51 protein-coding genes, 1 tRNA gene, 1 other RNA gene, 1 pseudogene and 2 riboswitches (1 of these 56 cut by a window edge) are annotated in these 57,671 nt (G+C 34.2%); of the genes and pseudogenes, 37 read left to right on the top strand and 17 right to left on the bottom strand.

Annotated features, from left to right (window positions below; genetic code table 11):
• Positions 1-590: nitroreductase family protein (locus tag HMPREF2580_RS04545; RefSeq protein ID WP_070830676.1), on the top strand; the 590-nt coding region annotated here is incomplete at its 5' end.
• Positions 591-688: 98 nt separating this feature from the next.
• Here the strand turns inward: HMPREF2580_RS04545 and HMPREF2580_RS04550 are convergent.
• The 5 genes from HMPREF2580_RS04550 to HMPREF2580_RS04570 all read right to left on the bottom strand — a co-directional run bounded on the left by HMPREF2580_RS04550 (position 689) and on the right by HMPREF2580_RS04570 (position 5,886).
• A complete protein-coding gene (locus tag HMPREF2580_RS04550; protein WP_070830678.1) occupies positions 689-1,603 on the bottom strand; it encodes an ABC transporter substrate-binding protein in 915 nt (304 codons plus the stop codon).
• A 54-nt stretch (positions 1,604-1,657) separates the two neighbouring features.
• Positions 1,658-1,759: riboswitch (TPP riboswitch) on the bottom strand.
• Between the two features lie 278 nt (positions 1,760-2,037).
• The gene (locus tag HMPREF2580_RS04555; protein WP_002445184.1) at positions 2,038-3,426 is read right to left on the bottom strand and encodes an L-cystine transporter; all 1,389 of its coding nucleotides are present in this window, start codon (positions 3,424-3,426) and stop codon (positions 2,038-2,040) included.
• Between the two features lie 264 nt (positions 3,427-3,690).
• Positions 3,691-4,545 (bottom strand): hypothetical protein, encoded by an 855-nt coding sequence (locus tag HMPREF2580_RS04560; RefSeq protein WP_070830680.1) that lies wholly within the window; start codon positions 4,543-4,545, stop codon positions 3,691-3,693.
• Between the two features lie 117 nt (positions 4,546-4,662).
• A complete protein-coding gene (locus HMPREF2580_RS04565; RefSeq protein WP_070830682.1) occupies positions 4,663-5,331 on the bottom strand; it encodes a hypothetical protein in 669 nt (222 codons plus the stop codon).
• A gap of 147 nt (positions 5,332-5,478) precedes the next feature.
• The gene (locus HMPREF2580_RS04570; protein ID WP_002445190.1) at positions 5,479-5,886 is read right to left on the bottom strand and encodes a YflT domain-containing protein; all 408 of its coding nucleotides are present in this window, start codon (positions 5,884-5,886) and stop codon (positions 5,479-5,481) included.
• A gap of 214 nt (positions 5,887-6,100) precedes the next feature.
• Positions 6,101-6,203: riboswitch (purine riboswitch) on the top strand.
• A gap of 287 nt (positions 6,204-6,490) precedes the next feature.
• Here HMPREF2580_RS04570 and xpt point away from each other — a divergent pair.
• From xpt to HMPREF2580_RS04625, 11 genes are all read left to right on the top strand, one after another.
• The gene (xpt, locus tag HMPREF2580_RS04575) at positions 6,491-7,069 is read left to right on the top strand and encodes a xanthine phosphoribosyltransferase (protein ID WP_070830684.1); all 579 of its coding nucleotides are present in this window, start codon (positions 6,491-6,493) and stop codon (positions 7,067-7,069) included.
• Positions 7,069-8,337: a xanthine permease PbuX gene (gene pbuX / locus HMPREF2580_RS04580; protein WP_070830686.1), complete on the top strand. Its 1,269-nt coding sequence runs from the start codon at positions 7,069-7,071 to the stop codon at positions 8,335-8,337. The genes xpt and pbuX overlap by 1 nt, the downstream gene beginning before the upstream one ends.
• Positions 8,338-8,373: 36 nt before the next feature.
• Complete coding sequence (guaB, locus tag HMPREF2580_RS04585) at positions 8,374-9,840, top strand: IMP dehydrogenase (RefSeq protein ID WP_070830688.1); 1,467 nt, start codon at positions 8,374-8,376, stop codon at positions 9,838-9,840.
• A gap of 171 nt (positions 9,841-10,011) precedes the next feature.
• The gene (gene guaA / locus HMPREF2580_RS04590; RefSeq protein ID WP_070830690.1) at positions 10,012-11,553 is read left to right on the top strand and encodes a glutamine-hydrolyzing GMP synthase; all 1,542 of its coding nucleotides are present in this window, start codon (positions 10,012-10,014) and stop codon (positions 11,551-11,553) included.
• A gap of 595 nt (positions 11,554-12,148) precedes the next feature.
• The gene (locus HMPREF2580_RS04595; RefSeq protein WP_070830692.1) at positions 12,149-12,388 is read left to right on the top strand and encodes a ferredoxin; all 240 of its coding nucleotides are present in this window, start codon (positions 12,149-12,151) and stop codon (positions 12,386-12,388) included.
• 2 nt (positions 12,389-12,390) lie between these two features.
• Entirely contained in the window at positions 12,391-14,106 is a 1,716-nt protein-coding gene (locus tag HMPREF2580_RS04600; protein WP_256326419.1) for a hypothetical protein, read from the top strand.
• Positions 14,107-14,109: 3 nt separating this feature from the next.
• Entirely contained in the window at positions 14,110-15,357 is a 1,248-nt protein-coding gene (locus HMPREF2580_RS04605; protein WP_070830694.1) for an ATP-grasp domain-containing protein, read from the top strand.
• Complete coding sequence (locus HMPREF2580_RS04610; protein ID WP_070830696.1) at positions 15,354-16,565, top strand: ATP-grasp domain-containing protein; 1,212 nt, start codon at positions 15,354-15,356, stop codon at positions 16,563-16,565. Before HMPREF2580_RS04605 ends, HMPREF2580_RS04610 begins: the two co-directional genes overlap by 4 nt.
• Before the next feature lie 17 nt (positions 16,566-16,582).
• Positions 16,583-17,758: an MFS transporter gene (locus tag HMPREF2580_RS04615; RefSeq protein ID WP_070830698.1), complete on the top strand. Its 1,176-nt coding sequence runs from the start codon at positions 16,583-16,585 to the stop codon at positions 17,756-17,758.
• A gap of 430 nt (positions 17,759-18,188) precedes the next feature.
• The gene (locus tag HMPREF2580_RS04620; RefSeq protein ID WP_002445209.1) at positions 18,189-18,572 is read left to right on the top strand and encodes a VOC family protein; all 384 of its coding nucleotides are present in this window, start codon (positions 18,189-18,191) and stop codon (positions 18,570-18,572) included.
• A gap of 173 nt (positions 18,573-18,745) precedes the next feature.
• Positions 18,746-19,948, top strand: coding sequence for a GTP-binding protein (locus HMPREF2580_RS04625; RefSeq protein ID WP_070830700.1), 1,203 nt, complete (start codon positions 18,746-18,748; stop codon positions 19,946-19,948).
• Positions 19,949-20,303: 355 nt separating this feature from the next.
• Here the strand turns inward: HMPREF2580_RS04625 and HMPREF2580_RS04630 are convergent, their stop codons facing one another.
• From HMPREF2580_RS04630 to HMPREF2580_RS12530, 4 genes are all read right to left on the bottom strand, one after another.
• Entirely contained in the window at positions 20,304-21,683 is a 1,380-nt protein-coding gene (locus HMPREF2580_RS04630; protein WP_070830702.1) for an MFS transporter, read from the bottom strand.
• Between the two features lie 129 nt (positions 21,684-21,812).
• Positions 21,813-22,076: a hypothetical protein gene (locus HMPREF2580_RS11985; protein ID WP_083321664.1), complete on the bottom strand. Its 264-nt coding sequence runs from the start codon at positions 22,074-22,076 to the stop codon at positions 21,813-21,815.
• 250 nt (positions 22,077-22,326) lie between these two features.
• Positions 22,327-22,398 carry a PSM-delta family phenol-soluble modulin gene (locus HMPREF2580_RS12525; protein ID WP_095323428.1) on the bottom strand — a complete coding sequence of 24 codons (72 nt, stop codon included), beginning with the start codon at positions 22,396-22,398 and terminating at the stop codon, positions 22,327-22,329.
• Between the two features lie 93 nt (positions 22,399-22,491).
• Positions 22,492-22,560: an alpha-1/alpha-2 family phenol-soluble modulin gene (locus HMPREF2580_RS12530; protein ID WP_103213502.1), complete on the bottom strand. Its 69-nt coding sequence runs from the start codon at positions 22,558-22,560 to the stop codon at positions 22,492-22,494.
• A 600-nt stretch (positions 22,561-23,160) separates the two neighbouring features.
• Between HMPREF2580_RS12530 and HMPREF2580_RS04635 the strand changes: the two genes are divergently transcribed.
• From HMPREF2580_RS04635 to HMPREF2580_RS04645, 3 genes are all read left to right on the top strand, one after another.
• Positions 23,161-24,660 carry an NADH dehydrogenase subunit 5 gene (locus HMPREF2580_RS04635; protein WP_070830704.1) on the top strand — a complete coding sequence of 500 codons (1,500 nt, stop codon included), beginning with the start codon at positions 23,161-23,163 and terminating at the stop codon, positions 24,658-24,660.
• A gap of 15 nt (positions 24,661-24,675) precedes the next feature.
• A complete protein-coding gene (locus HMPREF2580_RS04640) occupies positions 24,676-27,246 on the top strand; it encodes a DUF2309 domain-containing protein (RefSeq protein WP_070830706.1) in 2,571 nt (856 codons plus the stop codon).
• Positions 27,247-27,361: 115 nt separating this feature from the next.
• Entirely contained in the window at positions 27,362-27,730 is a 369-nt protein-coding gene (locus HMPREF2580_RS04645) for a Na-translocating system protein MpsC family protein (protein WP_002445221.1), read from the top strand.
• A 42-nt stretch (positions 27,731-27,772) separates the two neighbouring features.
• On the opposite strand, the gene HMPREF2580_RS11990 is transcribed toward HMPREF2580_RS04645, so the two are convergent.
• Positions 27,773-28,018, bottom strand: a complete 246-nt coding sequence (locus tag HMPREF2580_RS11990; protein WP_080981431.1) for a hypothetical protein — start codon at positions 28,016-28,018, stop codon at positions 27,773-27,775.
• A gap of 335 nt (positions 28,019-28,353) precedes the next feature.
• Between HMPREF2580_RS11990 and HMPREF2580_RS04650 the strand changes: the two genes are divergently transcribed.
• The 5 genes from HMPREF2580_RS04650 (at position 28,354) to HMPREF2580_RS04670 (ending at position 32,534) form a co-directional block, all read left to right on the top strand.
• Positions 28,354-29,031, top strand: a complete 678-nt coding sequence (locus tag HMPREF2580_RS04650; protein WP_070830708.1) for a phosphatase PAP2 family protein — start codon at positions 28,354-28,356, stop codon at positions 29,029-29,031.
• Between the two features lie 24 nt (positions 29,032-29,055).
• A complete protein-coding gene (locus HMPREF2580_RS04655) occupies positions 29,056-29,907 on the top strand; it encodes a patatin-like phospholipase family protein (RefSeq protein WP_070830710.1) in 852 nt (283 codons plus the stop codon).
• 129 nt (positions 29,908-30,036) lie between these two features.
• A complete protein-coding gene (locus HMPREF2580_RS04660; protein ID WP_070830712.1) occupies positions 30,037-30,765 on the top strand; it encodes an alpha/beta hydrolase in 729 nt (242 codons plus the stop codon).
• 37 nt (positions 30,766-30,802) lie between these two features.
• Positions 30,803-31,051, top strand: coding sequence for a hypothetical protein (locus HMPREF2580_RS04665; RefSeq protein WP_070830714.1), 249 nt, complete (start codon positions 30,803-30,805; stop codon positions 31,049-31,051).
• 154 nt (positions 31,052-31,205) lie between these two features.
• Positions 31,206-32,534: a sodium-dependent transporter gene (locus HMPREF2580_RS04670; protein ID WP_070830716.1), complete on the top strand. Its 1,329-nt coding sequence runs from the start codon at positions 31,206-31,208 to the stop codon at positions 32,532-32,534.
• 85 nt (positions 32,535-32,619) lie between these two features.
• On the opposite strand, the gene HMPREF2580_RS04675 is transcribed toward HMPREF2580_RS04670, so the two are convergent.
• Together HMPREF2580_RS04675 and HMPREF2580_RS04680 are read right to left on the bottom strand one after the other, a co-directional pair.
• Complete coding sequence (locus tag HMPREF2580_RS04675; RefSeq protein WP_070830718.1) at positions 32,620-33,168, bottom strand: hypothetical protein; 549 nt, start codon at positions 33,166-33,168, stop codon at positions 32,620-32,622.
• A 121-nt stretch (positions 33,169-33,289) separates the two neighbouring features.
• The gene (locus HMPREF2580_RS04680; RefSeq protein ID WP_070830720.1) at positions 33,290-33,829 is read right to left on the bottom strand and encodes a pentapeptide repeat-containing protein; all 540 of its coding nucleotides are present in this window, start codon (positions 33,827-33,829) and stop codon (positions 33,290-33,292) included.
• A gap of 326 nt (positions 33,830-34,155) precedes the next feature.
• On the opposite strand from HMPREF2580_RS04680, the gene HMPREF2580_RS04685 reads away from it, so the two are divergent.
• The 4 genes and pseudogenes from HMPREF2580_RS04685 (at position 34,156) to HMPREF2580_RS04695 (ending at position 37,662) form a co-directional block, all read left to right on the top strand.
• Positions 34,156-35,064, top strand: a complete 909-nt coding sequence (locus HMPREF2580_RS04685; protein WP_070830722.1) for a PLP-dependent cysteine synthase family protein — start codon at positions 34,156-34,158, stop codon at positions 35,062-35,064.
• Complete coding sequence (locus HMPREF2580_RS04690; RefSeq protein WP_070830724.1) at positions 35,057-36,202, top strand: bifunctional cystathionine gamma-lyase/homocysteine desulfhydrase; 1,146 nt, start codon at positions 35,057-35,059, stop codon at positions 36,200-36,202. Before HMPREF2580_RS04685 ends, HMPREF2580_RS04690 begins: the two co-directional genes overlap by 8 nt.
• Before the next feature lie 70 nt (positions 36,203-36,272).
• Positions 36,273-36,347 (top strand): annotated as a pseudogene (locus HMPREF2580_RS12440) (hypothetical protein); the annotation flags it as partial.
• A 310-nt stretch (positions 36,348-36,657) separates the two neighbouring features.
• A complete protein-coding gene (locus HMPREF2580_RS04695; RefSeq protein ID WP_070830726.1) occupies positions 36,658-37,662 on the top strand; it encodes a LysM peptidoglycan-binding domain-containing protein in 1,005 nt (334 codons plus the stop codon).
• Between the two features lie 69 nt (positions 37,663-37,731).
• Here HMPREF2580_RS04695 and HMPREF2580_RS04700 read toward each other — a convergent pair whose 3' ends face one another.
• Together HMPREF2580_RS04700 and HMPREF2580_RS04705 are read right to left on the bottom strand one after the other, a co-directional pair.
• Positions 37,732-39,234 (bottom strand): glycosyltransferase, encoded by a 1,503-nt coding sequence (locus HMPREF2580_RS04700; protein WP_070830728.1) that lies wholly within the window; start codon positions 39,232-39,234, stop codon positions 37,732-37,734.
• A gap of 216 nt (positions 39,235-39,450) precedes the next feature.
• Positions 39,451-39,723, bottom strand: coding sequence for a hypothetical protein (locus HMPREF2580_RS04705; RefSeq protein WP_002445247.1), 273 nt, complete (start codon positions 39,721-39,723; stop codon positions 39,451-39,453).
• Between the two features lie 179 nt (positions 39,724-39,902).
• Here HMPREF2580_RS04705 and HMPREF2580_RS04710 point away from each other — a divergent pair, with 179 nt between their 5' ends.
• Positions 39,903-40,292 carry an NUDIX hydrolase gene (locus tag HMPREF2580_RS04710; protein WP_002445248.1) on the top strand — a complete coding sequence of 130 codons (390 nt, stop codon included), beginning with the start codon at positions 39,903-39,905 and terminating at the stop codon, positions 40,290-40,292.
• A 15-nt stretch (positions 40,293-40,307) separates the two neighbouring features.
• On the top strand, positions 40,308-40,775 hold the full coding sequence (locus HMPREF2580_RS04715; protein WP_002445250.1) for a GNAT family N-acetyltransferase: 468 nt from the start codon (positions 40,308-40,310) through the stop codon (positions 40,773-40,775).
• A gap of 110 nt (positions 40,776-40,885) precedes the next feature.
• Here the strand turns inward: HMPREF2580_RS04715 and HMPREF2580_RS04720 are convergent, their stop codons facing one another.
• The 3 genes from HMPREF2580_RS04720 to gltC form a co-directional block, all read right to left on the bottom strand.
• Positions 40,886-41,677 (bottom strand): YibE/F family protein, encoded by a 792-nt coding sequence (locus HMPREF2580_RS04720; RefSeq protein ID WP_070830730.1) that lies wholly within the window; start codon positions 41,675-41,677, stop codon positions 40,886-40,888.
• The gene (locus tag HMPREF2580_RS04725; RefSeq protein WP_070830732.1) at positions 41,674-42,786 is read right to left on the bottom strand and encodes a YibE/F family protein; all 1,113 of its coding nucleotides are present in this window, start codon (positions 42,784-42,786) and stop codon (positions 41,674-41,676) included. Before HMPREF2580_RS04725 ends, HMPREF2580_RS04720 begins: the two co-directional genes overlap by 4 nt.
• A 154-nt stretch (positions 42,787-42,940) precedes the next feature.
• Positions 42,941-43,822, bottom strand: coding sequence for a glutamate biosynthesis transcriptional regulator GltC (gene gltC / locus HMPREF2580_RS04730; protein ID WP_070830734.1), 882 nt, complete (start codon positions 43,820-43,822; stop codon positions 42,941-42,943).
• 202 nt (positions 43,823-44,024) lie between these two features.
• On the opposite strand from gltC, the gene gltB reads away from it, so the two are divergent.
• The 11 genes from gltB to recR all read left to right on the top strand — a co-directional run.
• Complete coding sequence (gene gltB / locus HMPREF2580_RS04735; RefSeq protein WP_070830736.1) at positions 44,025-48,521, top strand: glutamate synthase large subunit; 4,497 nt, start codon at positions 44,025-44,027, stop codon at positions 48,519-48,521.
• Between the two features lie 21 nt (positions 48,522-48,542).
• A complete protein-coding gene (locus HMPREF2580_RS04740; RefSeq protein ID WP_070830738.1) occupies positions 48,543-50,006 on the top strand; it encodes a glutamate synthase subunit beta in 1,464 nt (487 codons plus the stop codon).
• A 61-nt stretch (positions 50,007-50,067) separates the two neighbouring features.
• A tRNA-Ser gene (locus tag HMPREF2580_RS04745) sits at positions 50,068-50,160 on the top strand.
• A 179-nt stretch (positions 50,161-50,339) separates the two neighbouring features.
• Entirely contained in the window at positions 50,340-51,791 is a 1,452-nt protein-coding gene (gene treP / locus HMPREF2580_RS04750; protein WP_070830740.1) for a PTS system trehalose-specific EIIBC component, read from the top strand.
• A 32-nt stretch (positions 51,792-51,823) separates the two neighbouring features.
• Positions 51,824-53,458, top strand: coding sequence for an alpha,alpha-phosphotrehalase (gene treC, locus HMPREF2580_RS04755; RefSeq protein WP_070830742.1), 1,635 nt, complete (start codon positions 51,824-51,826; stop codon positions 53,456-53,458).
• 22 nt (positions 53,459-53,480) lie between these two features.
• Positions 53,481-54,200: a trehalose operon repressor gene (treR, locus tag HMPREF2580_RS04760; protein ID WP_070830744.1), complete on the top strand. Its 720-nt coding sequence runs from the start codon at positions 53,481-53,483 to the stop codon at positions 54,198-54,200.
• Between the two features lie 121 nt (positions 54,201-54,321).
• An RNA gene (gene ffs, locus HMPREF2580_RS04765) (signal recognition particle sRNA large type) lies at positions 54,322-54,591 on the top strand.
• A gap of 201 nt (positions 54,592-54,792) precedes the next feature.
• Complete coding sequence (locus HMPREF2580_RS04770) at positions 54,793-55,323, top strand: GNAT family N-acetyltransferase (protein ID WP_070830746.1); 531 nt, start codon at positions 54,793-54,795, stop codon at positions 55,321-55,323.
• Positions 55,324-55,393: 70 nt separating this feature from the next.
• A complete protein-coding gene (gene dnaX, locus HMPREF2580_RS04775) occupies positions 55,394-57,100 on the top strand; it encodes a DNA polymerase III subunit gamma/tau (RefSeq protein WP_037541800.1) in 1,707 nt (568 codons plus the stop codon).
• An 87-nt stretch (positions 57,101-57,187) separates the two neighbouring features.
• Complete coding sequence (locus tag HMPREF2580_RS04780) at positions 57,188-57,505, top strand: YbaB/EbfC family nucleoid-associated protein (RefSeq protein ID WP_002434018.1); 318 nt, start codon at positions 57,188-57,190, stop codon at positions 57,503-57,505.
• Positions 57,506-57,511: 6 nt separating this feature from the next.
• On the top strand, positions 57,512-57,671 hold the 5' portion of the coding sequence (gene recR, locus HMPREF2580_RS04785) for a recombination mediator RecR (RefSeq protein WP_070830748.1). The gene runs 437 nt beyond the window's last position; the window shows 160 of its 597 coding nt (coding positions 1-160); the start codon lies at positions 57,512-57,514; its stop codon lies off the right edge, out of view.

The following is a 57,671-nucleotide window of genomic DNA, read 5'->3' on the forward strand; positions in this document are numbered from 1 at the left end:
AAATCAAAGAAGATTTAAAAGAAGTTTCTGGTCAACCGTATGTTGTAGATAATGGTTACTTATTTGTATTTGTTTTAGATTATTATCGTCATAGTCTAGTAAATGAAAACGCTGAATCAGATATGAGTATTTCTTTTTCATCAGCAGAAGGCTTGCTAGTCGGCTCTATAGATGTCGCACTTGTTTCTGAAAACATGGCTGTAGCTGCTGAAGATATGGGATATGGCATCGTTTATTTAGGTTCTCTACGTAATGATGTGGCGCGTGTACGTGAAATTTTAGACTTACCTGACTATACCTTCCCTCTATTTGGCATGGCAGTAGGTGAACCTGCTGAGGATGAGAATGGTGCGCCGAAACCAAGATTACCGTTTGAACATATTTTCCATAAAAATAGCTACGACGCAAGTAATGATAAACAACGTCGTGAATTAGAAGCGTATGATCAAATTGTAAGTGACTACTATAAGGAACGTACAAATGGGGAGCGTACTGAAACATGGTCCGAACAAATTGAGCAATTCTTAAGTAGTAAAACACGACCAGATATGTTAGACCAATTGCATAAAGCTGGATTCATCAAAAAATAATTCTTAAATGGAAAAAAGCCTATAAATGAAATTTCAAACCCGAATTCATTTATAGGCTATAATTATAGGATTTTTAACTTATTTTCTGTAGCTTATGCTTATGATTTGGTATATCTACTGAATAACAATTGGTTTGTAAAATATTTTTCTGCATCTATCGTATGCTTGATTTTACCTGTACTTTGTAACCATAATTGTAAGTCATTATAGAAGTCTGAACTCATAGACAAATCATTAGTAAAACATTTAGCTGTTGCTTCAATGGTGTCTTTATTTAATTTATTATTAATATCTGTTTGGGTGTAATCTGCATATATATTGATGGCATCTTCTAAATTATTGTTGATATATTGTATAGCTTTTTGAATGACCTTAATAAACTTTTTGAGTTTCTGGTTGTCTGTTTCTAACTTATCAGGTGTAGTAATAAAAATTAATTGACAAAAGTCTGGGACATTGTAATCTTTTAAAGCAAAATAATCTACATTCAATCCTGCATTTCTCGCTTCAAGTATTTCGAAATTCTCAAAAATGAGTGTAGCTGCATCTGCCTTGTCATTTAACAATGCATCAGTATGATAAAAGCTATGATTAACAGGGACGATATCTCCTTCATTATACATGCCGCCATCAGCTTCAATCATAGTTTTAGCAATTGCTATACCTCCTGATCCAGGAGCACCCGGATATTGAAGACGTTTGCCAATTAAGTCTTTAGGTGATTGAATACCTTTGTCTTTGTTGTACATCACACCGCCATTTGTATGTAGATATCGAGCGAAGCCAACTACATTTTCATTCATCGCTTTATCTTCAACAAGATGGATAGGCTCAGTAATCGCGATATCCATTGAACCATTTTCAATTTCTTCTAAAGCATCAAAATGTTGTTCAGGTTCAATCATTTCAATTTCTAAGTTTTGCTCGCTAAACCAACCTTTTTTCATTCCTAAAATTAAAGGCAAATGATCAGGATTTAAGAACCATTCTAAACCGACTACTAATTTTTCCATAAAAAAATTCCTCCAACAAACAAATTTTCGTAAAAAAGTGAATTTGAAAGAAATAAAAAATATATTTCACTTTCCTACGCTGGTACTAACCAACAGGTTCAAGGGTTGAAAGGGTACCTTTCTCTCAGCATGCAACATGCACCCCTAGTGATTTGTTATACCTAACTTCTAACATAGCATAGTTATAAAAATGCGTATATAAATGATGAATTAATCGAAGAAGAGCGTAACAGTTTAAATGGAGTATTAATTTAAAATGAAGTATTTGAATCGTTGATTTTCTGGACAAAGATAGTTGTATAGTAGTTGATGACCCAATCTTATTTCTAAAGTTAAATAAAAACGCCACAAACTCCTTAAATAAGAAGCTTGTGACGTCTGTGATAGATGATTAAAGCATATACTTATTCGTTTAAAATTCATTTTAATAAAAATTAACTAGATGATAATTCTCCATAATGGTTAGATTCAAATGTGTCTTTATCCCAATTTTTAGTTAAGCGTGCAGTACCTGTTCCGGCTAAAATTGAATCATTCACATTTAATGCGGTACGTCCCATATCAATTAAAGGTTCGATAGAAATAAGTACACCAGCAAGTGCGACAGGTAAGTTTAATGTGGATAATACTAAAATTGATGCAAATGTTGCACCGCCACCTACACCTGCAACACCAAATGAACTAATAATCACTACAGCAATCAGTGTAATGATGAATTGGAAATCGATATGGACATGTGCGACAGGCGCGACCATGATTGCTAGCATAGCTGGGTAGATTCCAGCGCAACCGTTTTGTCCAATTGATAATCCAAATGTTGCAGAGAAGTTAGCAATACCTTCTGGAACACCTAAACGTTGCGTTTGAGTTTGAATATTTAAAGGTAGAGCTCCTGCGCTTGAACGAGAAGTGAATGCAAAGATCAATACTTCTAACGTTTTCTTAACATATCTAACTGGATTAATACCCAACACACTTAAAATGATTAAGTGAATCACATACATCGTAATTAATGCTGCATAAGAAGCGAGTAGGAATTTTCCTAAAGTCCAAATCGCTCCAAAATCACTTGTGGCAAGTGTAGAAGCCATAATTGCTAAGATGCCATAAGGCGTTAAACGTAAAACGAAAGTGACGATAGCCATTACAATGTCATATACAGCTTCAATACCACGTTTTAATAAATTACCATGTTCAGGCTGTTTGCGCGCTACACGTAAGTATGCGAAACCAACGAAAGTTGCGAAGATCACAACAGCGATAGTTGAAGTGGTACGTTGACCTGTAAAGTCTAAGAATGGATTGCTTGGTAATAATTCAAGAATTTGTTGTGGCAATGTATTAGCAGTTAAATCTTTAGCTTGCTTACTAATTTCTGAGCCACGTGAATGCTCAGCACTTCCTAAATCGATTGATGAAGCGTCTAGACCGAAAATCAATGCATAGATAATGCCGACAATGGCTGCAATCGCTACGGTTCCAATTAAAAACATAAAAATAAAGGTACCGATTTTCGCAAATTTATCCCCAATTTGGATTTTACTAAATGCTGCTACAATAGATACAAAAATAAGTGGCATGACAATCATTTGTAATAAAGCAACATAACCGTCCCCAATAATGCTAAACCAATCTGAAGTTTGTTTTAATACTTTTGATTCTGCTCCGAAGATAAGATGTAAAGCTATTCCCAAAACGATTCCAATACCTAAAGCGCTAAATACACGTTTAGGGAATGAAATATGCTTCCTAGCCATTATGTTTAACATAATAATGAAAATAATTAACACTACTACGTTAATCATAGTGAAAAGTGCCTCCATATCGTAAACGCTCCTTTGTTGTATAAAATATAGTATTCCGACATATGTAATAAGGATATTACTAGAAAATAACAAATTCAAGGTAGTTATAGTGATTTTATGAAATGAAATAACAAAATATTATCTCGGTAAAATTAATGGAAGGCATGCTTGTATACGTGGGTATATGAAATATAGGGAGGGAAAATAGAAATAAAAAAACACTTAAATGAGTAGTTGCATTTTACACATACTCAATTAAGTGTTGAGAAGTTTGTTTCTTGATTATAAGTTAAATAAACGAGCGAAGAACCCTTTTTTCTCTTCTTTAGGTTGATTGTTTGATGATTGAGAATGATCTTCTATTGTTGTCATGTCTGAGTTAGAAGTTGAATCATTAGAAGTTGAGTTTGATATTTCCGATGTACGAGTTGAAAGGCTACTTGATTGTGAAGTTGAAGTAGTTTCGCTAGTTGATGCTACTGCACTTTCGGAATGAGAATCTGAATCAGAAGTGCTAGGTGCTTCTGAAGTACTTTCTTGTTCACTCTGAGAGTTTGAGTTACTTTCGCTTGATTTGTTATTATTTAGCGATTGTGTTGATTCATTTGATTTATGATTTGTCTTCGCAATTTCATTCGCTTGTTTCTCTTGTGATGACTGAATAGCTTCTTGAGAAGTTTGGATTGATTTTAAAGATTCTGTATTGGCATCAATTTTACTAGTAATTTCTGTTTGTAATTCTTTAAGCTGCTGCTGTTGTTGATGAACTTGATTAATCATTTGACCGAGCATTTGACGTTCTTCACGCATTTTTTGGATTTCGCTACGTAAATCTTCAACTAATTGAGCGACGTTTTGGTCAGTTGGTAATTGACTGTCCTCATCTTTAACGATCACTTGTAAGAAATCTTTCTCTTTTTCTAATTCATCAAATGCTAAGTCGTAACTATTTGTTTGTTTTACTTTATCAGCAATGTCTCTAAATAGTTCGATATCTTCTTCTTTAAAATCAGTAGCCTCGCGTCCGCGATATTCAGTTTTACTAAGTTGATATCCACGTTCTTCTAAATGTTGTACAATTTTACGGACTTGTTTTTCACTTAGTTCGACACGTTGTGCAAATTCTTTGGTTAACATTGAAAAAGCCCCTTCATCATTTGGTTTATGTATACCGACGTTTGTCTACGGTCAGTGAAACGTCAGTCTTACTTCATATGATAGTTTACCCCTAATTAATAGTGATTTCAAGTGTTGTTATAAAGGCTTTCTTAAATTCATTTCTTCTAAAAGTGGGTAGATAATATCTCGAGAAATGCCATTTGCGAAGACATACTTAAGAATATAATTAGATTTTACACTTGTCCCGTAAATATCTTTGGTTAATTCAATATTTGCTTTAATAAATAGGTCTACTTTAAAAGGAGATTCATCAAATGTGTAATTCGGATGAATATAATCAATTTCTTCTTGTTTCTCAAAGTTATTTTCGTAAAGAAATTGGCGACGGTGTTCAAGTATTTTGTTAGTTTGTTCATCAACATGATGTGGTTCTTTAGGAACTTCTAACATAATAAAATTGATATTTCTATCATGTATTTCATGAGATAAATGATTTAATTGATGTTCCACTTCGTTTAAAGTTAAAGTCATTAATTCATCGTGATTAGGACCGTCTTTGGCTATTAAATAGATAAGGAATGCTGCATTCGTGGTTGCTTCATAATGTGCAGTCGCTAAGCTGACAACTTGATTATTTTCGACGCCTACTACGAATGCGTAATCTTTCTCCGTTTTGTTGTTTTCTAAAGAACGTTTAAAGATTTTGCGATCTTCATCTAAACCAATATCTAATTTCGCGTCGTATAGTTCAAGTGCTTTTTCAAATAAAGGATCATTGGCTGATTGAATTGCTTTAAACTCCATAGCATTACCCCCGTTAATATTTACTATATTATAGGATAATCCTACTATATAATCACTTCTAATGTGTCACATAATAAAAAAACACCACAATGCATACGCTTCATTACGTAAACATGATGGTGTCTATCATTGAAACTCTAAAATCAATTAAGATTTAGGACCCTTTGATTCAGCAGCATAATGTGTAATGTCGATTTCTTTGTAAGCTGCATTGTGATCTTCAACTTCGTCATGGGAAGAATTGTCACGATTTGCTACTAATAATAATTTATTATCTAAAATATCTTGTTTGTGTTCTTCAAGTTGTTCTTCAGTTAAGTTGTAACGTGAAAGAACAGCTTCTTCACCATCTTCTCCAGTTAATAGACGAGACATACGATCACTAAATGAACCGCTTGTAGCTATCATTGAAATTTGAGAATTGTGTAGGTCGTCTAAATGTAATTTACTTTTACTGATAACAGCTAATTCAGTTTCTAAATAGCCTTCTGTTTTCTTTTGGTTGATTACATTGTATAGTTCACTTTTGTCGTTAACTACAATAATATCTGCCATAATTATCGCCCCTTCATGATTAAACTTGCTTTATAAAGTTATACCCTAGTCCGTTTTTATAAAACTTTTACATATATAATTATATAATTTTGATGTTGATTTTTCCAATAAGAATCTATATTTGAAATTAAAACGATTACATAATAAATTGTTGATTTCTCAACTTTGAACTATTTTAAATGATATTGAAAATACATGAAAAGTTTGCTATCATCATTAAATAATTTATAAAACTCATATAATCTAGAGAATATGGCTTTAGAAGTTTCTACCATGTCGCCATTAACGACATGACTATGGGTAACAACACAATACTTAGGAGTAGTTTAAAGCGTTGAAACATAACTGGGAAAGTGAAAGGCGTTTTGATTCGTAATAAAACTCATTAAATTGGCATCTAACATTTTTAGCATTGTCACAATTTTAGTTTATTTATATCGAAATTGAATCATACGTTTTTAGGACTAAGTTGGCGTATCTTCTTCTTAATTTGCAACCTCGCAATGTATTGCTCGTTCACTCATAGATCCTGAAACTATACTTTAGTTTGAGGGTTTTTTTGTATCTAGAAATCAATACCAAAGAATTTGAGGAGGTTTTTTGAGTGGAGTCGTTAGGACGTAAGGTCAAAGAGGACGGCGTTGTGATTGATGAGAAAATTTTAAAAGTGGACGGTTTTTTAAATCATCAAATCGATGCTTCGCTTATGAATGAAGTAGGAAAAACGTTTTATGAACAGTTCAAAGACGAGGGTATTACCAAAATTTTAACCATAGAAGCATCAGGTATCGCCCCAGCTATCATGGCTTCTTTCCATTTCGATGCTCCTTGTTTATTTGCTAAAAAGGCTAAACCTAGCACATTAAAGGATGGTTTTTACAGTACAGATATTCATTCATTTACTAAAAATAAGACGAGTACAGTTATCGTTTCTGAAGAATTTTTAGGTGAAAATGATAAAGTACTTATTATTGATGATTTCTTAGCAAATGGAGATGCCTCATTAGGACTTAATGAAATTGTGCAACAAGCTAAGGCGACTACAGTGGGTATCGGTATCGTTGTTGAAAAAAGTTTCCAAGATGGGCGTCAACGTTTAGAAAATGAAGGACTGAAAGTATCTTCATTATGTAAAGTGGCATCATTAAAAGGTAATAAAGTTACGCTTCTAGGTGAACAATAATGAAGAATTTCATTCTAAGTGTTCAGCATCTTTTAGCAATGTACGCCGGAGCGATTTTAGTCCCTATAATCGTAGGAACTAGCTTAAAATTCTCTTCCGAAGAAATTGCTTATTTAGTAACAGTTGATATTTTTATGTGTGGTATTGCTACTTTTTTACAGGCTAATAAGATTACTGGAACAGGTTTACCCATTGTATTAGGTTGTACGTTTACTGCAGTAGCACCAATGATACTTATCGGACAAACGAAAGGTCTTGGCGTACTTTACGGCTCATTATTTGTTTCAGGAATTTTAGTCGTAATTATTGCGCCTTTCTTCTCTTATTTAGTTAAATTCTTTCCACCTGTTGTTACAGGAAGTGTCGTAACGATTATTGGTATTAATCTTATGCCTGTAGCAATGAACTATCTTGCTGGTGGGGAAGGTGCTAAAAATTATGGAGACCCTAAAAATTTGATTTTAGGTGGCGTGACATTGATCATCATTCTAATTTTACAAAGGTTTACGAAAGGCTTCTTGAAATCAATTGCTATCCTCATAGGTCTTGTATTAGGGACAGCCTTAGCAGCTGTGTTCGGTCTGGTAGATATTGAACAAGTAGGAAGTGCCCATTGGGTTGGCTTACCTTTACCATTTAGATTCTCCGGTTTTGGCTTTGATTTAAGCTCAACACTCGTCTTCTTTATTGTTGCAGTCGTAAGCTTAATAGAGTCCACAGGTGTCTATCATGCACTTAGTGAGATTACTGGCAAAAAGCTTGAGCGAAAGGATTTCCGTAAAGGTTACACTGCGGAAGGTCTAGCAATCATTTTAGGATCTATATTTAATTCTTTCCCTTACACCGCTTACTCACAAAATGTAGGTCTTGTGTCACTCTCAGGGGCTAAAAAGAATAACGTTATCTATGGCATGGTGGTTTTATTACTCGTTTGTGGTTGCATACCTAAGTTAGGTGCACTCGCTAACATCATCCCTTTACCTGTTTTAGGTGGCGCAATGATTGCAATGTTTGGCATGGTTATGGCCTATGGTGTAAGTATTCTAGGGAGTATTGATTTTAAAAATCAAAACAATTTATTAATTATCGCTGTTTCTGTAGGACTAGGCACAGGTATTAGTGCAGTCCCTCAAGCATTTAAAAGTTTAGGAGAACAATTTGCTTGGTTAACTCAAAATGGCATTGTTCTAGGTGCAATTTCTGCAATTATCTTAAATTTCTTTTTTAATGGTATAAATTATAAACAAAGCGACGAAAATGTGAAATAATGTAACTAACTATATTAAATTGGAGGCTGTTTTTAAATGTGGGAAAATAAGTTTGCTAAAGAATCTTTGACGTTCGACGATGTATTACTCATTCCAGCTGAATCAGATGTTTTACCTAGCGACGTAGATTTAAGTGTAGAATTATCAGATAGAATTAAATTAAACATTCCTGTTATTTCTGCAGGTATGGATACGGTAACTGAATCAAAAATGGCAATTGCTATGGCTCGTCAAGGTGGGTTAGGTGTCATCCATAAAAATATGAGCATTGAAGAACAAGCTGATGAAGTACAAAAAGTTAAACGTTCAGAAAATGGTGTCATTACTAACCCGTTCTTCTTAACTCCAGATGAAAGTGTTTATGAAGCAGAAGCTTTGATGGGTAAATATCGTATTTCAGGTGTCCCAATTGTTGATAATCATGATGAAAGAAATTTAGTAGGTATTATTACTAATCGTGATTTACGTTTTATTGAAGACTTTTCAATTAAGATTTCAGATGTAATGACGAAAGAAAATTTAATTACAGCTCCAGTTGGCACGACTTTAGATGAAGCGGAAGCGATTCTTCAAGACCATAAAATTGAAAAACTTCCATTAGTAGAAAATGGACGACTAGAAGGTTTAATCACAATTAAAGATATTGAAAAAGTATTAGAATTCCCATACGCAGCGAAAGACGCACATGGTCGTTTATTAGCAGCGGCGGCTATCGGTACGTCTAAAGATACGGAAGTTCGTGCTCAAAAACTAGTCGAAGCTGGTGTTGACGCATTAATTATTGATACCGCACATGGTCACTCTAAAGGCGTAATTGAGCAAGTTAAACATATTAAAGAAAAATATCCTGAAATCACAGTTGTAGCCGGTAATGTCGCAACTGCAGAAGCAACGCGTGCATTATTTGAAGCAGGTGCTGACGTTGTTAAAGTAGGTATTGGACCAGGTTCAATTTGTACGACACGTGTTGTTGCAGGTGTCGGTGTACCTCAAATCACAGCTGTATATGATTGTGCGACAGAAGCACGTAAGCATGGTAAAGCGGTTATTGCTGACGGTGGTATTAAATTCTCAGGAGATATTATCAAAGCATTAGCGGCTGGTGGCCACGCGGTAATGTTAGGTAGCTTATTAGCTGGTACTGAAGAAAGTCCTGGTGCTACTGAAGTCTTCCAAGGTAGACAATATAAAGTTTATCGTGGTATGGGTTCATTAGGTGCTATGGAAAAAGGATCAAACGATCGTTACTTCCAAGAAGATAAAGCACCAAGAAAATTTGTTCCAGAAGGTATCGAAGGACGTACAGCTTATAAAGGCCCACTACAAGATACAGTTTATCAACTTATGGGCGGTGTAAGAGCTGGTATGGGTTATACTGGTTCTCCTGACTTGAAAACATTACGTGAAGAAGCACAATTTACACGTATGGGTCCTGCTGGTTTAGCAGAAAGCCACCCTCACAATGTACAAATTACTAAAGAATCACCAAACTATTCTTTCTAAATAAAGTATGAAGAAGTTTGATCATTTTAGAGGACGCTCTTTATAACGGTGTCGTATGGGCTTGTTTAATTCATTTTCAAAAGTAATGGCAATAGACCTATACGTTATCATTTGAGGGAGCGTTTCTCTAAGTATTACATAAATCAAAAACAATAAAGGAGATTCGCAATTATGGAAATGGCGAAAGAGCAAGAGTTAATTCTTGTCTTAGACTTTGGTAGCCAATACAATCAATTGATTACACGACGTATTCGTGAAATGGGCGTATACAGTGAATTACATGATCATGAGATTTCAATTGAAGAAATTAAACGTATGAATCCTAAAGGTATCATTCTTTCAGGTGGTCCAAATTCAGTTTATGAGGAAGGATCATTTACTATTGACCCTGAAATTTATAATTTAGGTATTCCGGTCTTAGGTATTTGTTACGGCATGCAATTAACAACAAAACTATTAGGCGGTAAGGTAGAGCGCGCGAATGAGCGTGAATACGGTAAAGCAATCATTAATGCTAAGTCTGATGAGCTATTCTTCGGCTTGCCTTCGGAACAAACAGTTTGGATGAGTCATTCTGACAAAGTGATTGAAATTCCTGAAGGATTTGAAGTGATTGCAGATAGTCCTAGTACGAATTATGCAGCTATTGAAGATAAAACTCGTCGTATTTATGGTGTGCAGTTCCACCCAGAGGTACGTCACACTGAATTCGGTAACGACTTATTAAGAAACTTCGTGCGCCGTGTGTGTAATTGTACAGGCGAATGGACGATGGAAAACTTCATCGAAATCGAAATTGAGAAGATTCGTGAACAAGTTGGCGACCGTAAAGTGTTATGTGCAATGAGCGGTGGGGTTGATTCATCAGTCGTAGCAGTACTGTTACATAAGGCGATTGGTGACCAATTAACTTGTATCTTTGTTGACCATGGTTTACTTCGTAAAGGCGAAGGCGATATGGTGATGGAGCAGTTTGGTGAAGGATTTGATATGAACATTATTCGTGTTAACGCACAAGAGCGTTTCATGGATAAATTGAAAGGTGTATCTGATCCAGAACAAAAACGTAAAATCATCGGTAACGAATTCGTTTATGTATTTGATGACGAAGCGGCTAAGTTAACAGATGTTGATTTCTTAGCGCAAGGCACACTTTATACTGACGTGATTGAGTCAGGAACTAAAACGGCTCAAACTATTAAATCCCACCATAATGTTGGTGGATTACCTGAGGACATGGAATTTGAACTGATTGAACCAATTAATACATTGTTTAAGGATGAAGTACGTGCCTTAGGTATCGAGCTAGGTATTCCTGAACATTTAGTATGGAGACAACCTTTCCCAGGTCCTGGTTTAGGTATCCGTGTACTTGGTGAAATTACTGAAGATAAATTAGAAATCGTACGTGAATCTGATGCGATTTTACGTGAAGTAGTGCGAGAAGAGGGTCTTGAAAGAGATATCTGGCAATACTTCACAGTGCTACCTGGCATCCAATCAGTAGGGGTCATGGGAGACTATCGTACGTATGATCATACAGTAGGTATTCGAGCAGTCACATCTATTGATGGGATGACAAGTGACTTTGCTCGTATCGATTGGGAAGTGTTACAAAAGATTTCAAGTCGAATCGTAAATGAAGTAGATCACGTTAACCGCGTCGTCTATGACATTACTTCTAAGCCCCCAAGTACCATAGAATGGGAGTAAGAAATATAAATTATGAAATAGGTTAGAGACTCCAAAAAGGGGTTTCTAGCCTGTTTATTTTTTGTGTTGAATACGTTTTGAATACGCATTTTATAAGCCTTTAACCCTTGTGGTTGAAGGCTTTTTTGTCATTCATTTGAATAAAAGGCAAAAACAATGGGAGATGAGATGTCGTTGTACGTATTTGATTATAAAAATTAGGAAGTTGTGTCGAAAGTTTACCTCAGTTATGGCTCCGCAGATATCTACCACTATTTATTTACTTTCTATCATGAAAATAGTAAAAATAAAATTTTTGTTAACAAAACATTTAAAGTATAAGTATTTCTTTCTACATTTTTGTTAAATAAAGCTAATTTCTATTATTTTATTAATTTATATTTTCATCTTTATTGCAAAATTGCACCGAAACAGTTAAAATATTTTTGGGATTGTTGGAAAAAGGGGATTTATATTTAAATTAAAGTAATCTGATTTTGAAAAAGTTATCTTTTATAAAAGCAATGTTTTTCTCACTATCATTCATTTAAAAAATGAAGTTTAACATCGATATTTCCACGTGCACATTGAAAATTGAATATAAGGGGGAATTCTTATGAACTATTACACTTATGTAGATAGAGAAAATTGTATTTCCTGTGCTGCCTGTGGAGTAGCTGCTCCTAATTTATTTAAATATGATGTAGAAGATATTGCATATGGGTGCTTAGATAATAACTGTGGATGTGAACCTGTTCCATTTAATGAAATTGAACATTTGAAAAATGCATGTGAGGGTTGTCCGACGGAATCAATCAAAATATCACAACATCCATTTAATAAAAAGGAAGTGTGATAATGATGAATAAAAATGGTTTCGGCAAGTTATTGTTAGAAGTTCAAAATAAAGTCTATTGTTTGAAACATCCATCCGAAATTATTCGTACGCTTTTTACGTTAGATGGAAAAATAGATACGTCCGTTGGAATAAAAAGTCTCAATTTAGAACAAAGTGTCATATACCAAAATTTAACAGAGCTAAATTGTAAAGTCGTGTTTACCTCAAAGTTAGAAAATGTAGATGAAAATAGGATATATTTCGGAATAACTGAATATGGAAGATTACTTTTGGGTGCGGATTATTTTTTGGATAACTACACATTTACATTCGGTTACTTCGAAGTTGATGAACACGTGATAAAAGTCATAAAAGACAATATCCGACAAAAAATAGAGATAGAAGAACAAATATTTAATGAAGAAGTAAACTCGTTTTTTAAAGATAAAAGTAAAGATGAAATCAACGATATATTAAAATTTATAAAGTTTAATATATATCACATGGCTCCGATATTACTTTATGTCAACGATAAAACTTTTAGTACATTTTATAACTATAATAATTTGATAAAAGAATTCGATGGAGATACAGATGAATTTTTATTAAATAATTTGCCTTATAAAAATATTGAAAATTGGGAGAAAGCAGAAAAAATTTTTGTTTTTAATATGTATCTATTACTTAAATCCGGACCTCCCTCACGTGGAGAAGAAGTAAACGGTATACATTTCTCACTGTCATTTTTAAAAGATTATTTTAATCAAAAAATCAAAGAATATAGTCAAATATTGAAAAGAAAGACGGATGGTGATTTTAGTTTAGAAAAACAAGCGGTACTTATATTTTCAATGAGAAAAGAAATAGAAAATCACTATTTAATATATAGGTTTATCAATGGCCTGAATTTACATAAAGAGGAAAGATATATTGACAATAGAGAATTGTCTAAACAGAACGATGATTGTTTAAAAACAGATTTAGAAAGATTAACCTCTGTAAAATTCTCAAAAGATTACTATCATTATTTTTGCCAAATTATAGAGAAAAATCTTGATAAAGAACCTTATCAAATCATTGAAAAAATGATGCATACAATCATAAATAGAGCAATTTCTCGCACTTCATCTGATATAGGTATGGCAAGAGGGTTTAGAGCACCACTAAAATTTTATGAAGTTCACCAAAAAGATGAGCTAGAAGAGATTTTTAATTGGGGACAAAATGAATATTTTTGTTGTGTAGTCCCAAGTGCACTCATGAAAAGTGCCTTTCAAAATAATTCTAAGATACTAGCTGGCGTGCTTACCGCTATAAGTAAAAGAATGGAATATAATAGTTGGCATTATACCCCGGGAAATTTTTTGAATAATCAAACAAGGATCACGCGTCATTTCTATTTTCCGCCTGTTATGGCTGACATCACCAAGTGGAGCGATCAGCATCATAAAGGGCATGTGTTCGCTAAAGTCAGACATGCCATTCGTTGTCCAGGCTCTATTAAAAATGGGGCGACGATATATAACGCATTTTTTGATTTAAGATTAATGAAACAAAGTGGAAGTGATTACAGTGAGAATGACCTCGTCATCGCTATATATTATAAAGAAATATTGAAGCTATTATTTCAATCTTGGTTTGATGTATGTAAGAGAACTAAGCAAGAAATCAATATCACTAGTTATAGCAGAGAATGGTACCAAAATGAATATATTACAGATAAAGTGGGTGGTTAGGATATGGAAACCTTACTATTTATAAACTTAAGAAGCCATAAGGTAGAGAGAATTCAACCTATTATAGAAGCAAAAAATTTAGGATATCGAGTAGTTTTAATGGCAGATAAAGACCCTAAGTTAATCGGTCATTTATTAGATGATTTAATTATTATTAATTCTTATGAAATTCAAAAAACGATTAATACAGTTATTGAATACAACAAAAACATAAAAATCAGTGGTGTTTTTACCTGGTCAGATAAAGATGTAGAACTTGTATCTTTTTTAAACAAAGAATTGGGTTTACCTGGTATAAATCCAGAAATTGTGCAAAATGTGAGAAATAAATATTTGATGAGACGTGCGATGTCGAATGTTGAGGGGCTTTGCCCGAAATTTCAAGAGGTTGAAAGCTTGAACGATTTAAAAGAGGCAGTCACTCAGATTGGAATACCAGGTATATTAAAACCAGTTGGCGCCTCTGGTAGTAAAGGCATTTTTAAAATTGAAAGTAAAGCACATTTAGAAGATATGTTTAATTTATTATTGGATTCTACCTCTCCTAAAAAAGATAAAGTTTACCGTTACTATCCTAACCAATATATTTATGAAGAATACATTGAAGGAGAAGAGGTCTCTGTTGAAGGTGTTGTGCAAAATAAAGAAATATTTATAGCTGGGATTACTGATAAAAGCGTAACAGCTGAATTCTCTTTAGAATATATTGCATTTTTTCCTTCTGATAAGCCTAAAAAAGTTAAAGATGAAATCAAAAAGAAAACTAAATTGGCGATTCAAAGTTTAGATATTGATCACTGTGCTTTTCATTTAGAAGGTCGGTTAACGAAATCTGGGTTCAAAGTGATAGAGATTGCGGCAAGACCAGCTGGCGGATTTATAACATCACATCTTATCAGACTATCTTCAGGGCATTCATTTATTGAAAAAATTATCGATGTTGCTGTTGGACATCATGTTAAAGATCGTTGGCCAGATTATGAAAATGGTAATAAGAAATTATGCTTTTATAGTATACGCGCACATCAAAGTGGAACATTCAAAAAAATTGTAGGTTTCGATTCTATTATGGAAATACCTGGCGTCATAGCTGTCATACCTTTGAAAGAAGAAGGTGACGAAGTCATCATGCCACCTGAACATTTCTCTAGTTGCTTCATTGCCAATATTATTTTAGAAGGAAAAAGCACTAAAGATATTGAAAACATCATCGGAGAAATCGAATCATTTATAAAGGTGGAGATACAATGACTGTCATTATATTGTCTAATACCGATGGAAACAAAACGCCTTATGATGCGTGGTTTCCAAATGCAAAAGAAAATATCATTCTTTTTTGCCCGAAAGAAAAAGAACATACGTTTATTCAACATCATTTTTTATTCATTGAATCATTTGAGAACTACGTGGATAACGTGGATGTTGAAATTAAAGCGATACAGTTAAGCAAAAAGTACAATATCACTAACATATTATCTATCTCAGAATTTGACGTTGTGCGAAGTGCAAAGTTAAGAGAGATTCTACATTGTCCCGGTCAGTCATTAATAAGTGCGGAAGCATATAGAGATAAACTATTGATGAAGCAATTACTTCACGGTTCATCTGTAAATATTCCTAAATTTGAAAAAGTCATATCTAAAGCACAAGTTGAAAATTTTGTACAACAAACTAACTATCCTGTGGTGTTAAAACCCATCTATGGTTCGGGTTCTATGGATGTATTTATAGCTAAAAATCAACAAGATATAGACACCTTTTTTGAAGAAAATAGAAATATAAATAATTATGAAATCGAAGCGTTTATAAATGGAGATATGTATCATGTTGATGGACTAATTCATAATAATAAAGTCATCGTTTCTTATGTTTCTAAATATTATAAAGGTTGCTTAGAATTTCAAAAAAATCAACCTTTAGCGAGTTATATGATTGATGAAAGTAATGCATTAAATATCACTTTCAAAGCACAAGCTGAAAAAGTCATAGATACATTACCTAGCTTTCCAAACGGTTCATTTCATGCCGAATTTTTCTTAACTGATAGTGGTGAGATTTATTTTTGTGAAATAGGAAGTAGAACTGGAGGTGCAGAAGTAGGAAACGTCATTCAGAACTCGACGAATATTCACTTGAATAAAGAAAGTTTATATATGCAAATGTATGAGGATCATGCATGTACAATTCAACAAGAATCTGTTGAACGATACTCTGGCTTTGTTTTATTACCACCTCAAAATGGTGTTTATAAAGGTATTAAGAAACACTTAGATTATGACTGGATAGTAAAATTTAAAAATACTGCTCAAAAAAATAAAACCTATAACGATGCGCAATTTAGCGTGGATCATATCATATCTGTTTTAATAGAAGGCAATAATGAACAAGAACTTATTTCTAGAATTAATATTGTCACTGATTGGTATGAAGAAAATGTTATATGGGAACAACATCATTAGAATAAAGGAGATTTTTGTTGAAAAATTTACCTGAAATCACATATATACTATTTTTAGCTACATTTCTTGAAAGATTTAGCTATTTTCTAATCATACCTTTTTTATCAATTTATTTAGCTCAAAATTATCATTTTAGTGGTTTGGAAATAGGGTTGGTTGTTTCGACCTTTGCGATCACATCTTTATTTATGAGTTTTATAGCGGCCCCTTTTATCGATAAAATAGATAAAAAAATTATTATTTTTTCTGGTTTATTTCTATCGTCAATGAGTTTTCTGTGTTTCCCTTTAATCAGTAAATATATATTTTTCATTATATTTGCTTTAGTTAATAGTATAGGAAGTAGTCTTCTTTCTCCGACATATAAAACAATTTTGGCATTATTCACTGAAAAAAAGGATAAGGAATTGGTATTTAATGTACGCTATTATCTTGTTAATATTTCAGCTACATTGGCTCCATTATTGTCAGTACAGTTGCAATTTTTAGGCGTTAATATCATTTGTTACATCATTTTTATGGCTTATTGTATCAATTTCAATGCATTTGTTTATGCATTTTTCATACTTAAATTAGATTTGAAAAATAAAAATAATACTTTAAAAATTGATATTAGTCGCATATATACTACATTTCGTGATGATAGAGCATATTCGTGTTTAATCATTGGATTAGTCCTATTTATGTTTGGTTATACCGTTATGACTAGTATATTGCCCCAATTCTTTGCGTCGCATTATAAAAATACTGACGCTTCAAAGTTATTTGCACTGTTACTTTCAATAAATGGAATTACAGTTATTACATGCCAATTTTTCGTTTATTTCTTTAGCAAACGCACATCCATTAAGACAGCAATGATAACAGGAGCTGCCTTATTGCCCATAAGTTTATTTGTGCTAGGGACAGTTGATGATATTATCTTCAAATGTATCGCAATGGTAGTGTTTACCTTGGGTGAAATGCTGGTGTTTACAATGATGGATATTCGGATTGATGAATTATCCAATTGTAGTTATAAATGTACGTATTATTCGTTGGCTGGGTTACAAAATCTAGGTGCTCTGTTGGCACCAATTATAGGCGGCTTATGTTTAGACCGTATTCATCAAGATTGGATGCTATTTGGGTTATTATCCATCGTAACGTCATTCAATATATTATTTTTCTATAAAAGTAATAAATTTGCATAATCATTATGAAGAAATAGTTATCTTAAGTTGGTGATTGTATATTTAACTTCCTAAGTGTATAAATATAGATTTTAATTGTAATATTTTGTTGTAATTTCAACATTTATGTATTGATGTTTGTCAGTTAGGCAAAATTGATTAATTGTAGTTTTAAGGTTTTATAATGAAAAGGTAAAAAAATAATTGAGAGGAGATGAAATTCATGAGTGATTTAATTCGATTCGCGAAAAAAGTCTTCGATTTCTTAAGAAGTATTTTAGTAAATGGTGCACCTAAATTTTAAATAGATGGCCACTCCATTAGGGAGTGGTTTTGTTGTATTAGATTGTAGTAAAACGTCAAAAAAATCAACATTTAGATTTTTGAAATTTTCGAAAGTTTAATATATATTTGTAAAACAAACTTTAAGTCTAACAATTCGGAGGGATTTATGAAGAGCGTCAATCCATTTATATATGTAAAGGATGTAGATAAATCATTAAGTTATTACAAAGATGTCTTTCAAGCAAACACTGAAATTTTAATAGCTAAAGATGGTAAAACATATCATGCCCAACTTATTATCGGAGAAAACACGTTCGTTCATTTCTCTGATACCTTTCATAAACATTCTATTTCTAAAAATCCACATCTTCTTGTCGATTGTGATTCTAAAGAAGAATTAGAACGTGTATATCAACGTTTAATCGACGATGGTGGACATATTAAAGTAAAATTATATAAAACATTTTTTAACGCGTATCATGCTGAAGTTAAAGATCGTTTGAATGGTATTACTTGGGTTTTTAATTATTTTATTGATGGTACTTTTTAAAGTTAAATATTGTTCGATGGGTTAGTTGAAAACGTGCATGTATTTTCAACTAACCTTTTTAATGTATGCGGGGAGTAAAATCATTTTCAAAAATAAAGTATTGATTAATAGGATTAACTTCTTTAAAATGTAAAACGTAATAATTACTATTTACATAAAGAGGAGTTCTTTAAATGGCTAAAATACCCGTGACAGTTCTAAGTGGATACTTAGGTTCTGGAAAAACAACATTACTGAATCATATTTTGAAAAATAGAGAGGGACGCCGTATCGCAGTGATTGTTAATGATATGAGCGAAGTCAATATCGATAAGGATTTAGTAGCACAAGGGGGAGGACTTTCTAGGACGGATGAGAAACTTGTAGAACTTTCAAATGGATGTATCTGTTGCACTTTGAGAGATGATTTACTTAAAGAAGTTGAACGTTTAGTGAGAAAGGGTGGCATTGATCAAATTGTCATTGAATCCACAGGAATTTCAGAACCTGTACCAGTGGCCCAAACGTTTTCGTACATAGATGAAGAATTAGGGATTGATTTAACTGCTATATGCAGATTAGATACAATGGTAACCGTTGTGGATGCCAATCGCTTTATTAATGATATTCAATCAGAAGATTTATTGATGGATAGAGATGAAAGCATCGGAGACGCCGATGAACGTACGATTGCTGATTTACTCATCGATCAAGTTGAATTTTGTGATGTCATGATTATTAATAAAATTGATTTAGTAAGTAAAGAAGCATTGGCAAAACTGGAGAAAACACTTCGTGCATTACAGCCCGAAGCGAGGATGATCAAAACAGTCAATGCAGAAGTTGATTTATCAGAAGTGTTGAATACTCAGTTATTTGATTTCGAGAAGGCAAGTGAGTCTGCCGGGTGGATAAAAGAACTCACACATGGCGGACATGAACATCATACGCCTGAGACTGAAGAATATGGCATTTCATCATTTGTGTATCGTAGAAAACTTCCTTTCAACGCTGATCGTTTTAAAGAGTGGTTCGATCATTTACCTAGCAATATTGTAAGATCCAAAGGTATTGTTTGGTTCGCACAACACAATAGTGTTGCATGTTTACTCTCGCAGGCAGGGTCTTCTTGTGATGTCCATCCAGTCACATATTGGGTGGCGACAATGCCTGAACAAAAACAACGTGAGATTCTTATGGCTCGAGAAGAGATAGCTGCTGAATGGGATTTAGAATATGGTGATAGACATACGCAGTTCGTTATTATTGGAACGGAATTAGACCAAGAGAAGATTACTAGACAACTAGATGCGTGCTTGATTAATACTGAAGAAATGGATCAAGATTGGCGCTTGCTTCATGATCCTTATCAGTGGAAATATGATAAAAGGATGTAAGGGAAACTATAGTAAGTTGAGTTTAGTGAGGAAATCAAAGATTTAAATTATGATATTGAATACGTAAATTTTACTAAGTTAAGAAAATAAACTCGTAACAAGCGAATTCAAATCAAAAAATCTATTCTCAAAATGTAAATTCTTATCTTTGATTCCAAGTGTTAATAGTGTGAAACTAGACAAAGGCGCATTACTTTCCTTCTTATTGGTTTCGTCACTTATAATTATTAAGTTAATTGTGCCCTTTTATATTCAAAAATATTGAAAAAACTGATGAGTATTTTGCTCATCAGTTTAATTTATTATAGAATCTAATAAAAATTAAAAGTATTAACTCTTATGGGTGTTGGATATATTATTTAGATTCAGATTTCCTCTTTAATAATTTTAATAAAAAAGGTGATAGTGCTAAAAAGAGTGTGAGTGATGCGAATAGCCATGCATGACTTGCTCCTTCTACGAGTTGACCTGAATTTGATGAATTACTAATAAATAATGAAGTGACTGCTGTATAAAAAGCAATGCCGATATTTTGAACCATTCTTTGAGTTGCTCCAACTGTACCTTGCATATCTTGTGATACAGTTTTCATTATTGCTGAAGTATTAGAAGGTAGGAAAAAACCTCCGCCTATACCATATAGTAATAACAATAGACTTATTGTTATCGGATTTAATATATATTGTAATAATCCTAAGTTGGTATATGCAACAATCATAATAATTAATCCTATAGTCATTAATATAATATTGCCAATGCGAGAAATTAATTTTCCAGTTATTTTTGAAATAAGTACTAATCCTAAAGGAGAGGTTAAATTTACTAATCCTATTTGCCAAGATGAAAGATGATTAATTTTTTCTAAAATATATGGAGGAATTATAAAACCTAAAGATGTTGTACCTCCAAAAACAAATATCGCAAATATAGGAGACGAAAAAGACACATTTTTGAATAAACGTAAATCGATGATAGGATGATTCGTTTTTAATTCCCATATCATAAATAAGCAAAAAGCAACAATAAAGATTAAAAAATTTCCATATACTGAGATATTAAAAATTGAGTGATAAGACCAAGAGGTTAAACTTATCAGTAAACAAAATATAGATAAAAATAATAATAAATTTCCACGTATATCTAAATGAATAGACGTACTTTTTTGCTCTGTAATATACTTTTTTAAAAGTAAACAGCCTATTAAACCTATAAGTATAATGGGAATATTAATCCAAAATATCCATCTCCAATTCCCTATAGATATTAAAAGACCTCCGATACTTGGCCCCAAAACTGGACCTATCCCTAATAGAATACTTAAAGTTCCCAATGCCGGTCCTTGTCTATTTTCAGGAATAGTCGTAGTAATAATAGCTGTAGCAGTTCCTTGTAACATTGCTGCACCTATGCCTTGTAAACCCCGAAATACGATTAATTGTATAATATCATTTGAAAATCCGCATAAAATAGAAGCAATTAAAAAAATAGTTAATCCGAAGATATAAATATTTAAGCGACTGTATTTATCGCTTAATCTCCCAAATATTATAATTGTACCTGTTAATAACAAAGTATACAGCGTAACACTCCAAGTAATAAAAGAAATATCAACATTAAAAGATTTTGATAAAGTGGGTAATGCTACATTGATAATTCCACTATCGAGAGTGGATAAAAACATTCCTATTCCTGCTGTAAAAACAACTAAATGATCGAAATACTTAGAAGAATTCATCTATAATACCTCCCCGACTTTTTCTTCTATAAATCATTAGTCTAGAAACTGTCTTAATTGGTATAAACATTATAAGAATTTATCTTCTGAACTCTTTCATTTAAATTGTCAATTCAACTATTATTAAAATTAAGCTATAGCGAATGGCGTAGTGAAAATGAGTAGTACGAAAAAGTTAATTAAGAATAAAGTGACGTTTAATGGTTGGTTGGCTTTAAACATTCCTATGATGTTAATAATAATAGATATCACAAAGAAAGTTGCACCTGGGAAATACCAAAAACTAAAGCCACTTTCGTTATATAAATTAGTAAACATTGTTGTATAGCAAATAAAAACACTAAGTAGTGTAAAAATAATGGATAAAATATTTAATATTGAGAGTCTTTTCATATATTGTCGTTCCTTTCGATGTCGTTTTATGTTCGTAGCATTACAATTGAATTAGCAAATTGTATGCTATACATACTATTATATGTATACATATGTTTATTACAATAGTTATTTTTAGCTTTAATATAAATATTCAAAAGAAATGGCGCGAGAGTTTGTTTGTGTGGATAGATGCATCAATGCATACAAGGATAATAAGTTATAAAAAAACCACCATCCGTAGGGATAGTGGTTGAAGTATTAGTATGAACTATTTTTTGAATTTTTTAACTAAGTCTACGATAGTTTTAACGATTTCGATGATTGTTGTAACGATACCCATGTTTAGTGGCCTCCCTTCGTATCGGTGTATGTTAGAGAATTTTTATTGACTACTCATAAGCCATAAGTAATAGCTTTAGATGAATCAATAAACTTATTTTTTTGTAAGTTTGTCAATTAAGCCTTTGAGTACTTTAACGATTTGATTGATGATATCACTCATTAAAATTACCTCCTTTGCTTATTTGATATCTTTATTGTAACGAGATAATACTTTGGGTAGAGAAAAAGTTCCTAACTCGTATATTCAATGTCCTAAGTGAAATTTTTAGGGCAGTTAATCACACACAATACTTCCTAATTGTAGAGAATCTTTGTAAACCTTTACAAAACCTTAATATTCACGTTTATAGCAATGATGTCTTTTCCTAGTTTAACCTTATTTTAGGTAGATGAAAGAGGGATGAATGTACGTAATTAATTGACTTGTGACACTATTTGAAGTATATTTGTGTTAATATGCGCAAAAGTAACAACTAAGTCTTACTTTAGCAATTTTAGATTTTATATCTTAATTGATGGAGAAGAAAGAGTTCTTGCTTTGCTACAAACAATATATAGGCAGCTTATTTAAATAAAGAAAATAAAAGATAACTTGTGGATGAGTTATCTATACATACTTGAGTTGAATTGAAGCCTACAGTAGTTATAAATTCTTTTACATTATTTTAGAAAGGATAATGGAAGGATTTTGCTATTGTAGGCTTTTTGTTGTGAAATTTGATTAAATAAGGAAATAAATTTTTAAAGTGGGGGACGTGCAATGTTAAGTATGAGTATCGTTTTAACAATATTTTTTATAACACTTGTCATTGCTATACTGAGTGGATTGTTATTTTTAAACCAATCAGTACCAATTAAATACATAAACATACATTTATATCTTGTTTTTTTACCAATAATTATTGGCATCATAGGTTTGCTTACTGTTAAAGATAGAGAACAAATCGGTCCGTTTACCTTAGATCATCTTGCGTGGTTGATGGGAAGTTTTATTCTAGTTTTAGGATTTATTATTCAAAAGTTCTCAGCTCGTTATTTAATAGGTGATCGTAACTATCGCAAATATTTTCCATTATTTACGTTGATTACATCATTTGCATCTGTAGCGTGGTTGAGTGGTGATTTAAGATTAATGGTTCTGTTCTGGGGAGCAACGCTGTTATCTTTAACATTACTCATTCGTGTGAATCGTTCATGGAAAATTCCGTATGAAGCAGCTAAAGTTTCTGGAAAATCTTTTGCATTAGGATGGTTCGCATTACTAGTTGCAGTTGTCTTATTATTCGTTAGTACTGGAGATTGGCACATCAATATCGCTTCATCTTACGACAATACTATTAATAGTGGGATGAAATTCTTTATTGATATTCTTATTGTCATAGCAGTAATTGTTCCTGCAGCTCAATTTCCATTTCAAAGCTGGTTAATTGAATCTGTAGCGGCGCCTACACCAGTTTCGGCAATTATGCATGCTGGAATAGTTAATGCTGGAGGAATTATTTTAACGCGTTTTTCGCCTGTTTTTGACAATTCATTCGCGATTACAATTTTGCTTATTATCGCTAGTGTTTCAGTATTATTAGGTTCAGGAATCAGTTTGGTACATGTTGATTACAAACGACAGCTTGTAGGTTCTACGATGAGCCAAATGGGCTTCATGCTTGTTCAATGTGCGTTAGGTGTTTATTCAGCGGCTATTATACATTTGATTTTACATGGGGTTTTTAAAGCTACATTATTCTTACAGTCAGGTTCTGTAGTGAAACGCTTTAATATCCCAACTCCACCGAGTGCCAAGCGTTCGTATAGTTGGGTCGTGTTAGGTCGTCTATTAGCGATCGTGATTGCTGTAGCATTTTGGTTAAATAGCGACCGCAGCCCGTATGAAATTATCAGTGCCTTAATATTAGCTTGGTCCCTTATGGTGTCATGGAACCAAATGGTAGCATTTAGTCGAGGTTTAATAGGTAGAGTTGTCGGCGTCATGATGATTGTTATTGTTGCGATCGTGTATATTATTACTCACCATTATTTCTATAATACTTTAAATACCGTTTATATGCATATTGCACACCCACCTGTGATAAGCATCATTATTAGTATTATCATCCTTGTCTTAGGAAGTATCCTCAGCATTTGGGTTGCTCGACAAAGAGATTCTAAAGCATTCGCAATATTGTATTTATGGCTTGTTAAACTAGGTGAAGCCAAAGCGCAGTCTATTGAAAGTCATCCAACTTATTTGAAAAAATATTTGTAAAGGGAGAGAAAGGTTATGACTCAACATCAACAAGATATGAATGAAATAGTATCACGTGCCAAACGTGTCATTACCCCCTTATCACCAATTTCAATTTTTGCAGCTCGTAACCCGTGGGAAGGTCTCGAGGATCGTACATTTGATCAGGTTGCACTGTGGTTAAAAGATGTCAGAGATATTGATATCTATCCCAATCATGCTTCTATTCAAGCAGCAATTGATAAAGGGGAAATTGATACTGAAGTATTTGATGACATTTTAAAGAGAGAGTTAGATACGTATGACAGTTCGCTTTCTGAAAATGAAATACTTTCATATATCAATAATGCTAAAAGTGTGCCATATATGAGCGAAGATGATTTCTCTGAAGAAGATCATGCAAAATTAGAGAAATGGGTAAAACACAATTTCAAAGAATTTGAAACTACAAAGATTGTGAGAGCGAAGAGTGCCGACCGTCTAAACGTACATGGTGAGACACTTATCGATATTTTGGATGCACATATGATTAAATGGTCAAAATTATATATTGATGGTTTTCAATCAAGTTGGACGATGCCTCTACGTGATAAAGGTTTTTATACTGCATGGTTACACTTGGCCCAATATGATCCAATGTTTAAGAAGGAACAACGTCAAAAAATTAAAGGATTACCACACAATGCGAATGAAGCGATACACCAAGCATTTAAACAGCTAGCAATTAATGAAGAAAATCAGCAAGCGTATATAGAAAGTCATTTATTATCACTTCCTGGTTGGGCGGGGATGATGTACTATCGTTCAGAGAAAAATGAACATGAAAAAAATTTACTTACCGATTATGTTGCTATTAGATTGTCTATGGAGGCATTGCTCCTTAACAGTCAATTTGATACGACTTCGGCCCAACCTTTTCATATTAAAAAGGGCTTAGAGTTACTCCGTTCGTTGTTATTGAATAGTCAAATGACAGTTGATGAATGGTTAGACTTACCTGAGTCAAAACAACATGATTATTTAAAATTAGTTCAAACGTTTAACTCAGCATATTTTCAAAAACTGTGGCTTGAAGCATGGGAAGAAACGCATGAACGCGAATTAGTTGAAAAAATTTATGATTCATCATCTGAAGCCAATGATAAGCAATCAACACAAGTTCAACTAGCATTTTGTATTGATGTACGCTCTGAACCTTTTAGACGTCATTTAGAAAGTGAAGGTCCTTTCGAAACAATAGGAATTGCTGGGTTCTTTGGATTACCGATTCAGAAAGAAGCACTTGATGAGCAATTTACGCATAATTCTTTACCAGTTATGGTAGAACCTGCTTATAAAATTAAAGAATACGCTGAACGCCACGAGTTAAATATGTATAACCAACAACAACGTTCGGTTACATCGATGTTTTACACGTTTAAACTTATGAAGCATAATGTGTTACCAAGTTTATTATTACCTGAATTAAGTGGACCATTCTTAAGTATTAGTACGATCGCTAATACAATTTTACCGAAAAAAGCGTATCAATTTGTCAATCGTTTTACGAAAAGATGGCTTCGCAAACCTGAAGCAAAATTAACAATTGAACGAGAACATGGACAATATTCTGAATTACCTGTTGGATTTACGTCAGAAGAACAAATTCAGTTCTCCAAAAATGCACTACAATTGATGGATTTAACGAAAGATTTTGCACCGCTTGTCGTTTTAGGAGGTCACGGAAGTGAATCACATAATAATCCGTATCATGCAACTTTAGAATGCGGTGCTTGCGGAGGGGCTTCAAGTGGATTCAATGCAAAATTATTAGCTACGATGTGCAATATGCCATCCGTAAGAGAAGGTTTAGCTCAAGAGGGTATTCAAATTCCTGATGAAACGGTCTTTATTGCTGCTGAACACAAAACATCAGTTGACGATCTAGAGTATATTTATGTGCCGGAATTAACCGAGGCTGCACAGCATGCATTTGATGAATTGAAGGCAGCAATGCCAAAAGTAAGCTATAAAGCAAACTTAGAACGATTAGCTCATTTGCCAAGTATAGATCGCCATCATAAAGACCCTGTTGGAGAAGCCCGTCGCTATGCGAGTGATTGGAGTGAGATACGCCCTGAATGGGGATTAGCTAAAAATGCAGAATTCATTATTGGTAAGCGAGAAATTACTGAAAATAGTGATTTAGAAGGGCGTGCGTTTCTACACAATTATGATTGGTCTAAAGATAACGATGGCCAAATATTAAATACGATCATTTCAGGCCCTGCATTAGTTGCACAGTGGATAAACTTACAATATTATGCATCAACTGTTGCACCTCATTTTTATGGAAGTGGGAATAAAACTACGCAATCTGTTACATCAGGCGTTGGTGTGATGCAAGGAAACTCTAGTGATTTAATGTATGGGTTGCCTTGGCAATCTGTAATGGCTGGTGATAATGACATGTACCATTCACCCATACGACTACTCGTTGTTATTCAAGCGCCTGATTCACACATTCAACGTTTGCTCAATGAAAATAGTCATTTCCGTCAGAAAGTAGATCATCATTGGGTAAGACTTGCAAGTATCGATGAGCATAACAGCTGGAAAGATTGGTAATTCTAGCGTCGTTCATCGAAAATGCAAAAAAATGATCACCTAAAATAAGTAGATTTCGGAAATATCTAGAATAATGTTAAACTATAGATAATCAAGAAATAGGAGCAGTCTAGGTATGAAAAAGACTAAAGGTATTTATGAAGCCGAAATCAGTAAAGCCATTACGCAGTGGGAAAAAGACTTTCTAGGAAGAGGTTCGTTATCTGTAAAGACGGATATTTTGCGTGATATGGTCATTATCAATTTGCAAGGTATATTAACGCCAGCAGAATATCGTGTATGTAAGACAAATGAAGGTTTGTTAAATATCAAACGCACACGTTCTGAACTTGTTGAATCAGGCCAAGAAGATTTAAATAATATTATTTATGATTTAATAGGGTTAAAAGTTGTGAGCTTTCATAGTGATTTAAGTACCGTAACTGGTGAACGTGTGATTGTCTTTAAGTTAGAAGATAATTTTGAAAAAAGAATGAACCAATAAGTTAAAGATGACAGTGCTATCCATGGGGTAGTACTGTTTTTATTATAGATGGAGTAAATAATTGAAATATACAATTAAGCGATAACACACGCCCATTAAATTAGGAATAATGACCATCGTGGCTATTAACTTTTCAGATTTGAATGCAAATACACATAAAAGGATAGGTATAATATACAGAATAAATAACCATAATAGTAAAGTATCAAAATTAGGATGGAAAGGTATGAAAAATCGGATAAGTGTGATGATGAGGGCAATATAAATGAGTATTCTCCTATCTTTCAAAGTCCGTCCTCCTTATGTCGACATCAGTGTGTGTCATAGATATAAGCTACATTATACATTAAAATATATGCGATATGTATGAAATTTTATTGTTAAATGAGTGTCTGGTGGTTAATTTGATTCGAGGGACAGTTTGAAAAAGGAAATCATTTGAATTTGGTGTAGAATGGGAGACGATAAATAATTGTTAGAGTAAATTGATTGATAAAGTGTAGCTTAAGGCGCATGATTTTGTTAGACAATAGTGTGATTTTAACAAGTGATATGAAGTGCGTTTAAAGCGTGAATAAGAAGTTAATCCTCTTCTGACACAACGTAGAGAAACAGGTGTTAATATGGAGTATGAAAAATTAGGTTCTGCAAAAATAACAATTCCATTATTTATTATCGCATTTATTATTTTTAGTTTTATGATGAGTGGCGTTTTGACGCATAGTCATTTTCTGAAAATGATAGATATGTCCTCTTTAGAATGGTTTACACACTATTTTGGTAACCCGCAGAGGATATATAACGACGGCCTATTTAATTGCTATATGACGTTTTGTGCAACCATTGGTGATGTAAGTGCAATACTGAAATTGACGCTCATCCTCGTTGTACTACTATTTATTTTTAAAAATAAATCTCAAGCAGTTTGGGTATTGTTAGTAATGACGACAGGTACGTGGATAAATTATTTGATTAAACAAACCGTGGGAAGACAACGCCCGTTGAGTCATTTAAACATTGATTCAGGCTTGTCCTTCCCTAGTGGTCACTCAAATGCGAGTACCTTATTCTTTATTATCATCGTGATTGTAGTTATTCCGATGTTAAAAGGAAAAATTGCTCAAATACTTGTAGCTACAATCTCAACAATGTTATGGATAAGCATTTTGTTCTGTAGAATGTATTTTCACGCACATTACTTTTCAGATGTCATTGGTGGCGTGAGTTTAGCTGTATTATGGGTATTACTCTTTATAATGGCTTATCCTTTATTTACTTTATGGAGAAACGATAAAAATTAAAGTGATTTAAGGAGATTGGATAATATGGAAAATGATAAAGCACTGGTACTAGGTGGCGGTGGTATTACTGGTATGGCATGGGAAGCTGGCGTGCTAGCAGGTTTAAATGATAGCAATATTGATGTATCTACAGCAGATGCAATTATAGGCACTTCAGCTGGTTCATTTATAGGTGCTGTATTAGCGAATCAAGAGGATATGAAATCATATTATTTAGAATTACCATCACAAATTAGTTCGGATGATCGTGGTGCGATGAGTTCAGATTTATATCGCCTCTGGCAAAATGCATTTGTCGTTGGTAAAGATGATCCTGTCAAAGTAGGACAGATGCTAGGTGATATCATCTATACACACCCTTCTAAATTACCTCTCGATAAACGTATGCATGCCATTAGACAGCGCTTAGGTAATGTAGAGTGGACAGATAATCTAATTATTACTGCGATTAATGCTAAATCAGGTCAACTTGCTACATTTAATGAACAAAGTCACATTGCATTAGAAGAAGCGGTTGGAGCTAGTGGAGCTGTTCCAGGTTTATGGCCACACATTCGTGTACTCGAGCAAGATTGGATTGATGGAGGAATGACGTCACCAGCAAATGCAATGATTGCCAAAGATTTCAAGAACATTATGATTATAGCGCCATTAGCTGATGGCTACGGTAATCTCCCTAGTGTGAAAGATGATGCGAAAGTGTTAGCTGAAAATAGTAGCGTCATAACCATCACGCCTAATAGCGAAAGTCAAAATGCTATTGGAGAGAATATTTATAGTCCTGACAATATAATTGATATCGGGCATGCTGGATATGAACAAGGTATGCAAGTCGCAAAAGAAATCAGACAACATCATCCTGCTTGGATTGAGTAGTCAATTTTAATTACAAAATTGTCCGGTACGCAATGCTCAGAATGAGTTGAAGGTTTTGAGACTGCCTTCTTAGTGAAGGGGGTCTTATTTTAAAAAAAATAGCAATTTAAGTAGGAGTGAAATACAGAAGTGAAGATTAAAGCACCTCAATCAATTTATTTGAAAGGAGATCGTCATCAAGCGATACTCTTGTTACATTCATTTACAGGTACTGTGCGCGATGTGAAGCATCTAGCAACCACGTTAAATTCGCAAGGTTTCACGTGTTATGTTCCTAATTATCCGGGGCATGGTTTGCCCTTAGATCAATTTACACAATATGATATTGATGATTGGTGGAATGAAGTTAAAGATGCTTACCATTTCCTAGAAAATGAAGGTTACCAACATATCAGCGCAACAGGTGTTTCTTTAGGAGGTTTATTCACTCTTAGATTGGCCGAACAATTTGATTTAGAGCGTATCGCTGTCATGTCTGCACCACATAAAAAAGGTGAAAGTGGCATTGCTAAAAGAATTGAAAAATACGGACAAAGAATGAATCAAATTTTAAACTTTGATGATGAAGAACAACTTAAACAAATGAATACGATTCACGACTACAATCATCAAATCGAACTATTTCAACAAGTTATTGATGATATCATGATACATCTTGAAGACGTTAAAGTGCCAAGTAAGATGATGTATGGTGAGCAGGATGATGAGGCGTATGCCCTAAGCGCACAATTTATTTATGATCATATAGGTAGTAGCAATAAAGAATTGAATTCCTTTGCGCAATGTGGTCATCTCATGACACATGGTAAAGGACGAGATGAGTTAGAACATGAAATTGTTCAGTTTTTTAAACAATAAATAATTAAATTTATCATTTTTAGAGGAGATGAAGCTTATGAAACGTACTTTTTTACTCACTTATACAACTATTTCAGGTAAAACATATACTGAATTTAAAACTTTTGAAAATGGCCCCGATTACGACACATGTGTGCGACGTATTATAGATGAATTTGATGAATTACCATACCTTTTTATTAAAAAAGATGTTGTTCATTATATTAATGTAGATCACATTGAAAGTTTAGATATCGAAGAAGTCTCTGAAGGTCAAAATATAGTTTATGGATTGAACGATGAATAAAATGATTTCGAAATATGGAAGTCTTACAAACATTTAAAAATAATTAAATCTAATTATTCTGACAATCTATAGGCACATTGCACTTAAAATCAACTCATGATAAAGTGGGATTTAAGTATAAAAACACTTTAGCGCTTTAAAGGGAGTTGGTAATGTGAGTAATCAATCACAGTGGAAGACATCTACCGGTTTTATCCTAGCTAGCGCAGGTTCTGCAATTGGATTAGGTGCAATGTGGAAATTCCCGTACATGGCTGGAATATATGGCGGTGGCGCATTCTTATTTATGTTTTTGATTTTCACAATATTTGTAGGGCTTCCGTTATTAATTATGGAATTTACTGTAGGGAAAATGGGGCGCACATACACGACCCAAATTTACAGTAAATTAACTGGTAAAAAATGGCTAAATCTTATTGGATGGAATGGGAATTTAGCTGTATTTATATTATTTGGTTTTTATAGTGTTATCGGTGGTTGGATTATTATTTATATGGGCAATGTGATTTTACAAGCACTTTCTTTTAAATCCATTTCCTTAACTGATATTAAATTTGAAGAAATTATTAGCAATCCTTGGCTCACAGTACTAGGGCAAGGAATTTTTATCTTTTTAACAATGATTATTGTGATGCTCGGTGTTGAAAAAGGTTTAGAGAAAGCATCAAAGATTATGATGCCTCTATTATTTATATTTTTATTAATTATAGTGGCTAAATCTTTAACTTTAGACGGTGCGCTAGAGGGCGCGCGCTATATTTTACAACCGAGATTACACGACATCTCAATGCAAGGTATTTTATTTGCCTTAGGACAGTCTTTCTTTACTTTATCTCTAGGTACAACTGGTATGATTACTTACGCGAGTTATGCCCCTAAAGAAATGACGATTAAATCTTCAGCAGTTTCAATTGTTATAATGAATATTTTAGTTTCTGTGCTAGCAGGTTTAGCAATTTTTCCTGCTTTAAAAACTTTCGGTTATCAACCTCAAGAGGGTCCAGGGTTACTATTTAAAGTTTTACCTTTAGTTTTTAGCCAAATGCATTTTGGGGCAATTTTTTACTTCATCTTTTTAGTATTGTTCTTATTTGCAGCATTAACATCTTCCATTTCATTATTAGAGTTAAATGTTTCAAACTTTACTAAAAATGATAACCGTAAACGTAAACCTGTTGCCTTAATAGGGAGCTTATTAGTATTTGTCATTAGCATACCGGCGACACTTTCATTTAGTAGTTTAAGTGGTGTGAAATTTGGGGCAGGTACGATTTTTGATAACATGGATTTTATCGTTTCAAACATTCTCATGCCTTTAGGCGCTTTAGGAACAACATTAGTTGTTGGTCAGTTATTAGATAAAAAGCTGTTGAAAGAAAACTTTGGCAAAGACAAGTTCAAATTATTTTTACCTTGGTATTATCTTATTAAATTTGTAATGCCAGTAGTGATTATATTAGTATTTATCGTTCAATTAATATAAAGTTTAGATGCAAAAAATTTAAACGCCAAAAATAATAGCTCTAAGACTTTTTTCTCATTTGAGAAATCGTCTTAGAGCTTGTTTTTTAGTTAAAGTAAGCATCAAGATATTCTTTATCTAATTTGAGTAATTCTACGAAATCATCTGACATAATTTCTTCGCTTAACTCAATATTTTTATCTAGGATAAAATGTGCTAATTTTTCATTTTCGTCACTGGAATCAAAGAAATTTTTAGCATTATCAACGATATCATCATCACTGTAAATGATGAGTGCTCTACCATAAGGTAAATCACGTTTGCCACGTTGGTATGCGGGCTCCAATAAACTCATCACTTTAGCGCCATCTTTATAGTTAAATGCCACGTCTAAGTCGCTCTTTACTTTATCGTTAATGTTGGATAAACGTTCTTTTTCAGGCTGGTTATCTGGGCGGAATTCATCTTTTAGATAATCTTTCCAGTCACTTAAACTATTTTTGATCTTTTGTTCTAACTTCACATTCTCGTCTGATTTTTTATTCTCACTTTGTTTCAGTTTCTCAATATCTTGTTTAATTTCATCAAATGAAATTAAATCTTCTTTAGTTAAATTGCTCTTATCGAATTCTTCATAATGACCTGTGACATTCATATTAGGTTCTCCTTCGTCATCTTGATATTACTCTATTAATTACCCCGTTGCCTTCTAGATATAAACATAATTAAGTAATGCATTAAGTTAAGAGAATATCATAATGAGTTGGATGTACAAGTTATTTTGAAGGGTGTACGTTATCTAATTCAACTCGTTGTTTTTGTAATTCGTCTATAAGTTTTTGAGGCATTGAAGCGTTTCTTATAGCTACATTGTCAAATGCACAATTTTTAAATTTTACATTTTCAAAAGTGGCATTGTCGACTTCAATATTTGTAAATTTAATGTTCTTAAACACTGTATCTGTCATTTTGACGTTGCGAGCGAGGTTGTCTTCGAATAATATATCTTGAAATGTAAGATTATTAAGAACTGTTTCATCAAATGATGTATTTACAAAGGTTGAATCTTTGTATAAATCTTTATAAAAATGGACGCTTTCAAAGATGCAATTGTTAAATCCACATGTAATGAATTTAGTATTAGAAATGGCTTTAATATTTTTGAAAATGCCTTCGTTAAAATTACAGTTTTTGAAACGACTTTTGTTAACTTCTAATTCGTCATACATTGAATTTCTGAAATTTGAAGATGTATGGCGAAGGTTTTTAAAGTTTTCCTTCGTAAATACAGATAAAGATAAGTCCTGTTTTGTCATAAATAATAATCTCCTTTAGCCTAATTATTGGTATCAAATTTTGCTCTCAATAATGTAGTCAATGTATATTCATTTATTAGTATTCATGACTATGATAACATGTTGACCATTTATTCACATACGATTGAAGTTTAATAGGATTTATAAAAATTTTATAACTAGTAAATGCGTTTATATGATTCGTTTTCACGTATTTCATTCATTTTAGAAAATTGCAAAAGCGAACAGTTTCAGTTATAATTCATACCTGTTAAGTAAGAATTATAAAGATAGAAAGTAGGTTATGTTCAAACCACACATCATGCGTTGGTTGAACAAGATAAATTATGATTGCTTATGACTTGATAGGGCAAACACCACTTGTATTATTAGAAAGCTTTAGTGATGAAAATGTAAAAATATATGCCAAATTAGAGCAATTTAATCCAGGTGGCAGTGTGAAAGATCGATTGGGTAAATATTTAGTAGAAAAAGCTATTGAGGACGGGCGACTCAAAGAAGGTGGCACCATTGTCGAGGCTACTGCTGGAAATACTGGTATTGGACTTGCAATTGCTGCGAACCGGTACAAGGTTAAATGTGTCATTTATGCGCCGGAGGGCTTTTCCGAAGAAAAAATTTCAATTATGAAAGCATTAGGTGCAGATGTAAGGCGCACACGTAAAGCTGACGGTATGATTGGTGCACAAAAAGAAGCTAAAACATACGCTGAAAAATATGATGCTTTATATATGAACCAGTTTGGCACTGAAGATAATCCGGGTGCGTATACACATACATTAGCTAAACAACTTACAGACCAACTACCTCGTATTGATTATTTTGTGGCAGGTGTAGGTTCTGGAGGCACGTTTACTGGCGTGGCACAACATATGAAACATTATAATGTTAAAAATTATATTGTTGATCCTCAAGGTTCTATTTTAAATGGCGGTCCGATGCATGCCCATGCAACAGAAGGTATTGGTGCAGAAAAATGGCCCACATTCTTAGAAAAGGATTTAGTAGACGGAATATTTACAATTACAGATAAAGATGCATTTAATAACGTAAAACTGATTGCCAATAAAGAAGGGTTATTAGTAGGGAGTTCTTCTGGCGCTGCATTACAAGGTGCTTTAGAACTTAAGAAACGCATTAACGAAGGCGTTATCGTCACAATCTTTCCAGATGGTAGTGATCGTTATATGTCAAAACAAATTTTCAATTATAAGGAGCGTAACGACAATGAATAAAAAAACGCAAATGATTCATGGTGGACATACTACAGATAATTACACAGGGGCAGTAACAACACCGATTTATCAAACAAGCACGTATTTACAAGATGATATCGGTGATTTAAGACAAGGATATGAGTATTCACGTACAGCAAATCCTACGCGTGCTTCATTAGAGAGCGTGATTGCTGATTTAGAGCACGGTAAACATGGCTTTGCATTTGGTTCAGGTATGGCTGCGATCAGTGCAGTCATCATGCTTTTAGATAAAGGGGATCACTTAATTTTAAATTCAGACGTTTACGGTGGCACATATCGTGCATTGACTAAAGTATTTACACGTTTCGGTGTAGAAGTGGACTTTGTTGATACAACTCACATCGAAAATGTAGAAAAATACATTAAGCCAGAAACTAAAATGTTATATATAGAAACACCTTCAAATCCACTTTTACGTGTCACTGATATTAAAGCGTCTGCTGAGATTGCTAAAAAACATAATCTAATTTCAGTTGTAGATAATACATTTATGACGCCTTATTATCAAAATCCTTTAGACTTTGGCATTGATATCGTATTACATTCTGCCACAAAATATATTGGTGGACATAGTGATGTTGTGGCCGGTCTAGTTGCTACTGCTGACGATGAATTAGGAGAACGTCTTGGTTTTATTTCTAATTCAACAGGAGGCGTACTTGGACCGCAAGATAGTTATTTATTAGTAAGAGGGATTAAAACATTAGGTTTACGTATGGAACAAATTAATCGTAATGTGGATGGTATTGTAAAAATGCTACAAAGTCATCCATCAGTTCAACAAGTGTTCCATCCAAGTATTGAAAGTCATTTGAATCATGATATTCACCAATCTCAAGCGAGTGGTCATACAGGCGTCATCGCATTTGAAGTTAAAGATACAGAAGCTGCTAAACAAGTGATTCATGCAACACAATATTTCACTTTAGCAGAAAGCCTTGGCGCAGTTGAAAGTCTTATTTCCGTGCCGGCACTAATGACACATGCTTCTATTCCTGCAGATGTACGTGCTAAAGAAGGTATTACTGATGGTTTAATTCGCTTATCCATCGGTATTGAAGATACAGAAGACTTAGTGAATGATTTAGAAGCTGCTTTAGACACATTAAAATAGAATTTATATTTTGCGAGCTATCCTTACTTTTGTGTGAGGGTAGCTTTTTTAGTTGGGAGAGATGTTATAAACTGCACGTGCATTATCGGACGTTGATATTTCAGTTATCAATAATGGTGTTGCTACTAAAGCCGGGAAAGATCCGATTTACTCAATTCATTTTGTATTTAGGAAAACTTTTTAAATAGAAGAAAAATTATATTCGAAAGGGTGCATAACTGAATTGAAGGGTATAATTTACGAATTTGTAATACAAATGACATTGTAATTCAAGAGAATGTATATTAATTTTAATAGGTATAAGACATCTTAATGGAGCCCTATTATTTAAAAGTAATAATATTTGTAATCAGAATGTCATCAAACGCAAACATCGTGTACATAATTTAGGAGTATAATGTGCGTGTATTATAAAATTCGGGGATAGAAAAAAGACAAGTAGAGGAGGATTTTAAGTGCAAAAAAAATATATTACTGCCCTTATCGGAACAACTGCAATTAGTGCATTAGCAACTACGCAAGCGCATGCGGCTACAACGCATACAGTAAAAAGTGGAGAATCAGTATGGTCAATTTCTCACAAATACGGAATTTCAATAGCTAAATTGAAATCACTTAATGGCCTAAAATCAAACTTGATTTTCCCTAATCAAGTACTTAAAGTATCTGGATCATCGTCTAATAAAACAAAATCTAGAGCTACATCTAATAGTGGTTCAGTATACACTGTTAAAGCAGGAGACTCATTATCATCTATTGCTGCTAAATATGGCACAACTTATAAAAAAATCATGCAATTAAATGGTTTGAATAATTATTTAATATTACCAGGTCAAAAATTGAAAGTATCTGGTTCAGTATCAAATTCGTCAAGTAGCTCTAAAGCTAGTAAACCGAAAAGTACTGGTCGTACTTCAACGTATACTGTTCAATATGGTGATTCATTATCATTAATTGCAAGTAAATACGGCACTACATACCAAAAAATTATGAGTTTAAATGGACTTTCTAATTTCTTCATTTATCCTGGACAACAATTAAAAGTGCCAGGTGGTGGTAGTGGAAGTTCAAGTAATTCATCTGCTGGTAAATCAACTTCAAGCGGTGGTTACTATACACCTGTTTTCTATCATCAAAACCTATACACTTGGGGACAATGTACTTGGCACGTATTCAACCGTCGTTCAGAAATTGGGAAAGGCATTAGCACATATTGGTGGAATGCGAATAACTGGGATAATGCAGCAGCTGCAGATGGCTATACAATCGATTACAATCCAACAGTAGGTTCAATCGCTCAAACTGATGCTGGTTACTATGGACATGTTGCGTTTGTAGAACGCGTAAATAGCGATGGTAGTATTTTAGTTTCAGAAATGAACTGGAGTGCAGCACCTGGTTACATGACATATAGAACAATTCCAGCATATCAAGTTAGAAATTATAAATTTATTCACTAAATAAATACGTTAACAATAGATTAAGCTGACGTGGATATTTCATCCATGCCAGCTTTTTTAGTGTTTTTTCTATAATAGATTGAACGTTTGGAGTAGATGTTGATAATTCTTAACTGCTGCTGAATATTTCAACTTATCTTGATTTTTTACATGTTGCATAGGATTTTCGATAATATCTACCATATGTTGAGCTAAACTATTGATATTATTCCTTTCGATTAAATAACCATTCTTTCCGTGATTGATAATTTCATTAGGACCGTAACGGACATCGTAGGATAACACAGGACAACCTACTTCAATACTTTCCATTATCGTTAAACCAAAGCCTTCGTATTTACTTGTTAATAAAGAGGCTTTTGATTTTCCAAATTCCACAAGAGGTTTTTTAGTATAATTTGAAATTTTCACCATATCTTCAAGTTGGTATTCTGAAATTAAGTCTTTCATCATTGCTAATTGATGATCTTCGTCTTTACCAAATAAATATAGCTTTGTTTGATGGCCACTTTCTAAAAATTTTTGATATGCTTTAATTAAATGATCCAATTGTTTTTCTTTTACAAATCTTCCTATATAAATAAATCGGTCTTCTTTAATCGTATTTGTTTCAACATTTCTTTGATTCAACTCTATAAAATGAGGGATTAGTTCAAATCGTTCATCTTCAATAGGATAAACTTCTTGAATATCATGCATTTGTTGATGTGTCAGCACAATATATTTATCAATATGCGCACTATGTTCTAAAGCATATTTGTAAGATTTCTTAGTTTTGTCGCCAGATAAATGAGAGCTATGAAAAACAAGTATGTTTTTAGTTTGATGCGTTTGTTTGATGAGTGGCGCATCTAAAAATCGCGCATCATTAAATACAATATCATTATCTTTAAAACGTGCCTCGAAATAATACTGTGCGAGGGCTTTATCATTTTTAAATGTTTTATAGATTTTTTTACCTTTGTATAATTCTATCCCATTGATTTTATTTTTCTCATTATTATGAAAATATCTTTTACAATACATGAAACCTTTAGGATCGATGAGTTTATCGCTATGTCTTAAAGAAGAATCACTATAATAAAATATCTTTCTATGAAGTTGACCAAATAAATTATATTCATGACGTTCGTACTTTAAACCTGTTGAAGGAGAAATAAAGTCTTCATATTGTAATACATCTGATTGACCATAATATTTACGAAATTGCACATACGTGTTGTCATTATAATAATGGACGTAGCTTTGGTTTTTACCAAATTCATGTTTTAGCCCTTTAATTTTACGTTTAGTTTTAATGTATTTAGGATTTTTGGTTATTAATGTTTTCGGAACTTTAAATAACTCGAAATTTGAAAGCCATTCATACATATTTTCAAACTCTATATTTTGGGTAATTTTATTTTCCTTTAAAAAATGCTTATAGACACTTGGATAATTGCCGTAATAATTTGTAGTGAGAATCTTAGTCGGTAAACCAAATTCTTCGTCAATAAGTTTGATACGTCGTAATAAAGACTGTGTTCTCCCACCATGGGACATAGGGAGTGTTGTTGTTACTGTGTAAAGCATGCAAATATCTCCTTTAATAGTTACCATCATAGAGTTTTATATGTTTCAAAGATAGATTATTTCACATATTAAAGATTTTTATGAAAATTACAAGTAATTTGAATAAAAAAAGGACGAAATAGAAATCACTTTATTATAAATGATTTCAATGTTTCGTCCCTTAAAATATATCTAAAATTGAAACGATTCGAGTCTTAAGCGATTCGGTTCAACAATTTACTGATATTCATCTTTAACTTTACGGAAGCTTGTAAATAAGCGTAAACCGTTAATTGCGAAAGAAGTAAGTGCGCCTAATTTACGTAGCTTAGATGGTGATTTTACAGATACATAAAAGTCTATAATTGTACCAATTGCACTTAATCCTAGTGATAAATATACTAATTGTTTATTTTTAGCATCATGACGGATACCGTTGTAACCATCAACGATAAAACCTGCCATATTGAATAAGTTAGATAAACGCGCTGCGCGAGTTTCTTTTGCCATAAAAAATCCCCTCCAATAGTCATCTTACATATAAAGGCTGAGACATCATTGATTATCTCAACCTCCTTTAAAATTATGAATTTTAAACTCTATCACTTTATGATTTAATATATGATAACATATTACTAAATATATTAAGCTTTTTGAAGTAATAAAGAATAGGGTAGGTCGCTTGTGAAATGATTAAATGTGTATGTTTAGTAGAAGAAAAAGATGACAAAATCTTACTTGTTCAAGTTCGAAATAGGGAAAAATATTATTTCCCGGGTGGTAAAATTGACGATGGTGAAAGTTATGTTGAAGCATTGCAACGCGAACTCAAAGAAGAGTTATGTTTAGATTTAGCTGAAGAAGAACTGGAATTTATTGGTACTGTCGTAGGGGAGGCATACCCACAACCAGACACACGTACTGAATTGAATGGATTTAGAACGACGAGATCGATTGATTGGTCGAAGGTAACTACAGATAATGAAATTACGGACATTCAATGGTTCGATATTAAAGATACAGAATATATTGCTCCTGCGGTAATCACTTGGATTAATCAATTTTCGAAAAAGGATTAGAAACTAGGAGGACTCATGTACATAAAAGCGTATAAGCCAGAACTGTATCATCAAGTTGCAAATTTAGAAGTTTTAGAGAGTGACTCGAAATTTACTAAAACGCCACTTGAAAATATAAAATCAGCACAAGAAGATGCTGATAGACATCCTACTTTAGTTATGAAAGATGGTGTATGTGTGGCCTTTTTCACTTTACATGAAGGGGATGGTCCTAAAGATTATACTGATAATTCTCAAGCCATTTTCTTTAGGTCGTTTAGTGTCGATCAACGTTATAGAGGTCGTGGCATTGGCAAGAGGACGATTGAATTATTACCTAGTTATGTGAAAGATTGCTATCCGCATATTAATGAAATTACGCTGGCGGTAAATACTGATAACAAAAGAGCGATTGATTTATATCAACAAGCGGGTTATCAACATACTCATGATAGTGAGTTGGTTGGCCGTCCCGTTCACGTGATGACACTAGATTTGAAATAAAATATGACAATACACAAAACCCCACCCTTCATGATGTGTAACCTATGAAGTTAGATTTTAGTCCAACTTTTGAGGCCGGTACATCATTAAGTGGTGGGGCATTTTACATGTTAATTATGTTCAGAATATTGTGTTGTAGTGTGGTTCTGATGTTTTTTACGTTTAATCATAAATGCTGTAACCCATGCTGTAATAGGAATGCTGAGTGCCACTGCGATGCCTCCAAGTAATATCGAGACGAATTCTTGCGCGAAAATTTTGGAATTGATGATATGACCAAATGAATAATGTAATTTGAAAAACCAGAAAAATAAAGTTAATTGTCCGCCAAAATATGCTAAGTAGATGGTATTAGCTGACGTTGCTAAAATTTCTCGACCTACACGCATACCTGACTTGAATAATTGTCCTTGATTCAGTTCTGGATTGGTCTCACTTAATTCATACATAGGTGAACTAATTGTAATAGCTAAGTCGATGACAGCAGTAATTACTGCTAAGACAATTGTGAAAACCATAAATTGTACCATGTCGATTCCTATATTCATTGAATATACATATGTTTCGTCTTGTTGTTCAGTTGCAAATCCTTGAAGGTGTCCCATTTTTACGGAAAGAAAAATGACTAATATTAATATTAGAGTTGTGACAATAGTACCGATAAACGCCGCTTGAGTTTTGACATTATAGCTGTTTAACACAAAGAGATTCACTGCAGCAATGACGATACAGAAGACAAAGGTTACTAAGTAAATGGGCACACCAAAAATAATTAAAATGATACTAACAATGAGTATAATGAAGTTTAAAAATAACGTGAAGAATGAGACGAGCCCTTTCTTACCCCCGAAAATAATCATTAGCACTAATAGTAATAATCCTAGAATTGTTATTGCGCTCATTGTTTAGCACCTCGCATTTTTAGCCAAACTTCCATTAATGCAATCGTAATAGGAATGGTTAAGACAATGCCGATACCCCCGGTCATCGCTCTAGCTACTTCTAGTGACCAGTTCATTGAAATGGTATACGTAATGGTGTTAGCATTTTTCAAATAAATAAGGAACATTGGTAAGCTACCAGATAGGTAAGAAAAGAGTAAAATATTCGTCATCGTTCCCATAATATCTTGACCGATATGACGTCCTGCTAAAGCCCAACGTCCCATCGTGATATCTGGTGTGCGTTGGAGGATTTCATACATTCCACTAGAAATCGTTATAGCGACGTCCATGACGGCACCTAATGTCCCGATTAAGACGGAAGCGAGAAAGACTTCTTTAGGTGGGAGTGTAAGGAAGGTCATTGTTTCGTATTTAATGCCATTACCTCCAGTCAATTGAATAATCAATTCCGTAACTCCGACGCAAAGAAATGTTCCGATAAGCGTACTTACGATTGTCACGAGCGTTCGCATATGCCATCCGGTAACCAGTAGCAATGTGAAGGTGGTCGAGACGATAATCGCAAAGGTCATTAATAGGAATAAGCTTATTTGGCCATGTTGATTATGTATATATATTGCGCCGATGACAGCAATGGTATTAATAATAAGTGACAATATAGATTGTAAACCGACCTTTTTACCCACAATTAATACAATGAGAAGGAAAAGTCCTGTTATTGCGACAACTAAGCCATCTCTTTTTTTCTCAATAATGTTAGCGTCATTCGGTTTTTTAGAAATATGTAGTAATACTTTGTCATTTTTAGAAAATGCTTCCGAATCGGCTTGAGACTTTACATATTGATGGTTAATCGTTGCTGACTGGCCTTCAAATTTACCATTTAGAATTTTTAAGGTGAGTTTTTCTTTATATTTAATATCTTTATTATGTTGTTCATCCGTTACCTTTTCTGAATGAATTGGCGTGACGTTCGTGATTTTCCCTATAGGCATATTGTAAAATTTATCGTTAAAACACGTAAAAATAAATAAGCTAAGGAAAATAAAGCAGAAAGCGACAATCATCCATGTGAAAGGTTGTTTAAATAAAGTCTTGAACTGCATGTTAAAACCTCAATTCTCAATTTAGTATATTAAATTGACATAGTGATTATACGCCCAATAGTAACTGAATACAAAAATTTGTGAAATAAGACCATTTAAATTTTTATCTCAATTTACCAAAAAAGCGCGTAATAAACGCTGTTACTATAATTAGCTAAAATTGAGCTGTCTGATTCATCATAGTATGAATGAATTGCCACATGAGGTCGATATCTGTTTTTTTATTATCATATTTAGAAATTGCGCACATTGTTCGCTTTAATTCGGTGTGCGAAAGAGGTATGTACGTCCAATCTTGATGAGAAGGCAGGTGAATGTTTTGGTTGCAGACGACGAAACCTTTATTTTTACGTAATATATATTGCGCAAGTTGTTTATTGGATACGACATACACATGTGATTTAATCAAATATTCTAGTTTATTTTTTATAGAATTTGAGAAAGGCATTAAGCAGTATAACGGTTTGTTCTCAAATTGCGTTAATGGCGGTTGAGTAGTCATTGCAATTGGATGATCCTTGGGCACATACATATGATAATTTTCTTCAAATAGAGACGTTGTATGTAGCTGAGACTGCGCAGAAACCTCTTTGGTTAACTCTACAAATCCTATATCTAATTGCCCAGATACCACTTGTTCTACAATATCTTCGTGAGTCATCAATTGTGGTGTAGCAAGACTCTTGCTTTGTTGTTCAAATGTTTGCACGAGTGGCAACATCATTTGTGACACATCACTTTCCTCATATCCGATATAAATGGTTCGCTGATCTGTAGAGGATTGTTGTTTGAATAGTTGAATGGTTTTATCTAGTTGGTCCAGAATTTGAGTGGCTTCCGATAAGAGTTGCTTACCTTCTGCAGTAAGAATGATGTTTCGGCCACTTCTTTTGAAAAGGGTCACATTCAATTCTTTTTCAAGTTGTGCAATCTGACGACTGATGGCAGACTGAGCGATGTTTAACTCCAGTGCTGCGTCAGAAATATGCTCTCGTCGTGCAACTTCCACAAAGTATTTAAGTTGTTTCATTTCCATGATGTATACCCCCTCTTTATAAATGACAAAAAATTCTGAAAAGAAAAATGATATAAATACATTATAGCAGTATGATGTGAATTTGTTCTAATTTTTAGATGAGTCTTATCTAATTTATATATTGAACAGATAAATATATTACATTATAGTAATTATTATCAAACTAAAATTGTCAGAAAATTCTAATAAGGGAGTGTGCATCATGTACAATGAGAAATTAAAAAAGGGTTTGTATGATTATCGTGAAGAACATGATGCGTGTGGTATTGGATTCTATGCCAATATGGATAATAAAAGATCTCACGATATTATAGAAAAGTCTCTAGAAATGTTGCGACGATTGGATCATAGAGGTGGCGTAGGAGCTGACGGAATCACTGGCGATGGTGCCGGTATTATGACTGAAATTCCATTTAAGTTTTTTGACCAATTAACTGACATCAAAGTTCCCGGTGAAAGACATTATGCCGTGGGATTATTTTTTTCTAAAGAAAAAGTAAAAGATTCAGCACATGAAGCCGTGTTTAATTCATATTTTGAAAGTGAAGGATTTAACGTTATTGGATATCGAGACGTGCCTGTAGATACCAATGCGATTGCTAAGCATGTTGCAGACACAATGCCATATATTCAACAAGTATTTGTAGATATCAGAGGTGTTGAAAACGTTGAGAAACAATTGTATTTAGCTAGAAAGCAAATTGAGCGTTATGGAGAAGAACAATCTCTAGAACTATATTTCACAAGTTTATCTAAAAGAACAATTGTATATAAAGGTTGGTTACGTTCAGATCAAATTAAAGGGTTGTACTTAGACCTACAGAATGAAGATTTCCAGTCGAAATTAGGACTAGTGCACTCTAGATTTAGTACAAATACATTTCCAAGTTGGAAGCGTGCGCATCCCAACCGTATGCTCATGCACAACGGTGAAATTAATACAATTAAAGGTAATGTAAACTGGATGAGAGCACGTCAAAATAAGTTAGTTGAGACTTTATTTGGTGATGAGAAGGATAAGGTTCACTTCATTGTTGATGAGGATGGAAGTGACTCTGCAATTGTGGATAATGCGCTCGAGTTTCTTTCTCTAGCAATGGAACCTGAAAAAGCTGCTATGTTGTTAATTCCAGAGCCGTGGTTATACAACAAGTCTAATGATAAGAATGTCCGTGCTTTCTATGAATATTATAGCTATTTGATGGAACCATGGGACGGTCCTACAATGATTTCATTTTGTAATGGCGATAAAATTGGTGCCCTTACTGACCGAAACGGTTTACGACCAGGTCGTTACACTATAACTAAAGATAATTTTATCGTTTTCTCTTCTGAAGTGGGTGTTGTTGATGTACCTGAGGAGAACGTTGCTTTCAAAGGTCAACTTAACCCAGGAAAGTTGCTTCTTGTCGACTTTTTACAGAATAAAGTTGTAGAAAATAATGATTTGAAAGCTGATATTGCTAGTGAATTACCTTATTTACAGTGGTTAGAGGAGTGTAAGATCGATAATCACTTTGAAGAGGTTAAATATGAGCCTTCTGATTGGGATGAGTCTACATTATTCCGTTTGCAAAAGCAGTTTGCTTACACAAAAGAAGATATAAACAAGTATATGGCAGATTTAGTAACAAGCAAGAAAGATCCGATTGGTGCAATGGGGTACGATGCGCCGATAGCAGTGCTCAATGACAAACCAGAATCACTATTTAATTATTTCAAGCAATTATTCGCACAAGTAACAAATCCGCCTATTGATGCCTATCGAGAAAAGATCGTAACAAGTGAATTATCATACTTAGGCGCTGAAGGGAATTTACTTCACCCTGATGAAACTGCTTTACAGCGTATTCAATTGAAGAAACCAGTCCTTACGGAAGCACAACTAGCAGCCATAGATCAATCACGTTTTAATGTGACTCATTTATCGACAGTTTATACAGAAAGTCTTGAGGCAGCATTAGAGGATCTTGGTGAAAGAGCTATAGAAGCTGTGAAGTCTGGTGCGAAAATCTTAGTATTAGATGACCAGTCACTTGTATCTGAAGAAGGATTCGCGATGCCGATGTTGTTGGCATTAAGTCATATCCACCAATTATTAATCCGTGAAGGGTTAAGAATGGAAACCAGCCTAGTTGCGCAATCAGGTGAAACAAGAGAAGTACATCATGTAGCATGTTTACTTGGTTATGGAGCTAATGCAGTAGTGCCTTATTTAGCACAGCGTACGGTAGAACAGTTAACACTTAAAGGTCAGTTAGCAGGTTCAGTTACCGACAATGTTGAAACTTATACGCAAGTGCTATCTGAAGGTGTGATTAAAGTGATGGCTAAAATGGGGATTTCCACTGTACAAAGTTATCAAGGGGCACAAATTTTTGAAGCAGTTGGTTTATCTCAAAAGGTCATCGATCAATACTTTACTGGTACGCAATCTAAATTATCAGGTATTAGTATTGAACAAATTGATAAAGAAAATAAAGCAAGACAGAGTGATACATCAGACTACCTTGAATCAGGAAGTACATTCCAATGGAGACAACAAGGTCAACATCATGCGTTTAATCCTCGTACTATTTTCTTACTACAACATGCTTGTCGAGATAATGATTATGAGTTGTTTAAGGAATTTTCCGAGACCGTCAATCATCAACGTACGGATCATATACGACATTTATTAGAGTTTAAAACGCAACGTGCGATTGATATTAGTCGCGTTGAGCCAGCGAGTGAAATTGTTAAGCGGTTCAATACTGGAGCGATGAGTTATGGTTCAATTTCAGCCGAAGCGCATGAAACTCTAGCACAGGCTATGAATCAAATTGGTGGTAAAAGTAATAGTGGAGAAGGCGGAGAAGACCCGTCAAGATATGGAATTCAAAAGGATGGAAGTAATAAGACGAGTGCGATTAAACAAGTTGCGTCTGGACGATTTGGTGTAACAAGTGATTATCTTCAACATGCTAGAGAGATTCAGATTAAAGTTGCGCAAGGCGCTAAACCAGGGGAAGGTGGACAACTACCAGGATCTAAAGTGTATCCATGGATAGCAGAAACAAGAGGATCGACACCAGGTATTGGATTGATTTCTCCGCCACCACATCACGATATTTATTCAATTGAAGATTTAGCTCAATTGATACATGATTTGAAGAACGCAAATAAAGAAGCGGATATCGCAGTTAAACTTGTATCGAAAACAGGTGTAGGAACGATTGCTTCGGGAGTTGCGAAAGCATTCGCTGATAAAATCGTCATTAGCGGTTATGACGGAGGAACTGGGGCTTCGCCTAAGACAAGCATTCAACATGCAGGTGTACCATGGGAAATTGGTTTAGCTGAAACACATCAAACGTTGAAGTTAAATGATTTACGTAGTCGTGTGAAATTAGAAACAGATGGTAAGTTGCTGACTGGTAAAGATGTAGCGTATGCGTGTGCGCTTGGAGCGGAAGAGTTTGGATTTGCAACTGCGCCACTTGTAGTGTTGGGATGTATTATGATGCGCGTGTGTCATAACGATACATGTCCAGTCGGAGTTGCTACGCAAAACAAAGATTTACGTGCGTTATTTAATGGTAAAGCACAACACGTTGTTAATTTTATGTATTTTATTGCAGAAGAATTGCGTGAAATTTTAGCTTCATTGGGATTAGAAACTGTTGAAGATTTGGTAGGAAGAACAGACTTATTAAAACGTTCATCACAACTAAGACCTGGTAGTAAAGCCGCTGCAATTCAAATTGAAAACCTTATCGAGCAGTCTGAAGGACCTAACACAAAACAAATATTACAAGATCATCATTTAGATATTGGTTTTGATTTAAATTATTTATATCCAGATGCTAAACATAGTATTGAGAATGGTCATTCGTTCACAGGAAGTTATGTTGTAAATAATGAACAACGTGATGTAGGAGTGATTACAGGTAGTGCCATCGCGAAACAATACGGTGAAGAAGGCTTACCAGAGGATACAATATTTGCTTATACGGAAGGTCATGCAGGTCAAAGTCTCGCTGCTTATGCGCCACGTGGATTAACTATTCACCATACTGGTGATGCAAACGACTATGTAGGTAAAGGGTTATCAGGTGGAACTGTGATAGTCAATGCTCCAAATGAAGCACGTGAAAATGAAATTATCGCTGGTAATGTGAGCTTTTACGGTGCTTCAAGAGGTAAGGCCTTTATCAATGGTAAAGCAGGAGAACGTTTCTGTATTAGAAATAGTGGTGCTGATGTTGTTGTTGAAGGTATTGGAGATCATGGTCTTGAGTATATGACTGGTGGACATGTCATTATTTTAGGTGATGTAGGTAAGAACTTTGGCCAAGGTATGAGTGGTGGTGTGAGTTATATCTTCCCTTCAGATATTGAACGATTCAAAAAGGATAACGCGCTCGAAACGCTAGCATTTAGCAGTGTGCATTATGACGAGGAGAAAGCATTAATTAAAGAGATGCTTGAAGCACATTATAAGCATACGCGCAGTCTAAAGGCACGAGATATTTTAGATCAATTTGAAAATGTGAGCCAATACGTAGTTAAAGTCATTCCAAAGGATTATCAATTGATGATGCAAAAAATTGATTTGCAAAAACGACAATTTGAACGTGTAGATGAAGCGATGCTCGCAGCATTTTACGATGATAGAGAAAGTATTGAAGAAACATTGCACCCAGCAGTAGTTTATTAGAGAAGTGGGGGAAGATAAATCATGGGCGAATTTAAAGGATTTATGAAATATAACAAACAGTCTTTGTCAGAATTGTCTTTAGTAGACCGTCTTTCTAACCATGATGCGTTTCAACAGCGTTTTTCTAAGGGTGAGGCCTCCATTCAAGGTGCACGTTGCATGGATTGTGGTACACCATTTTGTCAGACCGGTCTATCTTATGGAAGAGAAACAATCGGTTGTCCTATCGGTAACTATATCCCGGAATGGAATGATTTAGTATACCATCAAAACTTTAAGTCGGCTTATGAAAGGTTAAGTGAGACAAATAATTTCCCTGAGTTTACTGGACGTGTGTGTCCTGCACCTTGTGAAAATTCATGTGTAATGAAAATTAATAGAGAATCTGTTGCGATTAAAGGTATTGAGCGAACGATTATAGATGAAGCGTATGACAATGGCTGGGTTCAACCGAAGTATCCCGAAGGTAGCAAAGATCAAAAAGTTGCGATTGTTGGAAGTGGACCAGCTGGTTTAACAGCCGCTGAAGAGCTTAATATTAAAGGTTATCAAGTCACCGTCTTCGAAAAGGCGAATGAGCCAGGTGGACTACTTATGTATGGTATTCCTAATATGAAATTAGATAAGGATGTTGTACGCCGTCGTATAGCATTGATGGAAGAAGCGGGCATTGTTTTTAAAACAGGCGTTGAAATTGGTGTGGATATGGATAGAGAAACACTTGAAGAAATGTTCGATGCTATTATTCTGTGCACAGGTTCTCAAAATGCGAGAGACTTACCTTTAGAAGGACGTATGGGCTTTGGCATTCATTTTGCAATGGATTACCTTACTGAACAAACTCAGTATCTAAATGGTGAAATTGATGAAGTCACTATCACTGCTAAAGATAAGAACGTGATTATTATAGGTGCTGGTGATACTGGTGCAGACTGTGTTGCTACAGCTTTACGTGAAAATTGTAAATCAATTGTTCAATTTAATAAGTATACTAAACAACCCGAAGAAATTACGTTTGAAAGTAATACGTCATGGCCTTTAGCAATGCCAGTTTTTAAAATGGACTATGCGCATAAAGAATGTGAAGCGAAATTTGGTCAAGAGCCTAGAGCATATGGTGTGCAAACGATGCGTTACGATGTAGATAACATTGGAAATGTTCGAGGATTGTATACTCAAATATTACAAGAAACACCAGAAGGCATGGTAATGGCTGATGGTCCTGAGAGATTTTGGCCAGCTGATTTGGTCCTCTTATCCATTGGGTTCGTAGGGACTGAAACAACTATACCTCATGCGTTTGGTATTAAAACTGAACGTAATAAGATTGTCGCAAACGATACAGATTTCCAAACGAATCACCCTAAATTCTTTGCGGCTGGAGATGCTCGTCGCGGTCAAAGTTTAGTAGTATGGGCAATCAAAGAAGGACGTGCTGTTGCTCAATCTGTAGACCAATATTTAAGTAAAAAGGTTCTAGTGTAGACACAAAATAATTTTATTGACTTTTAATAAGCGCTATTATATGATTGTTATTGTGTTCATTGGAGGAATACCCAAGTCCGGCTGAAGGGATCGGTCTTGAAAACCGACAGGGCCTTAACGGGCCGCGGGGGTTCGAATCCCTCTTCCTCCGCCATTAGAATTAAAATCCAAGACTAATAGATACAAAAGGCAAGTACTTATCTTAATGAGTATTTGCCTTTTTTATTTTTGTCAAATATACTATCGACGATATTTTGAAAATATTATGTAAGCCTTTACATAACTTGTATAGACAAGTTATACTCTCTATAAGAAATTAAGGGAGTGAAGCCCATGGCTGTAAAAAGAAACGATGTAAAAGCCATCGTTGAAGCAATTGGAGGAAAGCACAATATAGACAAAGCAACGCATTGTGTGACACGTTTACGACTCGTACTGAATGATGACAGTAAAGTAGATAAAGATGCATTAAGTGATAATCCTTTAGTTAAGGGACAATTCAAAGCAGACCACCAATATCAAATCGTCATTGGTCCTGGAACAGTAGATGAAGTATACAAACAATTTGTTGAAGAGACAGGTGTAGAAGCGTCTTCTAAAGATGACGCTAAAAATGCGGCAGCACAAAAAGGTAATCCGCTGCAACGTTTAATTAAATTGTTGGGAGACATTTTTATTCCAATACTACCGGCTATTGTTACAGCTGGTTTGCTTATGGGAATTAATAATATTCTCACCATGAAGGGGCTATTTGGTGCTAAACCATTAATTGAAATGTATCCTCAAATCGCTGATATTTCGAATATCATTAATGTAATCGCTAATACGGCCTTTATTTTCCTACCGGCCTTAATTGGTTGGAGTAGTATGAGAGTATTTGGCGGTAGTCCGATTCTAGGATTAGTGCTTGGTTTAATCTTAATGAATCCGCAACTTGTGTCTCAGTATGATATTGGGAAAACTAAAATACCGACTTGGGATATTTTCGGATTGCATATCAAACAGCTTAATTATCAAGGTCAAGTGTTACCTGTACTTATCGCGACATATGTCTTAGCTAAGATTGAAAAGGTTTTAAACAAAGTCGTACATGATTCGATTAAAATGCTAGTTGTTGGGCCAGTTGCCTTACTTGTTACTGGATTCTTAGCGTTTATCGTTATTGGTCCCGTCGCATTAATCATTGGTACTGGAATTACGAATACAGTTACATTTGTGTTTGAGCATGCTGGTTGGCTTGGAGGAGCAATTTATGGCTTAGTTTATGCGCCTCTTGTCATTACAGGATTACACCATATGTTCTTAGCTGTGGATTTTCAATTGATGGGCAGTAAACTAGGTGGTACTTATTTATGGCCAATCGTAGCGATTTCTAATATTTGTCAAGGTTCTGCAGCGTTTGGGGCATGGTATGTCTATAAACGCCGTAAGATGGCTAAAGAACAAGGTTTAGCTTTAACGTCAGGTGTTTCGGGTATGCTAGGTGTGACTGAACCAGCTATGTTTGGAGTCAATTTACCATTGAAATATCCATTTATCGCAGCGATTTCAACTTCATGCGTGTTAGGTGCCGTGATTGGTGCGAATCAGGTTCTAGGAAAAGTAGGCGTCGGTGGTGTACCAGCTATCATTTCAATACAAAAAGAATATTGGCTAGTCTATGGCATTGTCACACTTGCAGCGATCATTATTCCGTTTTTTGTAACCATTTTCCTATCAAAATGGAGTAAACAAGAAGCTAAAGAAATAGTAGATGAACCAGAAGCAGAAAAAGAAAGTGAGTAATCTTTAAAAAATAGATATGAGGTGGGAAAAATATGGCGCAAAATGATTGGAGAAAATCAGTTGTCTATCAAATTTATCCTAAATCATTCAATGATACGACTGGTAATGGTGAAGGAGATTTAAATGGCATCATTGAGAAACTAGACTATTTAAAATATTTGGGTGTGGATTATTTATGGCTTACACCTATCTATGAATCACCAATGAACGACAACGGATATGATATTAGTAACTATTTTAAAATTAATGAACAGTTTGGAACAATTGAAGACTTTAAGCGATTAGTTGCTGAAGCGCACCAACGAGATTTAAAAATTATGTTAGACATTGTAATTAATCATACATCAACACATCATGAATGGTTTAAGGAAGCTATGCGTTCAAAAGATAGTCCGTATAGAGATTATTATTTCTTTAGAGAATCAAACGATGGCCCACCGACGAATTGGGAGTCTAAATTTGGTGGAAATGCATGGCAATATGATGATAAAACGGATGAATATTACCTGCATTTATTTGATGTTTCTCAAGCTGATTTAAATTGGGACAACCCTGAAGTAAGACGAGAATTATATAAAATTGTTAATTACTGGATTGATTTCGGTGTAGATGGTTTTAGATTTGACGTTATTAATCTTATATCGAAAGGTGCGTTTAAAGATTCACCTAAAATCGGAAAAGAGTTTTATACAGATGGTCCACGTGTTCACGACTATTTAAATGAGTTAAACCGTCATACATTTGGAGGTAAAGATTTGATGACTGTAGGAGAGATGTCTTCTACGACAATCGATCATTGCATTAAGTATACAAATCCTGAAAGACAAGAATTAAGCAGCGTTTTTAATTTTCATCATTTAAAGGTGGACTATGAAAATGGAGACAAATGGACTTATGCTGACTACGATTTTCACCAGTTAAAAAATATTTTGATGGAATGGCAATTAGGTATTCATCAAGGTGGAGGTTGGAATGCAATATTTTGGTGTAACCATGATCAACCTAGAGTAGTATCCAGATTTGGTGATGATTCTAATGAGGAATTACGTCAAGCTAGTGCGAAAACTTTGGCAATTGCATTGCATATGCTTCAAGGGACACCTTACATTTATCAAGGTGAAGAGATAGGAATGACGAACCCTCATTTTTCAATGATGAACCAATATCGAGATGTTGAGTCTTTAAATGCCTTTCAAGAATTGAAGCGCAAGGGCTATTCGGAAGATTATATCTTGAAAATTCTCGATCAAAAATCGAGAGATAATTCACGCACACCTATGCAATGGACGAATGGAGAGGCTTCCGGTTTTACAAGTGGGCAACCATGGATTGATATTGCTCCGAATTATAAAGAGGTGAATGTTGAACAAGCAATTGAAGATGATCATTCAGTATTTCACATGTATCGTCGCTTAATTGATTTGCGTCATAACCACGACATTCTCACTTATGGAGATATTACGCCTTTATATATGACACATGATCAACTTTTTATTTACCGTCGTAATTATCAATCTAAATCGTGGCTTGTGATTGCAAACTTTTCAAAAGAAGCGGTGATGATTCCAAGAGATTTAGATACTGAAGGAGATATCATTATTCAAAATGGTACAATAACGAATGACGAAATATCAGGTTTCGGGGCGATTGTCATCGAAACACATTAATGATAGTGAATGAGGCATGTTCATGAAGCGAAATAAGTTCCTAATGATTTATGAAGATTTAAAAAATAATATTTTATCGCAAGATTTAAATTATGGTGATCAATTACCTTCCGAACATGATTTAGTTGCCACTTATAATGCCTCTCGTGAGACCGTCAGAAAAGCATTAAATTTGCTTGAACGAGATGGAATGATTCAAAAAATGCGTGGTAAAGGTTCGATAGTTATTTTTCAAGAAATCACCGAATTTCCATTTACTGACTTGATCAGTTTTAAAGAAATAAAAGAGCGATTAGGCCTTAATTATCAGACAGAAGTCATCGTGAATGAAGTGGTAGAAGCACGTGAATACCCTAATGTTCAAAGAGAATTGAAGGTTGCTGAAAGAGAAGAATTGATTCATATTCAAAGAACACGTCGCATTAATAATCAAGTGAAGATTTTTGACGAAGACTTTTTCTTAAAAACTGTAGTTGATGATATTTCTGATGATATAGCCAAAGATTCAATATATGCTTATTTAGAAAAGGATTTAAATTTGAATATTAGTTATTCAAGTAAATCGATTACATTTGAACCTTTTTCTTCTATAGAATATGAAATATTTGGAAACCAACTTACGCCGTTTACAGCAACTGTTAGAAGTCAGGTTTATCTTAAAGACACGACATGTTTCCAGTACAATATTTCGAAGCATATTGCGACTGATTTTAAGTTTAAAGAGTTTTCTAGAAGACGATAAAAAGTGACGTGATGACTGGATCATTAATGCAATTTTAAATGTATGTAAAAGCGTATTGTGAGATGAAGATGAAATTTTTACGCTTGCAAATCGATGCGAAATTATAGTATTATAAATCTTACCGTGCTAGGTGGGGAGGTAGCGGTTCCCTGTACTCGAAATCCGCTTTATGCGAGACTTAATTCCTTTGTTGAGGGCGCATTTTTGTGAAGTCTGCCCGAAGCACGTAGTGTTTGAAGATTTCGGTCCTATGCAATATGAACCCATGAATCATGTCAGGTCCTGACGGAAGCAGCATTAAGTGGATCCTCATATGTGCCGTAGGGTAGCCGAGATTTAGCTGTCGACTTCGGTTACGTTTATGATATGCGTTCGATACAAAGGTGCATGGTTTTTATTTTGAGATTAAAGCAAATAAGATATAGATGAAAGAGTGGCTTATCATATGATGAAGTCGCTCTTTTTTTATTAAATGGATTAATTTCACATAATTTGTTAAGGTTATACCGAAATAAACTAAATGACGATGAAAAATATTGAGTGATAAACGATAAAAATAAATTGATGAATTCATATGAATCTTGGAGGAGACATGCAAATTTTTTTAAGTACGTTAACAGAAGTTGACTATGATAAATCCCTTGATAGTATTGAAAGAAATTATGATCAAGATCCTGAAACGAGTTGGAAAGAGCGTGCACTTGTTAAGAATCTTCGAAAGTCTGAGAATTACAATTATGAGTTGGAAGTCATTGCTAAAAATGAATCAAATGAAGTCGTAGGACATGTATTATTAGCAGAAATCACGCTGACCTCACAAAATGACAAACAAACCGCTCTTGCAATAGGTGCATTATCGGTCAATTCAGAGGTACGTGAACAAGGTTTAGGTAAAGCGCTGATTCAAGCGGTAGAGGAACGCGCTAAAGCGCAAGGCTATGAGGCGATTTTTGTTTTATGTGATACGGACTATTTTGAAAATCTAGATTATAAAGATGCTCAACAATTCGATATTGGCATAGATGAAGAACAGAAAGAACACGATTTGTATGTTAAATTCCTAAATTCAAATGGAGAACGTTTTTCTGGTATGACAGTAGAACTTCCTGAAGTGTTGAAATAATTTATTTTCATTGAAAAGAAAAGTGACGAGCATGATATAATGGTGAGTAATTGTTAATGGAGGTGCTACAGTGGATTACCAAGCTTTGTATCGAATGTATAGACCGCAAAGTTTTGATGATGTCGTTGGACAAACACATGTCACTAAAACGTTACGTAATGCGATATCCAAAGGGAAACAATCCCATGCGTACATTTTCAGTGGACCCAGAGGAACTGGGAAAACGAGTATCGCAAAGGTGTTTGCAAAGGCAATTAATTGTCTTAACAGTGATGATGGAGAACCTTGTAATGAATGTGAAATTTGTAGAGGAATTACTCAAGGTACCAATTCTGACGTCATTGAAATAGATGCTGCGAGTAATAATGGTGTAGATGAGATTAGAAATATTAGAGATAAAGTCAAATATGCACCAAGTGAGTCTAAATATAAAGTGTATATTATTGATGAGGTTCACATGTTAACGACTGGGGCGTTTAATGCGTTGCTTAAAACGCTTGAAGAACCTCCGGCACATGCAATTTTTATTCTTGCAACGACTGAACCACATAAAATTCCTCCTACGATTATTTCAAGAGCACAACGTTTTGATTTTAAAGCAATTAGCATGGATCAAATTGTAGACCGTTTGAAATTCGTAGCAGACTCTCAATCGTTGGACTATGATGAAGCGGCGTTAGAATTTATTGCAAAGGCTTCAGAAGGTGGCATGCGTGATGCACTGAGTATCATGGACCAAGCGATTGCCTTTGGAGAGGAAAAGTTAACATTGCAAGATGCATTAAATGTGACAGGCAGTGTTGATGAAGCGGCGTTAAACGAACTATTTAAAGATGTGGTCAATGGAGATGTAAAAGCAGCTTTCGGTAGATATCATCACTTTATATCTGAAGGTAAAGAAGTGAATCGTCTCATCAACGACATGATTTATTTTGTTAGAGATACGATTATGAATAAAACATCGAATGAAACGATTGAATTTGATGCCCTCATCGATTTCGAACTGGATATGCTTTATCGCATGATTGATATTATTAATGACACCTTAGTTTCTATAAGATTTAGTGTGAATCAGAATGTTCACTTTGAGGTATTATTAGTCAAACTTGCTGAAATGATTAAAGCACAACCACAAACTGTTCAGAATGTAGCAACGACGACTGTAGCGACAGAACCTGATAATGATGTATTGCTTCAGCGTATGGAACAGCTTGAAAATGAATTAAAAACACTGAAAGCACAAGGCGTTCCAAACGGAGGTCAAACACAACAACCTAAGAAACCTACGCGTACTGTTCAACGCTCTAAAAATGCATTTTCAATGCAACAAATAGCAAAAGTACTAGACAAAGCGAATAAAGAAGATATCAAATTGTTGAAAGATCACTGGCAAGAAGTGATTGACCATGCGAAAAGCAATGATAAAAAATCATTAGTGAGTCTGTTGCAAAACTCAGAACCTGTCGCAGCTAGCGAAGACCACGTGTTAGTTAAATTTGAAGAAGAAATTCATTGTGAAATCGTTAATAAAGATGATGAAAAACGTAATAATATAGAGAGTGTTGTATGTAATATAGTAGATAAATCTGTTAAAGTCGTAGGTGTTCCCTCAGATCAATGGCTCAGAGTAAGAGCAGAATATTTACAAAATCGTAATTCAAACGGTGATAATAGTAGTGAATCTGGAGAAGAACACCAACCAAAACAAGTTGATGTAGCACAAAAAGCTAAAGATTTATTTGGTGAGGAAACAGTACATATGATAGACGAAGACTGATACATGACAAGCAATATATTCGTATGTATAATGTAATAAAAGCGATTTATTAATGAGACTGTTTAATTTCAAGGAGGAAATGATATTATGCGCGGTGGCGGAAATATGCAACAAATGATGAAACAAATGCAAAAAATGCAAAAGAAAATGGCTCAGGAACAAGAAAAATTAAAAGAAGAACGTGTTGCCGGAACAGCAGGCGGTGGCATGGTTACTGTAACAGTGACTGGTCATAAAGAAGTGGTAGATGTAGAAATTAAAGAAGAAGCAGTAGATCCAGATGACGTAGAAATGCTTCAAGATTTAGTATTAGCTGCTACAAACGAAGCGATGAACAAAGCTGATGAGTTAACTCAAGAACGTTTAGGTAAACATACTCAAGGCTTAAACATCCCTGGAATGTGATAAATAATGCATTATCCAGAACCTATTTCTAAACTTATAGACAGTTTTATGAAACTGCCAGGCATTGGTCCTAAGACGGCTCAACGTCTGGCTTTTCATACTTTAGATATGAAAGAAGACGATGTTGTTCAGTTTGCTAAATCGTTAGTAGACGTAAAGCGAGAAC

It is taken from the genome of Staphylococcus sp. HMSC036D05 (assembly GCF_001836225.1).
In the GTDB taxonomy this organism is placed as follows: Bacteria; Bacillota; Bacilli; order Staphylococcales; family Staphylococcaceae; genus Staphylococcus; species Staphylococcus caprae.

Excerpts from the sequence above, each read along its gene's own strand:
- HMPREF2580_RS04550 (WP_070830678.1), bottom strand. The coding sequence starts at position 1,603 with ATGGAAAAATTAGTAGTCGGTTTAGAATGGTTCTTAAATCCTGATCAT.
- HMPREF2580_RS04555 (WP_002445184.1), bottom strand. The coding sequence starts at position 3,426 with ATGGAGGCACTTTTCACTATGATTAACGTAGTAGTGTTAATTATTTTC.
- HMPREF2580_RS04560 (WP_070830680.1), bottom strand. The coding sequence starts at position 4,545 with ATGTTAACCAAAGAATTTGCACAACGTGTCGAACTAAGTGAAAAACAA.
- HMPREF2580_RS04565 (WP_070830682.1), bottom strand. The coding sequence starts at position 5,331 with ATGGAGTTTAAAGCAATTCAATCAGCCAATGATCCTTTATTTGAAAAA.
- HMPREF2580_RS04570 (WP_002445190.1), bottom strand. The coding sequence starts at position 5,886 with ATGGCAGATATTATTGTAGTTAACGACAAAAGTGAACTATACAATGTA.
- pbuX (WP_070830686.1), top strand. The coding sequence starts at position 7,069 with ATGAAGAATTTCATTCTAAGTGTTCAGCATCTTTTAGCAATGTACGCC.
- guaB (WP_070830688.1), top strand. The coding sequence starts at position 8,374 with ATGTGGGAAAATAAGTTTGCTAAAGAATCTTTGACGTTCGACGATGTA.
- guaA (WP_070830690.1), top strand. The coding sequence starts at position 10,012 with ATGGAAATGGCGAAAGAGCAAGAGTTAATTCTTGTCTTAGACTTTGGT.
- HMPREF2580_RS04595 (WP_070830692.1), top strand. The coding sequence starts at position 12,149 with ATGAACTATTACACTTATGTAGATAGAGAAAATTGTATTTCCTGTGCT.
- HMPREF2580_RS04600 (WP_256326419.1), top strand. The coding sequence starts at position 12,391 with ATGATGAATAAAAATGGTTTCGGCAAGTTATTGTTAGAAGTTCAAAAT.
- HMPREF2580_RS04605 (WP_070830694.1), top strand. The coding sequence starts at position 14,110 with ATGGAAACCTTACTATTTATAAACTTAAGAAGCCATAAGGTAGAGAGA.
- HMPREF2580_RS04610 (WP_070830696.1), top strand. The coding sequence starts at position 15,354 with ATGACTGTCATTATATTGTCTAATACCGATGGAAACAAAACGCCTTAT.
- HMPREF2580_RS04620 (WP_002445209.1), top strand. The coding sequence starts at position 18,189 with ATGAAGAGCGTCAATCCATTTATATATGTAAAGGATGTAGATAAATCA.
- HMPREF2580_RS04625 (WP_070830700.1), top strand. The coding sequence starts at position 18,746 with ATGGCTAAAATACCCGTGACAGTTCTAAGTGGATACTTAGGTTCTGGA.
- HMPREF2580_RS04630 (WP_070830702.1), bottom strand. The coding sequence starts at position 21,683 with ATGAATTCTTCTAAGTATTTCGATCATTTAGTTGTTTTTACAGCAGGA.
- HMPREF2580_RS11985 (WP_083321664.1), bottom strand. The coding sequence starts at position 22,076 with ATGAAAAGACTCTCAATATTAAATATTTTATCCATTATTTTTACACTA.
- HMPREF2580_RS04635 (WP_070830704.1), top strand. The coding sequence starts at position 23,161 with ATGTTAAGTATGAGTATCGTTTTAACAATATTTTTTATAACACTTGTC.
- HMPREF2580_RS04640 (WP_070830706.1), top strand. The coding sequence starts at position 24,676 with ATGACTCAACATCAACAAGATATGAATGAAATAGTATCACGTGCCAAA.
- HMPREF2580_RS04645 (WP_002445221.1), top strand. The coding sequence starts at position 27,362 with ATGAAAAAGACTAAAGGTATTTATGAAGCCGAAATCAGTAAAGCCATT.
- HMPREF2580_RS04650 (WP_070830708.1), top strand. The coding sequence starts at position 28,354 with ATGGAGTATGAAAAATTAGGTTCTGCAAAAATAACAATTCCATTATTT.
- HMPREF2580_RS04655 (WP_070830710.1), top strand. The coding sequence starts at position 29,056 with ATGGAAAATGATAAAGCACTGGTACTAGGTGGCGGTGGTATTACTGGT.
- HMPREF2580_RS04665 (WP_070830714.1), top strand. The coding sequence starts at position 30,803 with ATGAAACGTACTTTTTTACTCACTTATACAACTATTTCAGGTAAAACA.
- HMPREF2580_RS04675 (WP_070830718.1), bottom strand. The coding sequence starts at position 33,168 with ATGAATGTCACAGGTCATTATGAAGAATTCGATAAGAGCAATTTAACT.
- HMPREF2580_RS04680 (WP_070830720.1), bottom strand. The coding sequence starts at position 33,829 with ATGACAAAACAGGACTTATCTTTATCTGTATTTACGAAGGAAAACTTT.
- HMPREF2580_RS04685 (WP_070830722.1), top strand. The coding sequence starts at position 34,156 with ATGATTGCTTATGACTTGATAGGGCAAACACCACTTGTATTATTAGAA.
- HMPREF2580_RS04690 (WP_070830724.1), top strand. The coding sequence starts at position 35,057 with ATGAATAAAAAAACGCAAATGATTCATGGTGGACATACTACAGATAAT.
- HMPREF2580_RS04700 (WP_070830728.1), bottom strand. The coding sequence starts at position 39,234 with ATGCTTTACACAGTAACAACAACACTCCCTATGTCCCATGGTGGGAGA.
- HMPREF2580_RS04705 (WP_002445247.1), bottom strand. The coding sequence starts at position 39,723 with ATGGCAAAAGAAACTCGCGCAGCGCGTTTATCTAACTTATTCAATATG.
- HMPREF2580_RS04710 (WP_002445248.1), top strand. The coding sequence starts at position 39,903 with ATGATTAAATGTGTATGTTTAGTAGAAGAAAAAGATGACAAAATCTTA.
- HMPREF2580_RS04715 (WP_002445250.1), top strand. The coding sequence starts at position 40,308 with ATGTACATAAAAGCGTATAAGCCAGAACTGTATCATCAAGTTGCAAAT.
- HMPREF2580_RS04720 (WP_070830730.1), bottom strand. The coding sequence starts at position 41,677 with ATGAGCGCAATAACAATTCTAGGATTATTACTATTAGTGCTAATGATT.
- HMPREF2580_RS04725 (WP_070830732.1), bottom strand. The coding sequence starts at position 42,786 with ATGCAGTTCAAGACTTTATTTAAACAACCTTTCACATGGATGATTGTC.
- gltC (WP_070830734.1), bottom strand. The coding sequence starts at position 43,822 with ATGGAAATGAAACAACTTAAATACTTTGTGGAAGTTGCACGACGAGAG.
- gltB (WP_070830736.1), top strand. The coding sequence starts at position 44,025 with ATGTACAATGAGAAATTAAAAAAGGGTTTGTATGATTATCGTGAAGAA.
- HMPREF2580_RS04740 (WP_070830738.1), top strand. The coding sequence starts at position 48,543 with ATGGGCGAATTTAAAGGATTTATGAAATATAACAAACAGTCTTTGTCA.
- treP (WP_070830740.1), top strand. The coding sequence starts at position 50,340 with ATGGCTGTAAAAAGAAACGATGTAAAAGCCATCGTTGAAGCAATTGGA.
- treC (WP_070830742.1), top strand. The coding sequence starts at position 51,824 with ATGGCGCAAAATGATTGGAGAAAATCAGTTGTCTATCAAATTTATCCT.
- treR (WP_070830744.1), top strand. The coding sequence starts at position 53,481 with ATGAAGCGAAATAAGTTCCTAATGATTTATGAAGATTTAAAAAATAAT.
- HMPREF2580_RS04770 (WP_070830746.1), top strand. The coding sequence starts at position 54,793 with ATGCAAATTTTTTTAAGTACGTTAACAGAAGTTGACTATGATAAATCC.
- HMPREF2580_RS04780 (WP_002434018.1), top strand. The coding sequence starts at position 57,188 with ATGCGCGGTGGCGGAAATATGCAACAAATGATGAAACAAATGCAAAAA.